Origin of the sequence: Cronobacter malonaticus LMG 23826, from assembly GCF_001277215.2 — a bacterium.
GTDB lineage: Bacteria > Pseudomonadota > Gammaproteobacteria > Enterobacterales > Enterobacteriaceae > Cronobacter > Cronobacter malonaticus.
Window position 1 is genome coordinate 2,336,235 of sequence record NZ_CP013940.1, and the last position, 54,413, is coordinate 2,390,647.

A 54,413-nucleotide genomic window follows, 5' to 3' on the forward strand; every position below is an offset into this window, starting at 1 on the left:
AAGCGCTGATATCACTCAAGCGTTCGGGAAAGAATAATGAGCCCCTGATGCTCGTCGAACCCGTTTTTTCTGTAAAAGAAATCGGAAGGATAGGCTTTATGGGTGTTGAGAATCATCGCATTCAGTCCTTCGTGTAAGGAACGATCGGCGATGAAATTCATCAGTGCGCTACCGACACCCTTTCCCTGATAGTCAGGATCGACGAAAAACTCATCAATATAATACTCAACGCCGCCCGGCCACGGTTTCCTGAAACCGATGCTAACAGCGACGATATTATCGTCATGCCGGGCAATATAGCCCCTGAAATAATTGTTGTTCAGATGCTCTCTGATAAAAGCGATGACCGGCTCCAGCTCGCTCTTTTCAAACCAGGGCGCTTCTTTATAGACCTTACAGTAGAGATGGGCGCACGCGGTAATGTGCGTGTCGGTAAGCGCGGAAAAATCAATTTTCATTTGCGTCCCTGCGTCAGCCGGTTTATGGGTAAGGCAAATCTAATGCAGAGCGCAAAAAACGTCAAAAAGAAGGCGTGGGGGATAAGCAGTGAAGCTACGTCAGACAGGTGTCGTTTTGCCTGCCTGACGTAGCAGAAATCGCGTGTTTACGCTTATTTCTTGCTGGCGTTAGAGAGTGTGTCGTCCGCTTTCCAGAGACGGTATTTTACGTCGATATTTTCAGGCGCATACACGACCACCGGCAGTTTGCTGTTGTAATTCAGCAAGCTATTTTCACCGAGATTAGCGGTGACAAATTTCTTCTCTTTTTTACCGTCCGGGCAGGCCATCATGGTAGAGGTATACATTACCGAGCCGTCTGCGTTTTTTGCGGATTCAAACGTGTAATAGTCATATCCCCAGCCTTCCAGCGTTTTACGCTCAAATTTGCCGGCCAGCTGATGCTTGTTACAGTCAACGTCAAGTGTCTGGCCGATAATCAGTTCCACTTTGTAAGATGACTCATCCTGGCGCTCAGGTAACTCAATCACCTGGCGGACCATGCCTTTTTCCGCCTTTGGAAAAGGCGCGATATTTTCAGAAGCTTTTTCAACGGCGAATGCACTGGCGGAAATGCAACCAGTCGTGACCAGGCCTAACATGAGCGCTGAAATTTTATTCATTATTAACGTTCTCCACAGGTTTTATCTCCACGGTAAAAACTGAATTCAATTTCAAAAACCGTGACAATCACTGCCATATTATTCATAAGCAGATTTTTATGTCACCCTCATGCAAACCATCGTCATTTTTTATCTGTACCGTTTCTTTTACGAAGCGTAAAACATAACGGTTACTCACGTGAATAATGGTTTAACCCACTGGTTATTCATAACCGTGGCGCCATCCCGTATTTAGGTGCCTTAATATTCGCCGCCCAGACTTTAATCTCCTTCTGGCTCATCACCGTAAAATCTGAACGCAGCCGCTCGACCAGCGCGTTGACTTTATCGGCATCCCTGACCAGATAATGCTCTATCTTTTCTGAGCCATGTTCGGTACAAAAATATTCGGCGGGGACGAGGTCATTATTGATTTCAAGCGCTCTTGCCTGCGTCGGGCATTTTCCTGTTGTCAGAGAGGAGATCACCATATTCGCTGAACGGAAACCAGCCTGGGAGATGCTCAGCATAACCGGACTGCCCTCGGCGGTCTGGGTCATATCATATAAAACCGCGTCTTTTTCATACCACGTATTATATTCACGGCCCTGAACCACCGCGCTGGCAGGGGCTGTGCTGCCAAGAAAAAGGCAGCACATTAAAAGTGTTTTTTTCATTGTTATTCATTGCTGGTGTGTGTACAGCGATCATTCCCAATCTGATTTTAAGAATCAAGCTATTAAGATTTTACTCAGCACGCGGGGCGCGGGGAACCGTGGATATCGGAAATGACATGCGGCAGGAACGGGAATGACGAAAGGCAGGAAAAAGAAAAGCCCCCGCGGGGGCTTTAGTTTTACTCATTGATGCGAGGATGCTGATCGACCAGACGGGTGCGTTTTTCCTGCAACTCGGCGATCTCTTTGTCAATATCTTCAATTTTCTGTTCGATATTGTCATGGTGCTCACGCAGAATTTCGCGCGCCTCCTGGATATCCGATGCCGCAGGCGTCGCGCCTTTTAACGGGCGGTTAGCTGTCTCTTTCATCGTCAGACCGGTAATCAAACCAATGACCGCAATCACCATCAGGTAATATGCCGGCATCATCAGGTTTTCGGTGCTTTCCACCAGCCATGCCGCGAGTGTCGGCGTCAGGCCCGCAATCAGTACCGAGATATTAAACGCGCTCGCCAGCGCGCTGTAGCGGATGTGCGTCGGGAACATCGCCGGGAGCGAAGACGCCATCACACCGGTAAAGCAGTTGAGGATCACCGCCAGCATCAGCAGGCCGGAGAAAATCAGGCCAATGACGTTGCTGTTAATCAGCACGAATGCCGGAATCGCCAGTACCATCAGCGCGACGCTACCGAAAATGACAAACGGACGACGGCCAAAACGGTCACTCAGCAGGCCCATCACCGGCTGCACAAACAGCATACCGATCATAATCGCGATAATAATCAACACGCCGTGTTCTTCGGAATAGTGCAGATTGTGCGACAGATAGCTCGGCATATAGGTGAGCAGCATGTAATAGGTCACGTTGGTGGAAATCACCAGGCCGATACAGGCCAGCAGGCTGCGCCAGTGTTTTGTTGCAATCTCTTTGAAAGAGACTTTCGGGCCATGCTGTAAACCTTCGCGATCGCCCTGCTCCAGCTTATCGACATGCTGCTGGAAGGCCGGCGTCTCTTCCAGCGCGTGGCGCAGATAGAGGCCAATCAGGCCCAGCGGCAGCGCCAGGAAGAACGGCAGACGCCAGCCCCAGCTCAGGAAATTCTCTTCGCCAAGGATAGCGGAGATAAGCACCACGACGCCTGCGCCAAGCACGAAGCCCGCGATAGAGCCGAAATCAAGCCAGCTCCCCATAAAGCCGCGCTTGCGGTCAGGGGAATATTCCGCGACAAATATCGATGCGCCAGTATATTCGCCGCCCACCGAGAACCCCTGCGCCATTTTACACAGCAACAACAGGATGGGTGCCCAGATACCAATCGACGCATACGACGGAATAAGCCCGATACAGAATGTACTGACGGACATAATCACAATGGTTATTGCGAGGATCTTCTGGCGGCCATATTTATCGCCGAGCATCCCGAAGAACAGACCGCCCAGCGGACGGATAAGAAAGGGAACCGAAAACGTCGCCAGCGCGGCGATCATCTGCACGCTGGGATTGGCATCCGGGAAAAACACTTTGCCGAGTGCGTAAGCCACAAAGCCATACACACCAAAATCAAACCACTCCATGGCGTTACCGAGAGAGGCTGCGGTAATCGCTTTACGAAGTTTCGCATCATCAATAATCGTGACGTCACTCAGAGAGATCGGTTCTACTTTTTTTCTTTTAAGCTTCATATCCATCCTCATTGAATTCGCTCTTTGACTCGGGTGACGTTATACATCGCCCCCTCAGTCCGCTTCCTTAGCGATAAAGAAGCCTTATCTTTCCAGGACTTCCTTTAAGAGCGTAGCAGGATCTCTTCCCGCTGTTAGTAATGACACATCCGAATGTGCTTACCTGCGTTTTCAGATGCCTGACCCTTCTTTACCCTAACAGCGAACAAATTTGCGATCAACTTCACAGTTTATTTTATCGCGTTTTGGATGCGTCATTCGGCATATTTTGTTAGTCAGCTAAGCGATGTCAGATGAAAATACCTGGTTCTGCCAGGGATATTTTTTATTCGCGTTGCAGACAGCCCGCTTGGGAAAATAGCGGTCACAAAAGGTTATTTTGATGAGAATGAACTTATTAGAGGTAATCGTGGCGTCAGAAGGTAAGAAGTATTAAGTAAAAGATGGCAAAGAGCACACATTAAAAAGCCGAATCACAGGATCCGGCTTTTACCAGGGGCAAGCGATACTTACCTGCATCAGGACCAGTCGCCTGCGACCAGCGTTTGCGTAGTAAACGCATCATTCATTGACTGGCCCGTAGACGCCGCGCCAGGCTGAATACTGGTGCCAGCTTCAATATCACTCGCGCGCCATCCGGCATAGGGCGCGTTGTTTTGCGTGGTTTGGTTCATCGGAGCAGCAAAGGCGCTGAAGGAAAGCACGCTCAGCGCCAGGGCGGCGGTCGCGGTTTTGAGGGTATTCATCTTTATTATCTCTTCTTTGCAGCATCAAAATAGGTGATGTTTTCTTCACCACCGGTCTGTAAAGAGTAGATCCAGATCACACTTTAAAACAGTCAAATTATTTGGCGTGCGACGTCAAAGAAACTGAACACGGTTTTAACGCACTGAAAAGAAAAGCATAAGGAGAGTCACTACGAAAGTGAAAAGAGAAATCCTGTTGAAAACGCCGGGTGAAAGCCGCGCAATAAAAAGGCTGGCAGCGCCAGCCTTTAAAAAATCACGCTGAAAGCGTCTTACATACGATAACCCAGCGTGACGGACGTGCGGGTATCGGTATGATCTGGCGCGCTCGCTGGCGGGTTAGAGTTCCAGGTCACGTTGTACGCGACTTTCAGGCCAAAGTGCTCGTTAATAGCCACGTCCAGCGCCGTCTCGGAGTTCACGTTGGTATCTTCGGAGCCAAATACGGACACACCCTGCGTGAATTTGGTGTTGTCGGTCAGCTGCCAGGTATAGATGCCAGACGCGTAACCCAGGCCCTGAGTTTTGGTTTCGCCGTCGGTATATTCGTCGTAACGCACACCCGGACCGAATTCAAAGCGCAGGCTGTGTACCGGGCCGTTCAGGAACTGACGACCATAACCCATCGTCAGCACGTCGCGCTCGCGGTAGCCGTTATAACGGTCTGTCAGCCAGCTTGCCTGACCAAAGAGATAGTCATAATCGGTAACGTTAACGCGGCTACGTCCGCCCACCGCATATTTTTCCGAAGAGCGTTCGTCATTGGAAGACGTATTGCTGGCATTCCCCCACAGCGACCAGGCGGTGGTTTCACCATACCAGGTCAGGTTGCTGTCAGCCGTTAAGGAAGAACTTTTAGTATTGCCGGTTTGTGCCAGGTAACCCGCGTTTAAATTACCTTCAAACGGTTTTTTCGCGGTGGAAGGATCGTCCATGACAGTAAAAACGGTATTATCAGCCATCGCGTGCTGGCTCAGCAGCGCGCCACCCGCCAGCAGCATTGCCAGGGGCACTGTCTTAAAAAGCTTCATGTTGATTTTCAGGTCCATACAACAAAAAAAAGGACCATTACGGTCCCGTAACTTTTTCTCTGGATCAATAAAATCCGCCCACAGAAAGGTAACGAATTATAAAAAGGCCGATCTGGCTTAGCAATGAAATCCTTTCGCTATTTAAGAATAAGCGAACTCTTAAAATTAAACTTTTATTTATATAGAACGGTCATCCGATTTATATCGGGCTCAAGGTAAAATCAGCACGTTATTCACCCACCGTCTGGCTGTCGGGTGCTACGCTTAGGGCAGTCTAAAAAAACGGAGGCGATATGGTACGTATTTATACGCTCACGCTGGCGCCCTCGCTCGACAGCGCCACAATCACGCCGCAAATCTATCCTGAGGGGAAACTGCGCTGCAGCGCGCCGGTGTTTGAACCCGGCGGCGGCGGTATTAACGTCGCACGCGCCATCGTCCATCTGGGCGGCACTGCAACCGCCCTCTTCCCCGCAGGCGGCGCGACGGGCGAGCATCTGGTCTCGCTGCTCAATGATGAAAAGGTCGCGGTAGAGACCATTTCCGCCCATGACTGGACCCGCCAGAATCTTCACGTGCATGTCGAATCGAGCGGCGAGCAGTACCGCTTCGTCATGCCCGGCGCCACGCTAACTGACGACGAATTCCGCCAACTGGAAGAAAAAGTGCTGGCGATTGAATCAGGCGCAATTCTGGTCATCAGCGGTAGCCTGCCACCCGGCGTCAGCGTGGAGAAACTCCAGCAACTGATTAAAGCGGCGCGGGCGCAGGGGATTCGCCTGATTATCGACAGCTCCGGTGATGCGCTGGCCGCCGCGCTGGAGATTGGCGATATCGAACTGGTTAAACCCAATCAGAAAGAGCTTGCGGCGCTGGTGAAACGCGATCTGACCGCGCCGGACGATGTGCGTAAGGCCGCAGAAGAACTGGTGCAAAAAGGAAAAGCCCGCCGCGTTGTGGTCTCTCTCGGGCCGCAGGGCGCGCTCGGTGTAGACGGTAAAGACTGCGTGCAGGTCGTGCCGCCGCCGATGAAAAGCCAGAGTACCGTCGGTGCGGGCGACAGCATGGTGGGTGCCATGACGCTGCGCTTAGCCCAGGACGCCCCGCTGCTGGATATGGTGCGTTTTGGCGTGGCCGCCGGTAGCGCCGCCACCATCAATCAGGGTACGCGGCTCTGCTCGCTGGAAAACACCGATAAGATTTATCAGTGGCTGACACGCTAACTTTCCGGCCAGTCCCTGCGGGCTGGCATTTTATTGCTGACAATGAGGTTCGCCATGAGTGAAGTGACCCGCTATGTCGTCACCGTGAAGTTTCATGAGAAAAGCCTGACCGATATTAACGAACTGAATAACCATCTGACGCGCGGCGGTTTCCAGCTCACGCTTGCCGACGACGAGGGCAAAATACACGAGCTGGGCACCAATACCTTCGGGCTGGTCAGCGCGCTCAGTGAGAAAGAGGTGGCGGAACTGGCCGAAGGGCTTGGCGAGGCGGCGCTCGATCAGAAGCCGCAAGTCACCGTCACTACGTTCGAAAACTGGCTGCGCGACAACGACACCGTGTAACGTCGCCCGCGCGCGGCTGGTTGTGCGCTCGCGCAGATTTTCCTCTGCACGGGCGCGTTACGCTGATGTTCTTTACGGGAAAACTGGGAGAGTAATCATGTGGCATGCCATTACGCGTTTGTTAAACGAACAGCTGGGCGCCGGTGAAATCAGCCAGCGAACCGAACTGCCGGGCGGTGAAATTCATGCCGCGTGGCGAATCGACTGGGCCGGGCGCGCTATCTTCGTGAAATGCGATGATTCAACGCTGTTGCCCTGCTTTACCGCCGAAGCCGATCAGCTCAACCTGCTGGCGCGCAGTAAAACGGTCACGGTGCCGGAAGTGCTCGGCGTCGGCAGCGACCGCGAATACAGTTTTCTCCTGCTGGAATACCTGCCGCCAAAACCGCTCGACGCACATAACGCTTTTTTGCTTGGTCAACAGCTGGCGCGCCTGCACCAGTGGAGCGAGCAACCGCAGTACGGGCTCGATTACGACAACCACCTCTCCACCACGCCGCAGCCCAACGCCTGGCAGCGCCGCTGGGCGAGCTTTTTCGCCGAACAGCGCATCGGCTGGCAGCTGGAGCTGGCGGCGGAAAAAGGCATGGAGTTTGGCGATATCGACCGAATCGTGGATGCGGTGCATCAGCAGTTGATCTCGCACCAGCCCGCGCCTTCGCTGCTGCACGGCGATTTGTGGTCCGGCAACTGCGCGCTGGGACCGGTCGGGCCCTATATCTTCGACCCGGCCTGCTACTGGGGCGATCGCGAATGCGATCTGGCGATGCTGCCGCTGCACCCGGAACAGCCGCCGCAGATTTACGACGGTTATCAGTCGGTGCTGCCGTTGCCCGCCGGCTTTCTTGAGCGCCAGCCACTCTATCAGCTTTATACCCTGCTAAACCGCGCCACGCTCTTCGGCGGTCAGCATCTGGTTACCGCACAGCAGGCGTTAACCCGCGTTCTGGGCATATGAGAAAGGCGCGCCGCAGCGCGCGCATTTACAGGAACCCGAGCAGGGAGAAGAAAACGTAGCCCAGCACCAGCACAATCACCGGCAGGATATAGAGCGGGAAGATTTGCAGGAAAATGGTATGGCGCGGCACCACGATGCGCGATTCCAGCGCCTCGCGGGTCAACCCCTCTTCGCCTTTGGCGCGCTCAAGGATCAGGCTGTCTTCAACATGCTCACGCAGAAAACGCGCCTGGCGGCACATCCGCGCGCCGGATGCCTGCAACGCCAGGCCGACAAAAATCAGAATATAGATAATCCAGAAGCTGATATTCGCGTGACGCGTGAAATCAGGCTGCGGCGAGTTGTACCAGAAGACATTCAGGAACGGCGTGTTAAAACGCACCATTTCAATCATCACGTGAGCGAAATCCATCATCACGGCGTTAATGCCCGGCTGCTTTTCGCTGTGCTGATACATAAATTTCAGCACGGAGATAATCGTGGAGAGCGTGGCAGGAATGAAAATCACCCATCCGGCGATGCGTTTTAAGACACCAATGCGTCCAGCTTGTTGATACGTCATGCTTTCCCCTTGATAGCGACGCGACAGATTGGCCTAAGTTTACCCTGTGAAGCGCTTTTTCGCCTGAACTTTCCGGCACATGGCCTGAAAGCGGTAGCCATAATGCGTTTTTCCGGCTATTGATTAACCTTTCCCGCGTAAAAAGAAGGAGTGACATGATGTCTTCGCCGCGACAGATCCTCGCCGCTATTTTTGATATGGATGGTTTACTGATTGATTCCGAGCCGCTCTGGGACCAGGCGGAACTGGAAGTTATGGCAACGCTCGGGGTGGATACCTCCCGCCGCCATGAGTTGCCCGACACGCTGGGCCTGCGCATCGATCTGGTGGTGGCGCTGTGGTTCGCGCAGCAGCCGTGGAACGGGCCGTCACTGGATGAAGTGACGCAGCGCATTATTACCCGCGCCATGACGCTGGTGGAAGAAAAACGCCCGCTGCTGCCGGGCGTGGCAGACGCGATTGCGCTTTGTAAAGCGCAGGGGCTGAAGGTCGGCCTCGCCTCCGCTTCGCCGCTGCGGATGCTGGATCGCGTACTGACGCTGTTTGATCTGCGCGAGCAGTTTGACGTGCTCGCGTCCGCCGAACATCTGCCTTACAGCAAGCCGCACCCGCAGGTCTATCTGGACGCGGCGGCAAAGCTTGGCGTCGATCCGCTCTGCTGCGTGACGCTGGAAGATTCCGTTAACGGCATGGTCGCCACCAAAGCGGCGCGTATGCGCTCCATTGTGGTTCCGGCCGAAGAGAACCGCAGCGACGCGCGCTGGGCGCTCGCCAACGTGCGTCTGAACTCGCTGACCGAACTTGAGCCCTGGCATCTGAAAGGGTAAACCACACTCCGCTGCCGCCGCCCGGCAGCGGTTTTGGGTTTATATTCCAGAAAAAACCGCCCTTCGTCATATTTTTAAAACACAGTTTCATTTAGCTTTGTTTTTTCTTCCGGCGGCTCCTATCATTGCTCTGAATGCGAAAGGGACTTTCCCTGCGCCGCACTGATGAGTCAATGAGGAACGGAACATGCTGGAGACATTCTCGCTTGCCGGAAAAGTGGCGATGGTGACCGGGTGCAATACCGGGCTGGGACAAGGCATGGCGCTCGGGCTCGCCGCCGCCGGGTGCGATATCGCAGGCGTCAGCCGTCGTCCTGCGCGGGAGACCGCCGCGAAAGTCCACGCGCTGGGCCGCCGTTTTGTCGCGATTGAGGCGGATTTAGCCACGGCGCCGGTGCAGCCGCTCGTCACAGAGGCCGTCGACGCGCTGGGGCGTATCGATATTCTGGTAAACAACGCCGGGATCATCCGCCGCGATGACGCGCTCGATTTCAGCGAAAAGGACTGGGATGACGTCATGGATCTCAACCTGAAAACCCTGTTCTTTCTCTCGCAGGCCGTCGCCAGGCAGTTTATCGCTCAGGGCAGCGGCGGAAAAATCATTAACGTCGCCTCCATGCTCTCTTTTCAGGGCGGCATTCGCGTACCCTCTTACACCGCGTCGAAAAGCGGCGTGCTGGGCCTGACACGACTGCTCGCCAACGAATGGGCGCCGTATGGCATCAACGTGAACGGCATCGCGCCGGGCTATATGGCGACCAACAATACGCAGGCGCTGCGCGAAGATGCCGAACGCAATGAGGAAATTCTGGCGCGTATTCCGGCAGGCCGTTGGGGTACGCCGGAGGATCTACAGGGGCCGGTGATCTTTCTCGCCTCAAAGGCATCAGATTATGTGAACGGTTATACCCTGGCGGTGGACGGCGGCTGGCTCGCCCGCTGAGCGCAACGCGAGGCGTCATGCGGGCTGCGGTGACAAAGTGTTACACCGTCACCACTTTTCTCTACTGTATAAAAACCCTATACTGGATAGATTGACAGTTACAGGGTTTTATCATGACGGCGGAAGGCCACCTGCTTTTTTCGATTGCCTGCGCGGTATTTGCCAAAAATGCCGAGCTGACCCCTGTGCTGGCGCAGGGCGACTGGTGGCATATTATCCCCTCCGCCATTCTCACCTGCCTGCTGCCCGATATCGATCACCCGAAATCGTTCCTGGGGCAGCGGCTAAAGTGGATATCAAAACCCGTAGCGCGGATGTTCGGCCACCGGGGGTTTACGCACAGTCTGCTGGCGGTCTTCGGCGGGTTGACGCAGTTTCTTCTGAAAGTGCCGGAAACCTGGATACTACCTGCCGATGCGCTGCAAGGGCTGGTGCTCGGTTATCTCAGCCATATTCTCGCCGATATGATAACGCCCGCCGGCGTGCCGCTATTGTGGCCCTGCCGCTGGCGCTTTCGCCTGCCGCTGCTCTATCCGCAAAAAGGCAATCAGCTTGAGCGCGTGTTATGCATGGCGCTGTTTGTCTGGGCGGTGTGGATGCCGCAAAGCATGACCGACAGTAGCGCAATGAAGTGGTCGTCGGCCGCCATTAATTCACTGCAAAACACCTTTAATCGCTTTATTCATCACCAGATGGAACAGTAAATAAACTGAAATTGCGTTTTGATATAAACCATTCCATTTGGATATAAGGCACCCTGTTTTGATTCTGATACCCTTTGCGGCATAAAGGCATGCCATTTCGGCCGTGCCGGTTATAAAAAAATCAGGAGAACGGGGATGAATCTTCCACTGATAGCGAACGTTGTCGCGTTCGTGGTTCTGCTGCTGTTGCTGGCGCGCACGCGCCACACCCAGTGGAGCCTGGCAAAAAAAGTATTACTCGGTCTCGCGATGGGCGTGATCTTTGGCCTGGCGCTGCACACCATCTATGGTTCTGACAGCGAGACGCTGAAAACCTCCATCCAGTGGTTCAACATTGTCGGCAACGGCTATGTGCAACTGCTGCAGATGATCGTGATGCCGCTGGTGTTCGCGATGATCCTGAGCGCCGTGGCGCGTCTGCATAACGCTTCGTCGCTGGGTAAAATCAGTGTGCTGACCATCGGTACGCTGCTGTTTACCACGCTTATCGCGGCGCTGGTCGGCGTGCTGGTGACCAATCTCTTCGGCCTGACGGCGGAAGGTCTGGTGCAGGGCAGCGCGGAAACGGCGCGTCTGAATGCCATTCAGACTAACTACGCCGGTAAAGTCGCCGATCTGACCGTACCGCAGCTGATCCTCTCTTTCATTCCGAAAAACCCGTTCGCCGACCTCACCGGCGCAAGCCCGACGTCCATCATCAGCGTGGTGATTTTCGCGGCGTTCCTGGGCGTAGCGGCGCTGAAACTGCTGAAAGATGACGCGCCGAAAGGCGAGCGCGTGCTGGCCGCTATCGACATCCTGCAGAGCTGGGTGATGAAGCTGGTGCGTCTGGTGATGCAGCTGACGCCATACGGCGTGCTGGCGCTGATGACCAAAGTCGTCGCAGGCTCTAACCTGCAGGACATCATCAAGCTCGGCAGCTTTGTGGTCGCCTCCTATCTGGGCCTGGGCATTATGTTTGTGGTTCACGGTATCCTGCTGGCCGTGAATGGCGTCAGCCCGCTGCGTTACTTCCGCAAAGTGTGGCCGGTGCTGACGTTTGCCTTCACCAGCCGCTCCAGCGCGGCGAGCATTCCGCTGAATGTAGAAGCGCAGACGCGTCGCCTGGGCGTGCCGGAATCCATCGCCTCTTTCGCGGCGTCCTTTGGCGCGACAATTGGCCAGAACGGCTGCGCGGGTCTCTATCCGACCATGCTCGCGGTGATGGTCGCGCCGACGGTCGGTATTAACCCGCTCGACCCGGTGTGGATCGCAACGCTCGTCGGCATCGTGACCTTAAGCTCCGCCGGTGTGGCGGGCGTCGGCGGCGGTGCGACCTTCGCCGCGCTGATCGTACTGCCAGCGATGGGCCTGCCGGTTACGCTGGTGGCGCTGCTGATTTCCGTTGAACCGCTGATCGACATGGGCCGTACCGCGCTCAACGTCAGCGGCTCCATGACCGCAGGCACGCTGACCAGCCAGTGGCTGAAGCAGACGGATAAAGCCATCCTGAACAGCGATGACGAAGCTGAACTGGCGCACCGTTAATCACGTAAGATGATGTTCTTATCAACCCCGGCCAGCGCGCCGGGGTTTTCTTTTATGGGCGTTCAGCGCTGATAAAAACGAAAAAGCCCGCTGTCAGGCGGGCTTTGTTTTTCAGGCGACATCTTTCTTCTGCGCGTCGCGCCGGGCGATAATCCCGCCCTATACCTCATCCTGTTTGAGCTGGTTCGCCCAGCGCTGGGCGGCTTCGGGGCTGCTGAAGGCGGGCGAGCGGCGAAAACGATCCCCGGACATCACAAACGCCACATATTTGCCCTTCAGCCCCCAGACATCCTCAAAACCCTCCATGCGATCCGCATGATCCGGCGGAGCCGGCTCCACGCGTGGAACATAGCTGATAACGGGACGATTCTGATGACGAAGTGGTTTCATAAGCGTCGGATTCACTGGCTGAAAACAAAAGATAAACCACTATGATAGCGGATCGGACGGTCCTGCGTCGCATCCTGCGTGCGCTGTACCGTTCATTTGCCGCTTTTTACGCCGTCGCCTTTTCCGCAAGAACTTCAGTGCTGTTCTATAGTTACCTTACATTTCATGCAGCCATCCGACTGCTTAAGAAAAAGGAAAGGAGACGAGTTCAATGTCGAATGATGAGAAACGCCCTAACCATGAAGCCCCGTTCCACGACGCGCGCTCATCTGAGCCAGGCATGGGGTCGCTGGCGCCTGCCGATGGCGCCCACCGCCCTTCTCCGGCACCCACCCCGCCAGGCGAGCAGCCGACCGCGCCAGGCAGCCTGAAGGCGCCGGATGTCACGAACGATAAGCTCGGCGCGCTGGAGACCTTTCGCAAAGGCGGTGAGAATGAGGCGCTGACAACCAACCAGGGCGTGCGCATCGCCAACGATCAGAACTCGCTGCGCGCCGGCACCCGCGGCCCGACGCTGCTGGAAGATTTCATCCTGCGGGAAAAAATCACGCACTTCGACCACGAGCGTATTCCTGAGCGTATCGTCCACGCGCGCGGCTCTGCCGCCCACGGCTACTTTCAGCCATATAAAAGCCTGAGCGATATCACCAAAGCCGCGTTCTTAAGCGATCCGCAGAAAATCACGCCGGTATTTGTGCGCTTCTCTACGGTACAGGGCGGCGCGGGCTCCGCGGATACGGTGCGCGATATCCGCGGCTTCGCCACCAAGTTTTATACCGAAGAAGGGATTTTCGATCTGGTCGGCAACAATACGCCGGTGTTTTTTATTCAGGACGCCCATAAGTTCCCGGATTTCGTTCATGCCGTGAAGCCGGAGCCGCACTGGGCCATTCCGCAGGGCCAGAGCGCGCATGACACCTTCTGGGATTACGTGTCGCTCCAGCCGGAAACGCTGCATAACGTTATGTGGGCGATGTCTGACCGCGGTATTCCGCGCAGCTACCGCACCATGGAAGGCTTTGGCATTCACACTTTCCGCTTTATCAACGCCGAAGGCAAAGGCACCTTTGTGCGCTTCCACTGGAAGCCGGTGGCGGGTAAAGCGTCGCTTATCTGGGATGAATCGCAGAAACTCACCGGGCGCGATCCGGATTTCCACCGTCGCGATCTCTGGGAGGCCATCGAAGCGGGCGACTACCCGGAATATGAACTCGGCGTGCAGCTGATCCCGGAAGAGGACGAGTTTAAGTTTGATTTTGACCTGCTCGATGCCACCAAGCTCATCCCGGAAGAGCTGGTGCCGGTGCAGCTGGTCGGCAAAATGGTGCTGAACCGCAACCCGGATAACTTCTTCGCTGAAAACGAACAGGCCGCTTTCCATCCGGGCCATATCGTGCCGGGGCTGGATTTCAGCAACGATCCGCTGCTCCAGGGCCGTCTGTTCTCTTACACCGACACCCAGATAAGCCGTCTCGGCGGGCCGAACTTCCACGAAATCCCGATTAACCGCCCGACCTGCCCGTACCATAATTTCCAGCGCGACGGCATGCACCGGATGGATATCGATACCAATCCGGCCAACTACGAGCCAAACTCGATCAACGACAACTGGCCGCGCGAGACGCCGCCTGCGCCAAAAGCGGGAGGGTTTGAAAGCCATCAGGAACGTATTGAGGGCCATAAGATCCGCGAGCGCAGCCCGTCGTTTGGCGAATATTACTCTCAGCCGCGCCTCTTCTGGCAGAGCCAGACGCCGGTTGAGCAGCGCCATATCATCGACGCCTTCAGCTTTGAACTGAGCAAAGTCGTGCGCAGCTATATTCGCGAGCGCGTGGTGGATCACCTCTGCCATATCGATATTTCGCTGGCGCATCCGGTGGCCAATAACCTTGGCATTACGCTTACCGACGAGCAGATGCACGTCGCGCCGCCGAAGGACGTCAACGGGCTGAAGAAAGATCCGTCGCTGAGCCTGTACGCGGTGCCCGGCGGCTCCGTGAAAGGCCGCGTGGTCGCGGTGCTGCTTAACGACCATGTGAAATCCTCCGATCTGCTCGCCATGCTGCAGGCGCTGAAATCGCACGGCGTACACGCCAAACTGCTCTACAGCCGTATGGGTAGCGTAACGGCGGATGATGGCTCGCAACTGGAAGTCGCGGGCACGTTTGCCGGATCGCCATCCGTGACGGTCGATGCCGTACTGGTGCCGGGTGGTGCGGCGAGCGCCCTTGCCGATAACGGCGATGCGGTCTATTACCTGCTGGAGGCGTATAAACACCTGAAAGCGATCGGTCTGATGGGCGACGCACGCGGTCTGAAGCGCCATCTGGCGGTGCCGGACACCGGCGAAGAAGGCATTGTCGAAGCCGACGACGCCTCCGGCAGCTTTATGGATGATTTCATCCACCAGCTCGCCTGCCACCGCGTCTGGGCGCGCACGCCGAAAGTGGCCTCAATTCCGGCTTAACCGTGAATACACCATACAAAAACGCCGCCCATTGCGGCGTTTTTTATTTGCCGGTGCACATCCCATAATATGCAGACGTAAAAAAACCGGCCGGAGCCGGTTTTTCTGTCACAGCGCGATTATTTCTTCGGTGCCTGCGGGTCGGTGTCGTACTCGGCACAGGTCTGGTAGCCGGAGTTCATCACGTGGCCCGTATCGTCCAGCGCGACGAAATAGGTTTCGGTTTTGCCGTTACGGCTGCCCAGAATATAGGTCTGGCAGGTACCGCGAGCGTGGATCATGGTCACTTCAGAAGACGGTTTACCGGCAATCTGCATCACCTGCTGACGGCTCATGCCTTTTTTCACGTCTTTAACTACCGGCTGGGTAAACTGATCGGCGGTGCGATCGTAAGCGGTACACCCTGCCAGCATCGTCATAACAGCCGCTGCACCCAAAAACCCTGCAAACTTCTTGTTCATTGTGTCATCCTCTTTTTTTCAGCGTGTGCAGATAAGCCTGGAATATAAAATAACATTTTTCAACTTGTTACCCAAAACAGCGCCAAATTAAGAGTATTCCCTCAGGCGATGCTGATAGCGCAAAACCACGCAGGGCGGCGACAACTTGTCGTTTTGCCCACAACGGGTTAGCTTTAACAAATCACTGTTTCATGGCCTGCGCGTTGCAGGCGAACAAGACTGGAGGGGTACATGGCATTACAACAAGAAATTATTCAGGCACTTGGTGTGAAACCGCAGATTGACGCTCACGAAGAGATCCGCCGCAGCGTCGATTTTCTCAAATCCTATCTGAAAACGTATCCGTTCCTGAAAACCCTGGTGCTCGGCATCAGCGGCGGTCAGGATTCCACGCTTGCAGGCAAACTGAGCCAGCTTGCCATCAGCGAACTGCGCGATGAAACCGGCGATCAGAGCTATCAGTTTATCGCGGTGCGCCTGCCTTTCGGCGTGCAGTTCGACGAAAAAGATTGTCAGGATGCGCTGGCGTTTATCCAGCCGGATAAAGTGCTGACGGTCAACATTAAAGAAGCGGTGCTGGCGAGCGAGAAAGCGCTGCGCGAAGCAGGCATTGAGCTGAGCGATTTTGTGCGCGGCAACGAAAAAGCACGTGAGCGTATGAAAGCGCAGTACAGCATCGCCGGGATGACCAAAGGCGTTGTCGTGGGCACCGATCATGCGGCCGAAGCCGTCACTGGCTTTTTCACCAAATATGGCGATGGCGGCACCGACATCAACCCGCTGTTCCGTCTTAATAAACGCCAGGGCAAACTGCTGCTGAAAACCCTGGGCTGCCCGGAGCATCTTTACCTTAAAGTGCCGACCGCCGATCTCGAAGACGACCGCCCGTCCCTGCCGGATGAAGTGGCGCTCGGCGTGACGTACGACAACATCGACGATTACCTGGAAGGTAAACAGATTGATGAAAAAATCAGCCAGATCATCGACGGCTGGTATGTGAAAACCGAGCACAAACGTCGCCCGCCGATCACGATTTTCGACGATTTCTGGAAACAGTAATCGCGTTGCGGCAACCTCCCCGGCCGGACCGGGGAGTGGCGCCTCGCTCATCTTTACCTTTTGTACCGCCGCACTTTTTTCACGGATGACGTATGTCAGTTTCCCCGCAGCGCGCTACGCTGCCTGGCCTGCTGGCCATTCTGCTCTGGAGCACCTCCGTCGGTTTATTGCGCAGCATCAGCGAGGCGTTCGGCCCGGTGGGTGGCGCAGCGCTGATTTATACCGTCAGTTCGCTCTGTTTGATGGTGTCGCCAGGGATCATTCACCCTGGCCGCTTACCGCGCCGCTATGTAATCATCGGCGGTGCGCTCTTCGTTGGCTATGAAATCTGCCTCGCGCTGGCGATTGGGCTTGCGCACACCCGCGCGCAGTCGCTGGAGCTTGGGATGATCAACTACCTGTGGCCGAGCCTGACGGTGCTGCTGGCGGTGCTCATCAACGGCCAGCGCTGCCGCGTCTGGCTCTGGCCTGGGCTGCTGCTCGCGATCGCGGGCGTGTTTCAGGTGCTGAAAGGCAACGGCGACTGGTCGCCCGCGCAGCTCTGGCTCAATATGCAGGATAACCCGCCAGCCTATGGTCTCGCGTTCAGCGCCGCGCTGGTCTGGGCGCTCTACTGCAATCTGACGCGCCGCTGGAGCAACGGGCAGAACGGCGTGGCGCTCTTTTTCTGCGCTACCGCCGCCGTCCTCTGGCTGCAATATAGCCTCGCGCCGCAGCCGCCGATGCAGCTTTCGCTTTCTGCCGTCGCGCAACTGCTCTTTATGGGGCTTTCCACCGCGACCGCCTACGCCGCCTGGAACTACAGTATTCAGCACGGCAATATGACGCTGCTCGCCACCGCCTCTTACTTCACGCCGGTGCTCTCGGCGCTGCTGGCAAGCTTGTGGCTCGGCCTCGCGCCGGGCATCGCGTTCTGGCAGGGCGTGGCGATGGTGGTGGCAGGCTCCCTGCTCTGCTGGCTCGCCACGCGCAATCTCAACTAAGATGACGCTTTTTCAACCACACATTCCCTGATAGACTGGATAAGTAAACAGTATTCAGGAGAGTGATGTGGTAAGGCGTACTGGCGCGCCGCGGCTGGAGTTTGAAAAAGCGGCAATTTATGAATATCCCGAGCATCTGCGTCCGTGGCTTGACGATCTGCCAAAGCACCCTGGCGTCTATGTTTTTCATGGCGAAAGCGAAAGCATGCCGCTTTATATCGGCAAGAGCGTCAATATTCGCAGCCGGGTGCTGTCGCACCTGCGCACGCCGGATGAAGCCTCCATGCTGCGTCAGTCGCGGCGCATCACGTTTATCCGCACTGCGGGTGAAATCGGCGCGCTGCTCTTAGAAGCGCAGATGATCAAAGAGCAGCAGCCGCTGTTTAATAAGCGCCTGCGCCGTAACCGCCAGCTCTGCTCCTTGCAGTTCAAGGGCGAAAAGCCAGAAGTGGTTTACGCGCGCGATGTCGATTTCTCGCACCAGCCAGGCCTATATGGTCTCTTTTCGAGCCGCCGCGCGGCGCTCGGCACGTTGCAGTCTATCGCCGACGAACAACAGCTCTGCTACGGCCTGCTGGGGCTGGAGTCGGTGCGCCCGGGGCGCGCCTGTTTCCGCTCGGCGCTGAAACGCTGCGCGGGGGCCTGCTGCGGCAAAGAGCCGCTGGAGGCGCACAACGCGCGTCTGATGGAGGCGCTGGAGCGCATGCGCGTTATCTGCTGGCCGTGGGACGGCCCGGTCGGGCTGCGGGAGAGTTTCGGTGACATGACGCAGTACCATATCATCCATAACTGGTACTGGCTGGGATCGGTCGCCTCGTTAAGCGACGCGGCGAACATCTCGCGCGCGCCGCAGGGCTTTGATAACGACGGCTATCGCATTCTGTGCAAGCCGCTTATCAGCGGCGAGCATGAAATAGTGGAAATCGGCGCGCACGCGCCTCAGAGATAAGTAATTTCGCTGAACAGCACCTGCCCTTCGGCCTTCAGCAGCCGGAGGGTATGACTTCCCTCCTGCCACCAGGCGCCCTGCTCCGGCGTCAGCAGTTTATCGTTAAGCTGCCAGGCGCCGCTTAAGACATACACGATACCGCCGCGCGCTCGGCCGGTTGTAAACGTGCGATCGGCGACGCGCACCTGCGCGCGACAGCGATCGCGCCGGGTCATCAGATTGAAATCCAGCGACATGCGCCCGTCGGTCAGCTCGGCGCGTACCGGGTGTTCGCCCGCGAAGGTAAACGGCTGATGACGTTTTAAGGTATGGCGAAACGCGCCGCCGCCAAGCAGCGTGACTTCGCCGCCATCAAGCAGCGTCACCACGCGGTCAACCTGCGGCACAACGTTAAATTCACCATTACTGGCGAGAGAAGCAATGCTGGCGCGCCAGTTAAAATCCCGGCTCGGCGGATAACAACAGATCTCGCGGGTTTCGCCTGCGCCATTACGCCACAGGTTCACCGGCATCTTTTTGACGTCGAAAAATTCCATCCCCACTCCTGGAACGCGCATCATGCGCAAATCGCCGCAGGCGGGCCGCGGCGAAAATTTATCATTATTGATTAACTGGCCTGGTCATTAGCAACGTCAGAGGATGGCGGTCGCGCACTCTAAACGAGACGCAGGCAAAATACGCCGCACGGCGGCAAACAGGGATGATAACCAACAGAAATTACGTGGCAAGAGGCGCAGAAAAAGAAAAACCGCCGGCCCTGGCCAGCGCCATCAAAGGACGCTTGCCAAAACCGGCGGTCTTAAGCCAGTCAGAAATTATTCTGTATCTGCGGGCATTTTACCTTCCGGAGCCGGACGTTCTGTCAGACGCTTCTCAAAATTGGCATTAAATTGCTTTTTCTGCTCCGGCGTCAGCACGTTATAGATTTTGTTCTGAGTTTCGATGTGCGCCAGCATACGGGCTTTGTGCTGCGCTTCCATTTTATCAATCTGGGCCTGCGCTTTGTCTTTATCGAAGCTGTCGCTGGCGATCAGGTTGTGCATCGCGCGGCGTTCTTCCAGAGACGGGCGCTCGAATTTTTCGCGCTGGGCTTTACGGATGTCGCGAATTTGCTGCTTCTGCGCATCGGTCAGGTTCAGGCCCTGGAACATCATATCGTGATGCGGGCCGCGCGGACCTTTATGGTGCATCATCGGTGCGTTATTCGCGTCAGGTGCCGGGGTCTCCGCCGCCTGTGCCAGATTAGCCGCACCAAGCGCCAGGGTGGAAGCAACGAAGATAGCCGTTAATTTACGCATAATGTTGTCCTTACTTTCAGTTAATTCAGCAACAGATTGTCGCCTTGACGAGATTAATTCTACGGGCAGATTCGTCAATCAGTCAGAGTCTGAGTAAAACAGTGAAAGCATAAAAAACAATTATTGTGCGATTGTGGAGAAAATAAGGAAAAACGGAGGAGAAACTTTTTTAAATATCACAACTGATTGATTGTGAAGAGAGTGTGAGCAGTATATAAGCGCGCCGCTGCAAAATAAAGCGCCACGTTCAGAATTTTCCGTATTATTTTTGCGGCCCACACAGGGCCGCACGTTATTTTATTTCCCGCAGCATTAATCCCGCGCGTAAACCAAGCGCGACGGACGGATTCGGAAACAGCACCCGTTCATTTTCCTGGGCGTAATAGCGCTCATCGTCATCTTCCGCGAGCAGCGTGCCTGCGCTGAATGCCGTGAAATTTTCGGTCTCAGCGGACATATGCAACACAAAGCGATCGCTGCGACGGGTGATTTGCTGCGCCACCTCAAAGCGGCGCGGCGCATCCAGCGCCGCAGGGGCTGGCGAGCCATCCAGCAACGCTGACAGCGCCCGCTGCGTTGGCGCGAACTGGCTGAGATCGTTCTGGCCGAACGGCAGCGCCTTTCCGAGCTCCAGCGTGCAGCTCAGCGCCCCAAAGCGCTCGCACGAAAAGTGCGTGAAGGTGCCGCCCGGCGCGCGGTGAAACACCAACGCCTGTAGCCCGGCGTCGCCAAGCCAGGTGAGAAAATCCTCCGGCCACGCCGTAGTGCGCGCGGGCAGTACGCCAAAGCGCGGGAAGCGCGACGCGCGAATGGCGGTATGCAGATCCAGATGCCAGCGCACCGTTTCATCGCCCGCCGCGAAAAACGTCTCCAGCGCCTGCTCAAGACGTTGGGCGCGGGCGGTTTCCACACCCGGCGTGGCGGTTTGCCAGCGCCCGCCAAACAAACGATTGAGATCGTAATCGATAAACCGGCGACCGGCCCGCAGCGCCGCCGGGCTGCCGAGCACCACCAGCAGTCGCCAGACGAGCGGTTGTTCGCCGCGCACCATCGGCGCGAGGAGCTGCTCCAGCATCTCAACCGGCGCGGTTTCATTACCGTGAATGCCCGCGCTCACCACCAGCGCGCCGCGCACCTCGCCCGCGGGCGTCAGTTGCAGAATGCCTTCATCCAGCCACTCGATAGTCACACCGCCGCGTTGCAGCGTTGTCCTTGCGGGCGTCTCGCCGCGCAGCGTCTTACCAATAAAATCGTCCACAACGTCTCCTTACTGCTGGAACGGATAGACATTGCCGAGCGAAAGCAGGCGCGACAGTTCATCCAGCGCCTCGCGCCCTTCGCGTAGCAACTGCGGGTCCACCAGATCTTCCTGCGTCAGCCGGTCACGGTAATATTTATCCACCCACGCGTTAAGCCGCGTAAAGAGCGCGTCGTTCATCATCACCGCCGGGTTCACCGCCTGGCGCTCGTCGTCCGTCAGCACCACGCGCAGGCGCAGACAGGCGGGGCCGCCGCCGTTGGCCATGCTTTCACGCAAATCAAAAACTTTCAGCTCGCTAACCGGGTTATCCGCCGCCAGCAGCGTATTCAGATAACGCCAGACGCCTTCATGGCGGCGCGACTCCTCCGGCAGCACCAGCACCATGGAACCGTCGTCGCGGCTCAGCAGTTGGCTGTTGAAAAGGTAGGTTTCCACCGCGTCCTGCACCGACACCTCGCCTGCGGGCACCACCAGCGGCGTAAAGCCCGGTACTTTTTCAGCAAGCGCGTCGAACAGCGCCTGCTGATGCAAAAACGCGTGCTCATGGCAGAACAGTACCTGGCGGTTGGAAACCGCAATGACATCGTTATGAAACACGCCCTGGTCGATCACCGCCGGGTTTTGCTGCGCGAACATAACGCGCTGCGGATCCACCTGGTTAAGCCGCGCCACAGCCTGCGACGCTTCCAGCGTCTGGCGCGCCGGGTAGCGGGCGGGCACCAGCGCCCCGCTCTCTTCGCGCCCGTAGATGAAAAGCTGAAGCCCCGGCTCGCCGTAGTCGCCGCCAAGCCGGTTATGGTTGGCCGCGCCTTCGTCGCCGAACATCGCCACCTGCGGCAGCGCGCCGTGTACGGCGAAACGGGATTCATCGCGGAAAATCACCCGCAGCAGCCGTTCGGTGCCGGGCGCTTCGCTGGCGCGGTGGAATTTATTGTTAAGGTTCGCCACGGTCAGATGCACTTTGCCATCCAGCGCGTCGGCGGAAGGACAGACCGTTGCGGCGTTCGCCACCCACATCGACGACGCCGAGCTGGCGGCGGAGAGCAAATGCGGCGCGGCGCGCCAGGCTTTCTCCAGCACCTGTTGATCGCTGCCGGTAAAACCAATCTGGCGCAGCGCCGCGAGGTTTGGGCGTTCCTGCGGCGGGATCACCGCCTGCGGGAAACCGGCGTCCGCCAGCGCTTTCATCTTCGCCAGCCCCTGCTTTGCGGCGAGCTTCGGGTTAGAGACCTGAAAACGATGTTTCGTCGAGGCTTCATTACCGAAAGAGAGCCCGGCGTAGTGGTGGGTCAGCCCCACCAGTCCGTCAAAGTTGACTTCACGTGCTTTCATGCCTGCTCCTTCCCGCTGAAATCGAGGCCGGGGTTTAACGTCTGCGGCAGCGCGAAGGTCGGGCTTTCCAGCGAGGCCATCGGCCAGGCGCAGTAATCGGCCGCATACCAGGCGCTCGGACGGTGATTGCCGGACGCCCCGACGCCGCCGAACGGCGCTGTGCTCGCCGCGCCCGTCAGCGGTTTGTTCCAGTTCACGATACCGGCGCGCGCTTCCAGCAGCAGCTGGTCGAATTTTTCGCGAACCGGCGAAATCAGCCCGCAGGAAAGTCCATAGCGGGTCGCGTTGGCGAGCGTAATCGCGTCGTCGAAATCGTCGTAACGCCAGACGCCCAGCAACGGCCCGAAAATTTCTTCATCCGGCACGTCGCGCACGCCGGTTAGCTCAATAATGCCCGGCGTGAGCAGCGAGCTTCCCGCCTGCACCAGGGCTGGCGTTAACAGCGGCTTGCCGCCGCGCGACAGATGCCCCTGCCAGGCTTCCAGCACACGCTCCGCCGCCTGCGCGCTGATAAGCCCGCCCATAAAGGGCTGCGGCTCGGCGTCCCAGCGGTCGGGGCGCAAACGCCCGGCGATCTCAACGAGGCGCGCCAGGAAGGCGTCGCCCGCGGCACCCCGTTTCACCAGCAGGCGGCGCGCGCAGGTGCAGCGCTGCCCGGCAGTGATAAACGCCGACTGGATAGCCAGATGCACCGCGCCGTCGATATCGTCAGGATCTTCGACAATCAGCGGGTTATTGCCGCCCATCTCCAGCGCCAGGATTTTCTCTGGCTGCCCCGCCAGCTGGCGGTGCAACTGATAACCGGTGCCGGCGCTGCCGGTAAAGAGCAGGCCGTCGAGTTCCGGCCGGGCGGAGAGCGCCTGGCCGGTCGCGCGCGCGCCCTGCACCAGATTCAGCACGCCCGCAGGCAGGCCCGCCTGTTCCCAGAGTTTCATTACGGCTTCGCCGGTGTGCGGCGTCAGTTCGCTCGGTTTAAACACCAGCGTGTTGCCCGCGAGCAGCGCCGGAACGATATGGCCGTTCGGCAGGTGACCGGGGAAGTTATAGGGCCCGAAGACCGCCAGCACGCCATGCGGGCGGTGGCGCAGCGTGGCCGCGCCGTCCGGCATCGGCGAATGCTGTTCGCCGGTGCGGGCCTGGTACGCCTTGAGCGAGATGCCCACTTTATTGATCATCGCGGTCACTTCGGTGGCCGCTTCCCAGCGCGGTTTGCTGGTTTCCAGCGCGATGATGCGCGTCAGTTCGGTTTTATTCGCCTCAAGCAGCGCCGCGAATTTTTCAGCGATAGCCTGACGGTCGGCGAAAGGCCGCTTCGCCCAGGCCGGGAACGCCGCGCGGGCGGCGGCGCAGGCCGCTTGCACCTGCGCGTCGTCCGCCGCATGTCCCTGCCAGAGCAGGCCGCCGCCCACCGGATCGCGTTTTTCCAGCGCTTCGCCCTGCCCCGTTGTCCACTCACCGTTGATCCATAAACTCATACTTTTTTCTCCTCAGGGCACAGGCGCACCAGGCGTACACGATCGCCGTGGCGACATTGCAGGGCATCCAGCGTGGCGGCGTCCAGAATCAGCCTGTCGGCGTCCGGTCTGGCGCGGATCAGCATCACGCGGAAGTTATCGTAATTTTCGTTGGCGACCATACAGGCCGGCAGTTCGTCGTCGATGACCGGCTGGCCTTCCGCCACTTCCACGAGGCGGCTTTTACGGATAGCCCGCACCCGGTCGATATCGCACTCCAGCGTCGGCCCGCCGTCGAAGATGTCGACATAGTTGCGATAGCGGAAGCCTTCGGCCTCCAGCACGGCGCGCGCGGGCGCGGTGTCTTTATGGACCTGGCCAATAACCGACTGCGCCTCTTCGGAAAGAAACTGGGTATAGATAGGATGTTTCGGCATCAGTTCGGCGATAAACGCCTTCTGGCCGGTGCCGCAGAGATAATCGGCGCGGCTGAACTCCATTGAGAAGAAGCGCTGCCCGAGGCTTTCCCAGAACGGCGAGTAGCCATGTTCGTCAATCACCCCACGCATCTCCGCCACCACTTTTTCGTTAAAGCGTTCGCGGAACGCGGCCATAAACATAAAGCGCGATTTGGAGAGCAGATAGCCGTTGCCGTTTTTGCGCCACTCCGGGTCGAGAAACAGCGTGCAGAGCTCGCTGCTGCCGGTGTGATCGTTGCTGAGAAACAGCGTCGGCAGCGCGTTGTAGACATTCAGCTCTTTCGAGGCGTGCACCAGCGTGCCGACGCGGTAGTTATACCAGGGCTCGCTAAGCCCGACGGCCACTTCAATGGCGCAAATGCCGGCAACCGTGCGGCTTTGCGTATCTTCCAATACAAAGACATAGCCCTGATCGCCTGGCGGCAGTTCGCCGCGCCAGGTTTGCAGGGAGCGCTCGACGCGCGCGCTGAGCGTTTTTTCATCTACCGGCAGCGAGGTCAACCCGCCGCCGGTTTTTGCAGCGAGGCGCAATAGCGCCGGAACGTCGTGGTGTGCGACGGGGCGAATCATCATCATGATGCGCCCTCCTTCAGCCAGTTTTCGCAGGCACGCGCCACGCGGGCGAGTCCGGTTTCAATCTCCTGATGGCTTATGTTGAGCGCAGGCGCGAAGCGCAGCACGTTAGCGCCCGCGATCAGCACCATCGCGCCTTCTTTCGCGGCCGCGAGCGAAATCGCCTTCGCCTTGCCTGCATGTTCGTCTTTCAGCACGCAGCCGATGAGCAGCCCCAGGCCGCGGATCTCTTTAAACAGCCCGATGCGCTGGTTGATGGCGTTCAGTTGCTCGACAAACGCGTCGTGACGCGCTTTCACGCCATTAAGCACCTCTGGTGTGTTCACCAGATCCAGCACCTGACCCGCGACCGCCCCCGCCAGCGGGTTGCCGCCGTAGGTGGTGCCGTGCGTACCGACGCCCATCACGGCGGCGCAGCGTTCGGTGGTGAGCATCGCACCAATCGGGAAGCCGCCGCCAAGCGCTTTGGCCGTTGAGAGCACATCCGGCGTCACACCGTAATGCATATAAGCGTAGAGGTGGCCGGTGCGGCCCACGCCGGTCTGCACTTCGTCGAAAATCAGCAGCGCGTTGTGGCGATCGCACAGCTCACGCAGCCCCTGCAGGAAGGCTTTAGTCGCAGGCACCACGCCGCCCTCGCCCTGTACCGGCTCGACAATCACCGCGCAGGTATCGTCATTAATTAACGCGGCGGCGGAATCGAGATCGTTAAACACGGCATGGCTGATTTGCGGCGGCAGCGGCGCGAAATCCTGGGAATAGGCAGGCTGGCCGCCAGCGGAGACGGTAAACAGCGTGCGGCCGTGGAACGCGTTTTTAAAGGCCACGATGCCGCTTTTCTGCGCGCCGTAGTGGTCGTGAGCATATTTGCGGGCGAGCTTCAGCGCCGCCTCGTTGGCTTCCGCGCCAGAGTTACAGAAAAAGACGCGATCGGCGAAGGTGGCGTCGATCAGACGTTTGGCGAGGCGCAGCACCGGCTCGTTGGTATACCCATTGCCGGTATGCCAGATTTTCGCCGCCTGGGTTTCCAGCGCTTCGCGAAGTTTCGGGTGCGCGTGGCCGAGCGCGTTTACCGCGATGCCGCCCGCGAAATCGATATACTCTTTGCCTTCCTGATCCCAGAGCGTGGAACCCTCGGCCCGTACCGGAATAAACGCGGCCGGAGCATAAACGGGGATCATCCACTCATCAAAGTTCTGGCGGGTAATTGACTGCGACATAGCGACCTCGTCCGGTAAATAAAAGGTTGTTTAGTTGTTAATTAAATGTTCATTTGCGCTCTTACTGTAGATTGCACGCTTCGTGCCAGCCAGAGGAGAAAATGCATACCGGAGAGCCAGTGACGCTAAATCAATAGGTTACGAATTGTCGTTATTCACTTTTATTGCATAAAAAGTGAATACTTTTATGACAAAGCGGCCTTCACCATAAAAAAAACCGCACTTTTATGCATTGATAAAATATTGTTCTGGATTTGTGATCGTGACCGGGATTTGCCATGAAAACGCGCCCCTTTTCAGGGCATTCGCGCCGTCATGGTGCAAAAGAATGGGGTTCGCACCGCTTTTAACAATCGTCACAACCTTACCGGGCCGGGAGACGCGCGGGCGGTTTTTCTGTTACCATCGCGCCACTCTTGTTCATCCAGTGTGTTCGCGACTATGAAATTCATCTCTTTTAACATCAATGGCCTGCGCGCCCGCCCTCATCAGCTTGCCGCGCTGGTGGAACAGCATCAGCCGGACGTCATCGGCCTGCAGGAAACTAAAGTCCACGACGATATGTTCCCTCTCGAAGAGGTGGCGAAACTGGGCTACAACGTCTTTTATCATGGCCAGAAAGGCCACTACGGCGTGGCGCTGCTAACCAAAGCAACGCCGGTTTCCGTGCGCCGCGGCTTTCCGGGCGACGGTGAAGAGGCGCAGCGCCGTATCATCATGGCCGAAATCCCTTCTTCTATCGGTGATATTACGGTCATCAACGGCTATTTCCCGCAGGGCGAGAGCCGCGATCACGAGGTGAAATTCCCGGCCAAAGCGAAGTTTTATCAGGATTTGCAGGACTATCTTGAAACAGCGCTGAGCAACGATAAGCCAGTGCTGATTATGGGCGATATGAATATCAGCCCAGGCGATCTGGATATCGGCATCGGCGAAGAGAACCGCAAGCGCTGGCTGCGTACCGGCAAATGTTCGTTCCTGCCGGAAGAGCGCGAATGGATGGGCCGCCTGCTGAACTGGGGGCTTAAAGATACGTTCCGTCACGCTAACCCCGAAACGAGCGACCGCTACTCCTGGTTCGACTACCGCTCGAAAGGCTTTGACGATAACCGCGGCCTGCGCATCGACCTGCTGCTGGCGAGCGATCCGCTGATGGCGCGCCTGGCCGATACCGGCATCGATTACGACATCCGCGCGATGGAAAAACCCTCCGATCACGCGCCGGTCTGGGCGACCTTCTCGCTGTAATCTGTTCCGCTCCTCCTGTACGGGGAGGAGCCTTTGCGGAAAATCACCATGCAAATCATTGATGTCGTGGCGGCAATTATCGTGCGCGAGGGCCGTTTGCTGCTGGCGCAGCGCTCGCCTGATGGCGATCAGCCGGGGCTGTGGGAATTTCCCGGCGGCAAAGTGGAGCCGGGCGAAAGCCAGCCTGCGGCGCTGGCGCGTGAGCTTACCGAAGAGCTGGCGATAAGCGCGCGTATTGGCCCGTATGTGGCAAGCCACACGCGTGAGGTTTCCGGGCGGGTTATTCGGTTACATGCGTGGCAGGTGGACGATTTCGACGGCGAGCCGCAGGCGCTGTGCCACAGTGCGCTCGTCTGGTGTGCGCCGCGCGAGGCGTTCGACTATGCGCTCGCCCCGGCGGATATTCCACTGCTGGAAGCGTTTATGTCCGCACGCGACGCCACACCAGCGGATTCGTGCTGAGGGTTTTCTCGTCGCGCTGGCACTGCAACAGCACGCCATCGGCTTTGATGACCGCCCCTTCTGAGTAGTTCTGATCCTGATAGACGCAGCACTGAACACACTGCTGCTGCGAACGCTGGCCGCCGGTACTGAACACCTCTTCCGGCACGTTGACCTGCACATCCGGACGCAGCCTGTCGGCGCCCGCCGGCAGTGTGGCCAGCAGCGCCAGCGCCGCCAGTAAGCATTTTTTCACTGACACCCCGTTTCCCCTCTTGTGATGTTCCTGATTTCACTATAGCGCGTCGCGCTCTCCTTAAGAGGTTATCGGCGAGACGGGCGCGGAGTTTAGCGCGGCGGTTTACTCCGCCGCAGGCTGGGCGCTACCGCGCTTGCGGGACGCAGGCTTTTTGCCGCCTTTGCCCGCGCGGCGTTTTTGCGCCTGCTGGGGAGCCACCAGACCGCGGAACTGACGCACCGGCGCACTACGCGCCTGATCAATGAGCGTGTAGAGCGTCTGCACCAGCGGCTGCATGAAATCCTGATAGCGGCACTGTTTTTCGCTGATTTGCGTCAGCGTCGATTCCCACTGCGCGGTCATGTCCGGGCGCGCGGCAAGCTCCGGCAATGCGTGGATCAGCGCTTTCCCGGCGGGCGTCGAATGAATATAGCGCCCCTGCTTTTCAAGGAAACCGCGCTTAAACAGAAGCTCGATAATGCCCGCGCGGGTCGCTTCGGTGCCAAGCCCGTCGGTGGCGCGCAGGATCTTCTTCAGATCTTTATCCTGCACGAAACGCGCGATGCCGGTCATGGCCGAGAGCAGCGTGGCGTCAGTAAAGTGGCGCGGCGGCTGGGTCTGGCGTTCAACCACTTCGCCACGCTCGCAGTGCAGCTCGTCGCCTTTTGCCACCACCGGTAGCGGCGTACCGTCGTTCTCTTCGTCGCGCTCTTTCGCGCCCAGCAGCGCGCGCCAGCCCGTTTCCGCCAGAAAGCGCGCTTTGGCGATAAATTTGCCGCCGGCTATCTCAAGCTCAATGACGCATTTGCGAAACTGCGCGTCCTGGCAGAACTGCATCAGGTACTGACGGGCGATAAGCCCGTAGATTTTCGCCTCGCCGTCAGAGAGCGACGCGGGCGCGCTGCGCGCTGTGGGGATAATGGCGTGGTGCGCGTCCACTTTTTTGTCATCCCAGCAGCGGTTGCGGCGCTCCGGATCGACCGCGGGCTGCGGCAGGAGATCCGGCGCGTGAACGCCTATCGCCTTCAGCACCGCATGGCGGCCCGCGAAGTGTTCTTCCGGCAGGTAGCGGCAGTCGGAGCGCGGATACGTAATGAGTTTGTGGGTTTCGTACAGCTTCTGGCAGATATCCAGCACCGTCTGCGCGCTCAGGTTGAAGCGTCTCGCGGCCTCGATTTGCAGCGTCGAGAGCGAGAACGGCAGCGGCGCGGCCTCGCTTTCGCGCTTGTCGTTATAGCTGGTAACCAGCGCAGGCTGTCCTTCAATGCGCTTAACGACATGCTCCGCCAGCGCGCGGTTGAGGAGCCGCCCTTCTTCATCCTGATAAGGCTCGCAGGCCTCGCTTGGCTGCCAGAGGGCGGTAAAGCGCTCCTGCGCGGGCGTAATGATGTGCGCTTTGACCTCAAAGAAATCTTTGGCGACGAAGTTTTCAATCTCTTCGTCGCGCCGCACCACCAGCCCCAGCACAGGCGTCTGGACGCGGCCTACCGAGAGCACGCCCTGGTAGCCCGCGTTCTGCCCGAGCAGCGTCCAGGCGCGCGTCATGTTAATGCCGTAAAGCCAGTCCGCGCGGGCGCGGGCGAGCGCCGAGGTGCTGAGCGGCACAAACTCGCGGTTCTCGCGCAGCTTGTCGATAGCGCGCTCCACCGCCTGCGGGTTGAGATCGTTAATCAGGCAGCGGCGCACCTGCTGGCGCTTTTCCGCAGGCAGTTGCAGGTAGTCGAGCACTTCATCCACCAGCAGTTGCCCTTCGCGATCCGGGTCGCCTGCGTGAACAATCTCCTGCGCCTCGCGCAGCAGCTTTTTGATGACGTTAAGCTGCTTTGCGACAGACGGTTTCGGCTGGAGTTGCCACTTTTCCGGCACGATGGGTAAGTCGGCGAGATTCCAGCGGCCATAACGACTGTCATAGGCGTCCGGCTGCGCCTGCTCCAGCAGATGCCCGACGCACCAGGTGACCACCTGGCCGTTCCCGCACTCAATAAACCCGTCGCCCCGGCGGTGCGGTTTCGGCAACACGTCGGCGATGGCGCGCCCCAGACTGGGCTTTTCGGCAATAAACAACCGCATCGATTAGCGAATCTCCACCATCGGACGGCCGCCGCGCGCGGTTTTCAGCTCGCCAATGGCGCTAAGCGTGATGCCATGCTGTGCCGCCACGGCCTGCACCTGCGCTTCTGCGGCTGGCTCCACCGCCAGCAGCAGGCCGCCGGAGGTTTGCGGATCGCACAGCAGGCTGCGCCAGGCGTCCGGCATGTCGCCCATCAGGTGGCCGTAGCTCGCAAAGTTACGGCTGGTGCCGCCCGGCACCGCGCCCTGCGCGATGTATTCTTCAACGCCTGGCAGTTTCGGCACGGCCTCATACCAGAGCTCCGCCTGCAGGCCCGCGCCCTGGCACACTTCGCTGAGGTGTCCCAGTAGCCCGAAGCCGGTGACATCCGTCATCGCCCGGACGCCGTCGATCTCTGCGAAATCAGCGCCCGCTTTATTCATGGTGCACATCACTTCTGTCGCCAGCCCCTGATGCTCAGGGCGCAGCAGCGATTTTTTCTCGGCGGTGGTCAGCACGCCGATACCCAGCGGTTTGGTGAGAAAGAGTTTGCAGCCCGCCTCGGCGGTGCTGTTTTTCTTCACGCGTTCGGTCGGCACGACGCCTGTGACCGCCAGGCCGAAAATCGGCTCCGGCGCGTCGATGGAGTGGCCGCCCGCGAGCGCAATGCCCGCCTGCTGACACGCAAAGCGCCCGCCTTCCACCACCTCGCGCGCGATTTCCGGCGCGAGCGTGTTAACCGGCCAGCCGAGGATCGCAATCGCCATGATCGGTTTGCCGCCCATCGCGTAGATGTCGCTGATGGCGTTGGTCGCAGCGATTCGGCCGAAATCGAACGGGTTGTCCACGATAGGCATGAAGAAATCCGTGGTGCTGATAACGCTCGTGCCGTTGCCGAGATCGTACACCGCCGCGTCGTCGCGCGTTTCGTTGCCGACAAGCAAGTTGGGGTCGATAAACTTCGCCTGATCGCTGTGCAGGATGGTTTCCAGCACCTTCGGGGAAATTTTACAACCGCAACCTGCTCCGTGGCTGTACTGGGTCAGACGAATCGCTTGCTCACTCATGGACCGCTCCTTGTTTGGTCAGAATCAGGTGATCGTTGTCATTCGATAAAGCGCGCTTATGGTAGCGCCAGAAAGACGGGGTGGTAAGTATGGCTGTCTGAATTGCGCCGCTTTTGCTCACAATCCAGACAGTTTTGCGCGTGGCCTTCAGAAATGACGCACGAAGGGGGCGGTGTCCGGCAGGTTAATCGTGGTGGAGGCCTTCAGTTGCGGCGTGCCGAGGTAGAGAAAACCGACAATCTGATCCTGCTCGCGGCATTCAAACGCCTCGCGCACCAGAGCGTTGTCGGTAAACGGCCCGCTGCGCCAGATGCCGTTAAAGCCCTGGGCGAGCGCCGCCATCTGCATCGCCATCACCGCGCAACCTGCGCTGACCACCTGCTCCCAGCGCGGCACTTTGTGGTGTTCTTCGCAATGCGCCACCACGGTGATGATAAGCGGCGCGCGGAACGGCGCGTTGCGGGCTTTGTCGATGGCCTTCTCATCCTGACCGTCAGCGATGGCGGCTTTCTCCAGCAGCGCGCTGAAACGCTCGCGCCCTTCGCCTTCAATGATAAAGAAACGCCACGGCTGCAGTGTGCCGTGATCCGGCGCGCGCAGGCCCGCCCGCAGAATATTTTCCAGCGCGTCGCCCGCTGGGGCAGGCTCAGCGAGACGTGAGGCGCTGCGGCGGTTGACCAGCATATCTAATGCATCCATCTCAACTCTCCTTTGATGATTTTTACTCATAAAATTAACACAGCGGTATGTTTTGTTACACCCTGCCCGCGTTTCCTGCTGACAAGCCCGCCCGTGGTATTTACACTTTGTCGGCGTCCCGCCTGTAGCGGGAGGTTACGGGGTTCCCCGTTATTCACGGATTAGGGAGAGTAAATGCGTACCCTTTGGCGAATTATTGCCGGATTCTTTAAGTGGACCTGGCGCCTGCTCAATATCATCAGAGAGCTGGTGATGAATCTGCTGTTTCTCCTGCTGGTGCTGGTGTGCGTCGGCGTCTGGATGCAGTTTAACAGCGGCCCGTCTGAGCCCGGACGCGGCGCGCTGCTGCTTGATATCAGCGGCGTGGTAGTGGATAAACCGTCGGTCAATAATAAGCTTGGCGCGCTGGGCCGTCAGCTCTTTGGCGCAAGCTCCGACCGCTTACAGGAAAATTCGCTGTTTGATATCGTCAATGCGATTCGCCAGGCGAAGGACGATCGCAATATCACCGGCATCGTGCTGGATCTGAAAGATTTCGCCGGCGCCGATCAGCCGTCGATGCAGTATATCGGCAAGGCGCTGCGCGAATTCCGCGACGCCGGCAAACCGGTGTACGCCATCGGCGAAAGCTACAGCCAGGGCCAGTATTACCTCGCGAGCTTCGCCAATAAGATTTGGCTCTCGCCGCAGGGCACCGTCGATCTGCACGGCTTCGCCACCAATGGCCTCTACTACAAATCACTGCTCGATAAGCTGAAAGTGACCACGCATGTGTTCCGCGTCGGCACCTATAAATCCGCCGTCGAGCCGTTTATCCGCGACGATATGTCGCCCGCCGCCCGTGAAGCCGACAGCCGCTGGATTGGCGAACTGTGGCAGAACTACCTCGGCACGATCGCGGCTAACCGTCAGGTACCGGCAAGCCAGATCTTCCCTGGCGCTCAGGCGATGATCGCGGGTCTTGAAGCCGCAGGCGGCGATACCGCGAAATACGCGCTCGACAATAAGCTGGTGGATGAACTGGCGAGCAGCGCGGCCATCGACAAAGCGCTGGTGAAACAGTTTGGCTGGAGCGACAAGGATAAAGATTTCCGCGCCGTCAGTATTTACGACTACCCGGTGAACAAGCCGTCCGAACAGGGCGAGAGCATTGCCGTGGTGTTCGCTAATGGCGCCATCATGGATGGCGAAGAGACGCCGGGGAACGTCGGCGGTGATACCACTGCCGCGCAGATCCGCGACGCGCGTCTGGATCCGAAAGTGAAAGCCATTGTGCTGCGGGTGAACAGCCCGGGCGGCAGCGTGACGGCTTCAGAAACCATCCGCCAGGAGCTGGCGGCGGCGAAAGAAGCCGGTAAACCGGTGGTGGTGTCGATGGGCGGCATGGCGGCGTCCGGCGGTTACTGGATCTCCACACCCGCTAACTACATCGTTGCGAACCCCAGCACGCTCACCGGCTCTATCGGTATCTTTGGTGTTATCAACACGATGGAAAACAGCCTGGATGCGATTGGCGTGCATACCGACGGCGTGGCGACCTCGCCGCTCGCCGATGTGTCGGTGACCAAAGCGCTGCCGCCGGAAGTGCAAAAGCTGATGCAGTTAACCATCGAAAACGGTTATCAGCGCTTTATCGGCCTGGTGGCGCAGTCGCGTAACAAAACCCCGCAGCAGATTGACCAGATTGCGCAGGGCCACGTCTGGACGGGTGAAGACGCGAAGCAAAACGGTTTGGTGGACAGCCTTGGCGATTTCGACGACGCCGTGAAGAAAGCCGCCGAGCTTGCGAAGCTGAAATCCTGGCATCTCGATTTCTATCAGGATGAGCCTGGCTTTATCGATATGGTGATTGCCAACCTGACCGGCTCGGTGCACGCGATGCTGCCGCAGGCGCTTCAGGCCTGGCTGCCTGCGCCGGTGGCAGATGCGGCGCTGGCGGCGAAGAAGGAAGGCGATAAGCTCGCGGCCTTTAACGATCCGCAGAACCGTTACGCTTTCTGCCTCACCTGCGGCGACGTGCGCTAACGCGTCAGCGTCGACCCTGTCACAGCCCGGCCAGCGCCGGGCTGATTTTTTTGCGCAGCACCTCTATACTGCGCGGGTTTATGCACAACGAAAGCTGACCTATGCAAAAGAAATCGATTTACGTTGCCTATACCGGCGGCACCATCGGTATGCAACGCTCCGAACACGGCTACATTCCCGTCTCCGGCCATCTCCAGCAGCAGCTCGCCCAGATGCCGGAGTTTCACCGCCCCGAAATGCCGGATTTCACCATTCACGAATATGCGCCCCTGATGGACTCTTCCGATATGACGCCGCAGGACTGGCAGCATATCGCCGAAGATATCAAAGCCCATTACGATGAATATGACGGCTTTGTGATCCTGCATGGCACCGATACGATGGCGTTCACGGCGTCGGCGCTCTCGTTTATGCTGGAGAATCTCAGCAAGCCGGTTATCGTCACCGGCTCGCAGATCCCGCTCGCTGAGCTGCGCTCCGACGGGCAGACCAACCTGCTGAACTCCCTCTACGTGGCGGCGAACTACCCGATTAGCGAAGTGACGCTGTTCTTCAACAACCGGCTCTATCGCGGCAACCGCACCACCAAAGCCCACGCTGACGGTTTCGACGCGTTTGCCTCCCCTAACCTGCCGCCGCTGCTGGAAGCGGGCATTCATATTCGTCGCCTGAATACGCCACCTGCCCCACACGGCCACGGCGAACTGTGCGTGCACCCGATCACCCCGCAGCCTATCGGCGTGGTGACGATCTATCCGGGCATTTCCGCTGACGTGGTGCGTAACTTCTTACGCCAGCCGGTGCGGGCGCTGATCCTGCGCTCTTACGGTGTCGGCAACGCGCCGCAGCACGGCGAGTTCCTCAAAGAGTTGCAGGAAGCGTGCTCGCGCGGGATTGTGGTGGTTAACCTGACGCAGTGTATGTCCGGCAAAGTGAACATGGGCGGCTATGCTACCGGCAACGCGCTGGCCCATGCGGGCGTCATCAGCGGCTTCGACATGACGGTCGAGGCGACGCTCACCAAACTGCACTATCTGTTAAGCCAGGGGCTGGAGCCGCAGGCAATTCGCGAAGCGATGATGCGTAACCTGCGCGGCGAGCTGACCCCGGACGATTAAAAGGAGCATGGTATGAATTCACGCGCCCTGCTGCTGGTGGATCTGCAAAACGATTTTTGCGCCGGCGGCGCGCTGGCGGTCGCGGAAGGCGACAGCACGGTGGATATCGCGAACGCGATGATTGAATGGTGTCAGAGCCGCGGCGAGCCGGTGGTGGCAAGCCAGGACTGGCACCCGGCGAACCACGGCAGTTTTGCTTCCGTTCAGCACGCCGAGCCGTTCACGCAAGGCACGCTCGACGGCCTGCCGCAGACCTGGTGGCCGGATCACTGCATTCAGGAGAGCGACGGCGCGGCACTCCATCCGCTGCTGAACCAGAAGGCCATTGAACAGCGCTTTTACAAAGGCGAGAACCCGGCGATTGACAGCTACAGCGCGTTTTTCGATAACGGACACCGTCAGAAAACCGCGCTCGACGCCTGGCTGCGTGAGCATGGCGTAAGCGAGTTGATCGTTATGGGGCTTGCGACCGACTACTGCGTCAAATACACGGTGCTCGACGCGCTAAGGCTGGGGTATACGGTGAATGTGATCACCGACGGCTGCCGTGGCGTTAACCTGACGCCGCAGGCGAGTATGCTGGCGTTTCAGGAGATGGCGGCGAGCGGCGCCACGCTTTATACGCTCGACGACTGGCGTGAAACGCAGGCATAAACCGCATCAGTCATCCGTTGCTTCATGAAAAAAGGCCGCTGAGCAATCCGCGGCCTTTTTTATAGCTTCAGCACATTTCAGCTTACTCTGGCTTGAGCGTGGCGATGGGCTGCTGATTGATGCCAAATTCCGCCTTCAGCTGCTGCTTGCTTTTCATCACCAGCTGGCCGTCAGTGCCGATCGTCATATGCTGCGGATTGGTGTTGTGGCGCATCTGCCAGAGCATCACCAGTTGCAGGCTGTTTTCTTTCTGCTCGGGCGTGAGCGCCACGCCATCGGGCCATTTTCCGAGTTCTACGGCGGTCGCGAGACGCTCGTAAACCTCCGGCGTCATGCTGCTAATCAGGTCTTCCAGGTTCATAAAAACGCGCTCCAGTGGAATAATTTGCTGAATCGATTCTTCAGCCTTTGATTTGCTCGCCGTTATCGTCATCGGTGAAGCTCAGCGACGCCGAATTGACGCAGTAGCGCTCGCCGGTGGGCTGCGGGCCATCCGGGAAGACATGTCCCAGGTGCGCGTCGCAGTTGCCGCAGCGGATTTCAATGCGCTGCATGCCGTGCGAGTAATCGTTAAGGTAGCGGATCGAATCTTCGCTTACCGGCTCGTAAAAGCTCGGCCAGCCACAGCCGGAATCATACTTGGTTTCAGAGTTGAACAGCGGCGCATCGCACACCAGACAGTGGTAGACGCCATCACGCTTGTTATGCAGCAGACGCCCGGTATACGGCGGTTCCGTACCGTGATTCTGGGTGACATAGAACTGCATTTCCGTCAGGGTGTTTTTCAGGTCGTCCTGGGAGTTTTGATTGGCCATAAGGTGACATCTCGGAGAGGTTTAAGCAGTTACATTACCTGCAATATTCTAACAAAACATTAACAGTAACGCGTACACTTTTGGTCTAAACTTAGCACTGAAAATGCAGCAGACAAGCAAACGTGATTAACATCACACTTTTGTTTTCGGCGCCCTTTTAAATTCCTCTCAGCGTCCCCATATGGACCTGAGCCCAAAAGGAAGAGTGAGGTGAGTCAGTCGTGCAAAGCTTGTCCATAGGATTGATTTGTCGCAATGATTGACACGATTCCGCTTGACGCTGCGTAAGGTTTTTGTAATTTTACAGCCAACCTTTTATTCACTAACAAATAGCTGGTGGAATATATGACTATCAAAGTAGGTATCAACGGTTTTGGCCGTATCGGTCGCATTGTTTTCCGTGCTGCTCAGAAACGTTCTGACATCGAGATCGTTGCAATCAACGACCTGTTAGACGCTGACTACATGGCCTACATGCTGAAGTATGACTCTACTCACGGCCGTTTCGACGGTACCGTTGAAGTTAAAGACGGTCATCTGATCGTTAACGGTAAAAAAATCCGCGTTACCGCTGAAAAAGACCCGGCTAACCTGAAGTGGGACGAAGTGGGCGTGGACGTGGTTGCTGAAGCAACCGGTATCTTCCTGACCGACGAAACCGCACGTAAACACATCACCGCTGGCGCGAAAAAAGTTGTTCTGACTGGCCCGTCCAAAGACAACACTCCGATGTTCGTTCGTGGCGCTAACTTTGATAAATATGCAGGCCAGGACATCGTGTCCAACGCTTCCTGCACCACCAACTGCCTGGCACCGCTGGCGAAAGTTATCAACGACAACTTCGGCATCATCGAAGGTCTGATGACCACCGTTCACGCGACCACCGCAACTCAGAAAACCGTTGACGGCCCGTCTCACAAAGACTGGCGCGGCGGCCGTGGCGCAGCTCAGAACATCATCCCGTCCTCTACCGGCGCTGCTAAAGCTGTAGGTAAAGTACTGCCGGAACTGAACGGCAAACTGACTGGTATGGCGTTCCGCGTTCCGACCCCGAACGTATCTGTTGTTGACCTGACCGTTCGTCTGGAAAAAGCAGCGACCTACGAGCAGATCAAAGAAGCTATCAAGAAAGCCGCTGAAGGCGAAATGAAAGGCGTTCTGGGTTACACCGAAGATGACGTGGTTTCCACCGACTTCAACGGCGAAGTATGCACTTCAGTGTTCGATGCTAAAGCAGGTATTGCACTGAACGACAACTTCGTGAAACTGGTTTCCTGGTACGACAACGAAACCGGCTACTCCAACAAAGTACTGGACCTGATCGCTCACATCTCTAAATAAGTGAGATGAGATTCTGATCTTAAGGGCGACTTCGGTCGCCCTTTTTATTTGGATTTAAGACAGAGGATTGCCAGAAATGATCAATACGCTTTTTGCCCTGCCGGTGTCTGAGCAGTTAACGCCTTACCTCTCCCGTCGCCAGCATGACGAGCTGGATATCATCGTTATCGACCATCCGCAGGTCCGCGCCGCCGTGGCGCTGCAGGGCGCGCACCTGCTGTGCTGGAAACCGGCTGGTGAAGAAGAGGTGTTATGGCTGAGCGCCAACACGCCGTTTAAAAAAGGTGTCGCACTGCGTGGCGGCGTGCCTGTCTGCTGGCCGTGGTTTGGCCCGTCGGCGCAAAAAGATCTGCCCTCGCACGGTTTCGCACGCAACCTGCCGTGGAATCTGAGCGCCCATAATGAAGACGACAACGGCGTGGTGCTGACGTTTGAACTGCACGCAAGTGACGCGAGCCGTAAGCTCTGGCCGCACGATTTCACTCTTTATGCGCGCTATAAGCTCGGCAAAACCTGCGAAATGGAACTGGAAGCGCACGGCGAATTCGAAACCACTTCCGCACTCCACTCTTATTTCAACGTGGGCGATATCGCCGACGTGAAAGTGAGCGGGCTTGGCGAGGCGTATATCGACAAAGTGAATGGTGGCGAGGAAGGCAAACTCAACGGCGGCGTGCAGGCGTTTCCGGACCGTACCGATCGCGTTTACCTGAACCCGGAAGGATGCAGCCTGATCCATGACGATGCGCTTAACCGCACTATCGAAGTCGTGCATCACCACAACAGCAATGTGGTGGGCTGGAACCCAGGCCCGGCGCTCTCCGTCAGCATGGGCGACATGCCGGATGACGGCTATAAGACGTTCGTTTGCGTGGAAACCGCCTGCGTGACCACACCGCAGCAGACGCGTGAAGATAAACCCTCACGCCTCTCCCAGACGCTGCGCGTCGTTAAAAAAGCCTGATAACCAACGGCCTCGCGAATAGCGGGGCCTTTTTTATCCGCCCTTCCCTGTTTTCCGTGAGCCTGCGCCATAAAAAAGGGCGCCATAAGGCGCCCCAAAAATCGCGTTACACATCAGAACGTGTAAGTTACGCCGGTAGACAGCAGCGCAGACCAGGAACGGTCAACCATCGGGCTGTCTTTGGCTTCGTCGCTCAGGTGGGTGTAACGGCCGCTGCCGTAAACGCTCCAGCTGTCAGAGAGACGATAGACGGCGGTCAGCTCAGCATACGGCGCCCAGCCATCGTCAGCGTCATAGCGGTCAAGCCCGCTGCGGCGCGACTCTTTGCCGCTCACGCCATAGTAGTAGTCATTCTGGTTTTCACTGCTCCACTCAACACCGATGCCCGGCGTCAGGGTAAGGCCGCCGTTGGTGTAACGATAAAGCCACGCCAGATCCCACACGATACCGTTGCTGTTATCCAGCGTATCGGCCGCGAGAGAGGTACGCAGATAGCCATACGGCGTATTGTGTACGTAAGAGAGGCCCGCCATCAGCGTGGATTTGCGCTCGTCCAGACGGCGCAGCGCACGGCTGTCGCTGTCGCCCGGCTTGAAGTGCAGCGGCGAATAGTACGCCATAATGGAAAGCTTATCGGCAGTGTCATTCCACAGGTAGTAACCCGCGCCAAGGCCGCGTACCCAGAAGTTATCGCCTTCATAGTTGATAACAGGCAGAGGATAAACGTCACGGTCGTACTGTTTATAAGGGTTTACCACCCATCCTGCACCCGCGCCAACTGACAGTTTTCCTTCTGCATGCGCAAAGGTTGCGGCTGAAGCCATAAGGGCACCCAGTGCCAGAAATTTGAATGTGCTCACAATCCATCAAGTCCTTTAGTCAAATGATCGGCTCGCGAAGTGTAACCGCCCCTTACGCTTCACCCCAAATTTTTTCGCACTTCTTTACATCATTGGATCGCGCAGCCTCGCATTTTCGCATGACAGGCGGCTTGCAATTTTATGACCTGACGGTGAATTCACGCCGTAAATGTAAATCCGCCAGCAGAAACAACGGGATGAGTGCTTGATTAATCACTGAATCCCTCATAAGGCGGCATGCAAGATTTTCAAATGCCATCTACGCTTAAAATTAAGAAGGTGCATTACCCTGACCGCAGTAGCACAGTGCAACGCGCAAAAAAAATGCTTAAGTTGGCATTAGGGTTGCTGTACTCAGAATACGTCTTCCGGGAGCCTCCACTATTCATATGAACGGCTCTTAAACCTGTGCTAAAAAACGAAAGGACGGCATGCCATGAATATATTCGATCACTATCGCCAGCGCTATGAAGCTGCCAAGGACGAAGAGTTCACACTGCAGGAATTTCTTACCGTTTGCCGGCAGGATCGCAGTGCATATGCAAATGCGGCGGAACGGCTATTGATGGCCATCGGTGAGCCAGTGATGGTGGATACTGCCCAGGAGCCACGGCTCTCCCGTCTCTTTTCGAACCGGGTGGTCGCCCGGTATCCGGCGTTTGAAGAGTTTTATGGCATGGAAGAGGCCATTGAGCAGATTGTGTCGTACCTGAAACACGCGGCGCAGGGTCTGGAAGAGAAGAAACAGATCCTCTATCTGTTGGGGCCGGTGGGCGGCGGTAAATCGTCGCTTGCCGAGCGTCTGAAATCGCTGATGCAGCGCGTGCCGATTTATGTGCTGAGCGCCAACGGCGAGCGCAGCCCGGTCAACGATCACCCGCTGTGCCTGTTCAACCCGCAGGAAGACGCGCAAATTCTGGAAAAAGAGTACAACGTTCCGCGCCGCTATCTCGGCACGATTATGTCGCCGTGGGCCGCGAAGCGGCTGCATGAGTTTGGCGGCGACATCACCAAATTCCGCGTCGTCAAAGTCTGGCCGTCGATTCTCGAGCAAATCGCTATCGCGAAAACCGAGCCGGGCGATGAAAACAACCAGGATATCTCCGCGCTGGTGGGTAAAGTGGATATCCGTAAGCTTGAGCACCACGCGCAAAACGATCCGGACGCCTACGGCTACTCCGGCGCGCTCTGCCGCGCCAACCAGGGAGTGATGGAATTTGTCGAGATGTTTAAAGCGCCGATTAAAGTGCTGCACCCACTGCTGACGGCGACGCAGGAAGGGAACTACAACGGGACGGAAGGTATTTCCGCCCTGCCCTTTAACGGCATTATTCTCGCGCACTCCAACGAATCGGAATGGGTCACGTTCCGTAATAACAAAAACAACGAGGCGTTCCTTGACCGTGTCTATATCGTCAAGGTGCCTTACTGCCTGCGTATTTCGGAAGAGATCAAAATCTACGAAAAACTGCTTAACCACAGCGAGCTGTCGCATGCGCCCTGCGCGCCCGGCACGCTGGAAACCCTGGCCCGTTTCTCGATCCTCTCGCGCCTGAAAGAGCCGGAAAACTCCAGCATCTATTCAAAAATGCGCGTCTATGACGGCGAAAGCCTCAAGGACACCGACCCGAAAGCGAAGTCTTATCAGGAGTATCGCGACTACGCGGGCGTCGATGAAGGCATGAACGGGCTCTCGACCCGTTTCGCGTTCAAAATCCTCTCACGCGTTTTCAACTTCGATCATACCGAAGTGGCCGCGAACCCGGTGCATCTTTTCTATGTGCTGGAGCAGCAGATCGAACGTGAACAGTTCCCGCAGGAACAGGCGGAGCGGTATCTGGAATTCCTGAAAGGCTATCTGATTCCGAAATACGCCGAATTTATCGGTAAAGAGATTCAGACAGCGTATCTGGAGTCTTACTCCGAATATGGCCAGAACATCTTTGACCGCTACGTCACCTATGCGGATTTCTGGATCCAGGATCAGGAGTACCGCGACCCGGATACCGGTCAGCTGTTTGACCGCGAATCGCTCAACGCGGAGCTGGAAAAAATCGAGAAACCGGCGGGCATCAGCAACCCGAAAGATTTCCGCAACGAAATCGTCAACTTCGTGCTGCGCGCCCGTGCCAACAATAATGGCCGAAATCCAAACTGGACCAGCTATGAGAAGCTGCGCACGGTTATCGAGAAGAAAATGTTCTCGAACACCGAGGAGCTGCTGCCGGTTATCTCCTTTAACGCCAAAACTTCCACTGATGAGCAGAAGAAACACGACGATTTTGTCGATCGCATGATGGAAAAAGGCTATACCCGCAAACAGGTGCGTCTGCTTTGCGAATGGTATCTGCGCGTGCGTAAGTCGTCCTGACGAATCGCCCGGCGGCGTTCGCGCTGACCGGGCCTACAACGAAGCGAACCGGACGCCGGAGCGCTCTGCGCATCCGGCGATGACGGTTCGGCAGAAAGAAAGTTGGCAATGCAGTACGGGGGGCATATGACCTGGTTCATAGACCGACGTCTTAACGGCAAAAACAAGAGCACGGTAAACCGCCAGCGCTTCTTGCGCCGTTACAAAGCACAGATCAAACAGTCGATCTCCGAGGCGATTAACAAGCGCTCGGTGACCGACGTCCAGAGCGGTGAATCCGTTTCGATTCCGAATGACGATATCAGCGAACCGATGTTCCATCAGGGGCGCGGCGGCCTGCGCCATCGCGTGCATCCGGGTAACGATCATTTCGTCCAGAACGATCGCATTGAGCGCCCGCAGGGCGGCGGAGGGGGCGGCGGCAGCGGACAGGGCCAGGCGAGCGCCGACGGCGAGGGCCAGGATGAGTTCGTGTTCCAGATCTCCAAAGATGAATATCTCGATCTGCTGTTTGAAGATCTCGCCCTGCCGAATCTGAAAAAGAATCAGCACCGGCAGCTAAACGAATATAAAACGCATCGCTCGGGCTACACCTCCAACGGCGTGCCCGCCAATATCAGCGTGGTGCGCTCGCTGCAAAACTCGCTGGCGCGCCGCACCGCGATGACCGCGGGCAAGCGCCGGGTGCTACGCGAGCTGGAAGCGAATCTGGACGAAGCACTCAGGAGCGAACCGGCGCAACTGCTTGAAGAGGAGCGGTTACGCCGGGAGATCGCCGAACTGCGCGCCAAAATCGACCGTGTCCCGTTTATCGACACCTTCGATCTGCGCTACAAGAACTTTGAAAAACGCCCGGAGCCGTCAAGCCAGGCGGTGATGTTCTGCCTGATGGACGTCTCAGGCTCGATGGATCAGGCCACCAAAGATATGGCCAAACGCTTTTATATTCTGCTCTATCTGTTCCTGAGCCGGACCTATAAAAACGTCGATGTGGTCTATATCCGCCACCATACGCAGGCGAAAGAAGTGGATGAACATGAGTTTTTCTATTCCCAGGAGACCGGCGGGACCATTGTATCCAGCGCGCTGAAGCTGATGGATGAAGTGGTGAAAGCCCGTTACGATCCGGCACAGTGGAATATATACGCCGCGCAGGCTTCTGACGGCGATAACTGGGCCGACGATTCACCGCTCTGTCACGAAATTCTGGCTAAGAAAATCCTGCCGGTGGTGCGATATTACAGTTATATCGAAATCACCCGCCGCGCCCACCAGACGCTGTGGCGTGAATATGAGGATTTGCAGGCGAAATATGAGAATTTCGCGATGCAGCATATTCGCGATCAGGATGATATCTACCCGGTATTTCGTGAGCTGTTTCATAAGCAGGCCAGCGAAAACTGGAGCTAAGCACAGGGCCGACGCGTGTCGGCCCTTTACATTTCTTATCAACTTATCTTTAATTAAAGTGACACTTAACCTTTATGTCAGCCCCGCTTAAATAAATGAAAATTCTTAACCAGAATATTAAGTAACGCACCGGTTCCTTATTAATAACCCTACAGATTTTACTTACAGCCGGTTCGCTATCAGTTATAGTGAGCGGCATTATAAAATAACGACGCGGCGCCGTCGCAGGACCTCCGTGAATCATGTTTAACAGGGTCTCATTGGGCTTGAATAAGACGTCCGGGATGGTGGGGATAATCTTCGCCAGCATATTTGCCATCCTGGCTGTTGCGCAAATTGTGTACTGGCGGACAGAGTCCAGTCGAATAGAAGCGTATAGCCAGTCGCTACTGGAACGCGCCGTCACGCTTTTACAGCAGGCAAACTCGCTTGCTGCCCGCGAGATGAAAATGGCGCATTATTCTCCCTGTAGCGAAGCCGATCTTAATTCACTGCGCACACTGTTGTGGGAATACCAGATGATCAAAGATGTCGGGCGCACCGGCTCTCGCGGGATTATCTGCTCGGCGCTCTGGGGACATCTTCCTGTTCCACAACCGCTGACCGCGACGGAAAATATCGTCAGTCGCGACGGCGCCCGCTGGTTATTAAATCTGCCGCTGACCGAAACGATTAACGTCAGTGCCTGGTGGCGCAACGATCTGCTGGTGATATTTTCTCCCTTCGTTTTCACCCGCTTTGAAAATGACGCCGGGACGGCCCACTACAGCGCGATAATTACCAATTCACAACGCGACCATCGCTGGTTTACGCTTGGACCGACGCAGGCGTCATTATCTGAAACCAATACCACCTCGCATTATGCCTGGTATTTCATCACCAAAGAGCGTTGCAATGCGCAATACGATCTCTGCGTCATTGCCGGTACGCATCCTTATGGCCTGCTCCAGGCGCGCTGGTATACCCTCGTATTGCTTATCGCGCTCGGCATTATCCTCGGGTCACTGCTCTGCGCTTGCCTGGCGCTGTATCGAAAAAAACAGACATCACTGCCTGTTCGTCTTGAAAATGCGTTGAAAAACGGCGACTTGCGGGTAGCTTATCAGCCCATTTATGAAATCGAAACCGGCCGGATGAAAGGTATGGAAGCGCTGCTGCGCTGGCACGATCATAACGGCGATGCCGTCCCGCCCGATATTTTTATCCCGCTGGCGGAAAAAGAAGGCATGATGAGTAAAGTCACCGAATTTGTGACGACCCAGGCTATTGCGGAAACGGTGGAATTACTGGAACCTTATGACCTGACGCTCAGCATTAATATTAGCCTCAACGATCTCTTTTCCCGGCATTATCTCGATTTTCTTACGCAATTAACGCACAAAACGGGTCTTGCGGCGAATCGCATTATGCTGGAAATAACGGAGCGGGAAAATGCCACGCTCGCGCATATGGAAGCGGCCATCGCGTTATTTAAGCAACATGGTTTTTTAATTGCGCTGGATGATTTCGGTACCGGTTATTCAACCATATCCTGGCTTTCGCGCCTGCCGATTGATGAAGTGAAAGTGGATAAAAGCATTACCGATGCGATAGGCACACCAACGCTGAATAAAACGCTACTGGTCAATTTAGTTGAGATGCTGAAAGCGATGCCCCAGCAGGTGGTATTTGAAGGGCTTGAACAGCGGTTGCAGGTGGATTACTTACAGGATAATTTTCCGGGCTGCTATGGCCAGGGATGGTGGTTTTCCCGCCCTATCGACAGCCAGGCGCTGCGCTTATTACTGACGATGCAGGCAAAATAAAACAGCAGCCCTGAGGCTGCTGCGATAACAGATAAAATTAATGGGCCGGATTATTTACGTCCGCCGCTGTGGCTGTTCTGGCCACCTTTTTTACCTGCTTCAGACGCGCGTTCCGGGTCATTTTTAAAATTCCCGCCGCTCTGCTGTCCGCCTTTTTTACCCGCTTCTGATGCTTTTTCACGATTTTCGGCAAAATTGCCGGAACCACCACGATGTTCTGCCATAACAGCCTCCGGGATTGGGTTAGTGTTACCAGAAAAAAGGTCAATACTGAAAAAATATCATCTGCCGAAAGTATCCTTACACTTGACAGCAAGAGCGCGCCTCCATGCATTTTTTCGCAAGCGTCGCTTTGTTCAGGGTATTCCCGGCAAAGCACCGATTGTGAAACCGTCTCGCCACATTCCGGCGCTGCGCTTATTACGACGTGTCAACATGGAGATATTATTGTCTGCCTGATGACTGCCGCCGTCTTCATAAGACACTCTTATGACTCTAATACAGCTTCGCAAAGTAAGCCAAACGACAGAGTTTATTTTTTGTGAGAAATGGCTCTAGCTTGTTTATTTTATTTACTTTTATTTTGTGAAAATTTACTGGCGTTGCAAAATAAGCGAACCGCCAGTAAGGTGGAAAACATTATCCTTTAAACGAGGCGACAGAATGAAAGGTACGGATATTCACCAGCAACTCGTGGATTTACTGACCCACGGGCAGGCGCGGTTTCGCGTGATGGAACATGAGGCGATGGGCAAATGCGAGGCGGTCTCGGAAATTCGCGGTACGCGATTAAGCCAGGGCGCCAAGGCGCTGGTCTGTAAAATCAAAGGTAATGGCGTTAAGCAGGTGGTGCTGGCGGTACTGGGCGCCGATCTCCAGGCGGATCTTGCACAGCTCGCGCAGCATCTCGGTGGCACCAAAGCGTCGCTGGCAAGCCCGGCGGAAGTTGATGCGCTTACCCGCTGCGTCTTCGGCGCTATTCCGCCGTTCAGTTTTCACCCGGAACTCAAACTGGTGGCCGATCCGCTGCTCTTTGAGCGCCACGACGAAATTGCCTTTAATGCCGGTCTGCTCGAAAAATCGATTATCATGGACACCGCCGACTATCTGCGGCTCGCCAAACCCACACTGGTGGCTTTTCATCGCGCGCCGTCTACCAGCGCCGCTCCAGATACCGCACCGCAATAACCAGCGTGGCGGCGGTGGCGAAAAAGAACGTGGTTATCCAGAGCGCATCGGGCGAGAGTAGATCGTTCATCGTTTCTCCGGGTGTCTCGCGTTAAGAACAGTGGGATGCTGATTCCACTGATAGCGCCTTTTGATTGCAGAATAATGACGACAGGCGGCACGCTTTCTTTTTCTGGCAAGGAGCTAAAGATGTTTGATATCACGCTGCTTATCCTGCTGGCGCTCGCCGGGCTTGGGTTTGTCAGCCACAACATGACCGTGACGGTCTCTGTGCTGGTGCTGATTGTGATTCGTATGACGCCGCTCAGCGCGTGGTTTCCTTGGGTGGAAAAACAGGGCGTCACCATCGGGATTATTATTCTGACTATCAGCGTGATGGCGCCCATCGCCAGCGGCACCCTGCCCACCTCCACCCTCTTCCACGCCTTTTTAAACTGGAAATCGCTGGTCGCTATCGCCGTCGGGATTTTTGTCTCCTGGCTTGGCGGCAAAGGTGTGGCGCTCATGGGCAGTCAGCCGTCGATTGTCGCCGGGCTGCTGGTCGGCACCGTCCTTGGCGTGGCGCTCTTTCGCGGCGTACCGGTAGGGCCGCTTATCGCCGCAGGCCTGGTTTCTTTACTGATTGGCCGTCAGTAGAATCGTTGTTACCACTCTTTTACCCGCTGTACTCGCGCAGCGCCACAGCGTCTGCGTGTAGATGAGGAACGAATGACTAACCTGACTTCCGGGCGTCGCGGCGGCTGGCTGCTGCTGGCGGGCCTGTTGACCATCGCGACCACCCTTCGCGTTACCTTTACCGGGGCGGCGCCGCTGCTGGACGCTATCCGCGTTGATTTCTCCCTCTCCACAGCGGCGACAGGGCTTCTGACCACGTTGCCGCTGCTGGCCTTCGCGCTGGTATCGCCGCTGGCGGCGGGCAGCGCGCGGCGTTTCGGGATGGAGCGCAGCCTTTGCGGGGCGCTGCTGCTTATCTGCGCGGGCATTCTTCTGCGCTCCTCCGGCAGTGCGGCAGCGCTCTTTGCCGGCACCGCGCTTATCGGCTGCGGAATAGCCATCGGCAACGTGCTGCTGCCTGGCATGATCAAGCGGGATTTTCCGGGCAAGGTGGCGAAACTCACCGGCGCGTATTCGCTGACGATGGGACTTGCGGCGGCGGCAGGATCGGCGCTGGTGGTGCCGGTCGCAGCCCTTAGTGGCGGCTGGCGCGGCGCGCTGCTGGCGCTGATTGTCTTTCCGCTGCTTGCTCTGCTGCTCTGGCTGCCGCAATTACGCTCTTCCCGCCACGATACCGTCGGCGGCAACGCGGCGGCGCACAGTCGCGGCATCTGGCGCTCGGCGCTGGCCTGGCAGGTGACGCTCTTTCTGGGCGTTAACTCGCTTATTTATTACATCGTTATCGGCTGGCTGCCGTCGATTCTGATAAGCAGCGGCTTTAGCGAAGCGCAGGCGGGTTCGCTGCACGGACTGATGCAGCTTGCCACCGCCATACCGGGCATTGCGGTGCCGCTGTTGCTTGCAAGACTTCGCGATCAGCGCGGCATCGCCATTCTGACCGCGCTGCTCTGCGCCGTAAGCCCGGTCGGGCTGTGGTTTTTCCCGCATCTTGCCGCGTGGTGGGTGATGATTTTCGGTTTTGGATCGGGGGCTACGATGATCCTCGGCCTGACGTTTATCGGCCTGCGCGCAAGCTCCGCGCATCAGGCCGCGGCGCTCTCCGGGATGGCGCAGTCGGTGGGATATTTGCTGGCGGCATGCGGGCCGCCAGTCATCGGCAGGCTCCACGATCTGCTGCAGAGCTGGATCCTGCCGTTAATGGTCTGCGCCACACTGGCCGTGGTAATGGCGATCGCAGGCGGGTTTGCCGGGCGCGCGCGGGAAATCGGCGCGCCGTAACTTAACGCCGGGCGGCGCGCAGGAATTCACGAACCAGCGGCACCGGACGTCCTTCCAGCGCCCCGCGCTCGTGCTGGAACAGCGTCGCCACGAAGAACGGATGCGTCGTCAGCTCGACGGCGCGCACGTCGCCCTCGCTATCCCAGCCGGTAATTTTCAGCGCTTCCTTACTGAGTGCGTCGACAAACTCCGGTGCCACGCCAAAGTTGCAGCGATACGCCTCTGCAATTTCCTCACGTCCATAAGCGCGCGCGATAAGCGTATGCGGACGCAGCTCTATCTCCCCGGTCTGCTCCACCAGCGAACAGCTGAGCGGTGCAATCACCAGTCTGCCGCCCTGCGCCGTTTCGCCGTGGTTGGCGTCGCGCCAGCCCAGGACATTACGGGCATATTCAATTACCGCATGCTGAAAACCGCCACAGGTGCCGAGAAACGGAATGGCGTTTTCGCGGGCGTAACGAATAGCGATAAACGCCCCGTTTTCATTTTCATAAGGGCTGCCAGGCACCACCCAGATGGCGTCATAACCCACCAGATCTTCCGGGCTTTTAATATCTTTGGTCGGGAGCCAGTCGTAATCGGCGGTGAGTTCCAGCACCGCGGCGGCGTCATCAATTGCCAGCGGAATCGCCTGATGCGCGACCGTCGCGCTGTTATAGTCGCCGACCAGCGCAATACGCAGGGTGGAAGTGAGCGGAGAGATTTCCATAGGGTTTTCCTTATGCCGGAATGAATTAAGCACAACATAAGGAGCGTCAGCATACCGATCTGCGCGCTCGCTAACAACACCCAAAATCTGCAGTGAATGATAGGCAAATTTTGCGAGACGTCTCGGGCAATCGCGCGCTGTGGTTTGCCTCACGCCTTCACGAGGACGATAATCGCCCACAGATAACGACAAGCCAGGAGGCAAAGATGATTACGCTGAAACGCGTTTACGACGAGCCAGACGCGCAGGACGGCTACCGGGTGCTGGTAGACAGGCTCTGGCCACGCGGCATTAAAAAAGCGGATTTGCCGTTAGATGAGTGGAATAAAGCGCTGGCTCCTTCGACGGCGCTTCGCAAGGCGTTACACGGCGAGGTTATCGATTTTACGCACTTTAGCGAGCGCTACCGTGAAGAGCTTGCCGCACAACAGGAAGAAGGCGAGCGTCTGGCGGCGATTTCCCGTAAAGGAACGCTCACGCTGTTGTTTGGCGCGAAAGACAGGCACCAGAACCACGCGCAGATCCTCGCGGCGTGGCTCAGGGAGCTTGCTGAAAAGGCTTAGTCGAGGAGTAGCGCCGTTTCTTCGAGCGGCAGCAACTGGCCGTCAAGCGGCATCAGGTGTTCGGCGCGGACAAACGCAAAGCCAGCCTGACCGTCGGCGGCCACGACATCGCCCGTCACCAGCCACAGCGGGCGGGCGCAGCTTTTGGGCACTTCAGTCATAAAACCGGTGACGGGGTTAATAAAGCGCTCGCCCGGCTGGCAGAGGCTGAAGAGTTCAACAGATTTACCGATATTCTCCCGTCCGGCAGCGGTACGGGCGCCGATGATAATGGCGAGAGCGCCTGGCTTGAGTTGTTGCATGGTCTTTCCGCGTTCGCAATAAGCAATATAAGCAATAAATGTAACGCGTAGATCAGAACATTCTTATGTCACGATGTAAAGATTTCTGAATCAAAAAAACCGCATGTTTTGCTGGCGAATCTTCATATTTTCTTCATCCTCTCGCCCTGCTTTGCCGTTAAGCTTGCCGCTACGCTGGTGATGCCTCACATCACTACCATTTTGCCTCACCTTACCCCGCTGCAGGAGCGGCTTGCGGCACCATGAAAACGCGGTACGGGCAATTGCCCTGCTCGTGCGGCCGATAACGACAGCCTTCCATGCTCTCCTTCATATCCGCGGGGTGTTTTTTTATATACACACCCACTAAAAATTGCCTGATTAAAAGACATTGAGCTGCCGTTTAAAAAGCAGTGAGATCGGATCGATATAATTCGGAGATTCGCGTTCTTTCAGGTTTTTCTCATGTCGGTCATCACTTCTCACGCTGAGCACACCCCCAGCAGCGGCCTGGATCTTATTAAGGCACTCACTACAGGCACACTGATGCCCGGCGGGTTATGGCAGAAAAAAAGTTATCGTCTGAAGTTTGCGCTGCGAAGTGCTATTTATCTGTCCGCCACGCTGCGCTTTATGGATGCCCTGGCGACAAATCCACGTTTTGAACAGCTGTTGAGCGTACAGAAAACGCTGCCCGGCAAAATCCACCGCCACTATCTGCGTCTGGGATTAAGCGCAGGCGAGCGTGGCAGCGCCATCATTAATCACTACGATTTTATCCAGGCTCAGGCCGCCCCGCGTCTTGCCGATGCGCTCTGCGCGACCAGCGAGCAGCCGCTTTTTACCCTTGCGGCGAAAGAGAAAACGGTCGTCATTAGTGCGTCATCGGCCCATAAAGCCGAGCGTGAAGGCGAAAGTACACTGTGGCTGCGCTGTGATGATGTGCTGCTCGCCAGCCTGACGTTCAGCGTGGTGCGCGACGCCAGCGGCTACGGCATTGCCATCGGCGGCCTGCAGGGGCCGCGCAGAAGCGTACCGCATGAAGCCATTCGTGATGCGACGAAAGCCTGTTACGGCGTCTTCCCGAAACGGCTGCTGATGGAAGTTCTGTGGCTGATGATTCAGCAGCATGGCATGACCCATTTCGAGGCGGTGAGTAATAACGGTCACGTGTTCCGCGGCCTGCGTTATCGCTTCAGCAAAGGGCGTCACTTTTTTGCAAGCTACGATGAGTTCTGGGAATCGCTCGGCGGCGAGCGTCGCGGCGTGCGCTATTTTACGCTGCCGCTTGCTGCCGCGCGCAAACCGCTCGAAGAGGTCGCCAGCAAGAAACGCTCTGAGTACCGTAAACGCTACGAGCTGCTGGATGCTCTGGCAGAGCAGTGGCGCGCGCTGAACGCGCAGTAATGCTCAGGCGGCCTTCTGGCCGCCTTTTTTTATGGCGTTTCCCCCAGGTTTGCGCAGCTTACCCGCCCGCCGTCGTCCTGGTAGACTGCATCAGGTTTTGCATCGCTCACAAGGAAAACGCATGGCACAACAGGCTTTCGACTGGCAGGCCCTGGAAGAGGCTGCCGTCACGATGATGGTCGCTGCGGTTCGCGACGTGCATCAACAACACCCGCAGGAGCGTCTGTACGGTGCCACCTTCCATGCTTTTTATGGCGACGGGGCCGTCCTGTACTGGCCCTGCATCGCGGTGGGGACGGAGGAAAGTCTCGCGCGGCGCGTGGCAGAATATCAGGCGCAGGGCGATACTTCATCGCCAGCATCGCTAACCGAGAGCCTGCGCTGGTCTTCGGCAGATCTGCCTTACAAGCTGAAAGGCTGGCACAGGAGTGCGGAGATTTCGCTGCGCGCAACGCTACCTTTTCCGTGTGGGAGAAAACTTACGACCATTTTTTGCGCCGCTTCCCGAAGGCCGCCAAAAAGGCGCGTCAGCAGCTCATCCGTGAAGGCGTGGTGGATAAGAATTTTATTATTATCGCCGAAGACGACGCCGGTGAGCTTGTCCCTCTGAGTCTCACCCGCGCGCAGCTGCTGCGCCATTTTCCGCAGTATGACGCCGACGAAAAAGAACGCCGCCGCCTGACCGCCCTGCCCCCCGAAGAGCAGCTTCGCGAGCTGGTGCCACTGGCGCTCGGTGTCGTCCGGGGCACGCTGTATGGAGGGTATGACGAACTGCTGAAAGCTATCGGACAACCTGCCGTGGTGCCGCTTGCGGCGGTGGTGCGCGGTGACGCGCCAGGCGAGCGCTGGAATGCCTGCAAACTTATCGCCGAAATTAACGACGCCACGGAGGAGGCCATCACCGCGCTCTGCGGTCTGCTGGATGATGAGAACGCGGACAACAGCGATCGTTGCTGGGCGGCCTGCGCGCTGGCGCGACTTGGCAGGATGGATTCTATCGTCGCGCGGGTTCCGGAGCTGGCACCGGATATTGCCGCTACCGGACTTACGGCACCGTATCGCAGTTTTCGCGACTGCGGACGGTTTCTGCCGCTCGACTATCGCCCGCTCGAAGCGGCGCTGGAAGCGCATCCGCAGCTTGAGGCTGCCGTGGCGCATGAGCTTCAGCCGGGGCGTGGGTATTGCCGCATCACACCAGCCGAAATTCCAGCCGCCCGTGCCGGGCTGACCTCACACGTTGCGCTGATCCGCGCCCATGCGCAGGCGGTACTGGAAGAAGCTGAAGATAAGCTTCGCTGATCCTTGCGCCCATAAAAAAACCGCCAGCAGGCGGTTTTTTTATTTTGCGTCGTCTTCTGAGCGATACGGCCCTTTCTCGTCGTCATCGCTGTCGTCACGCTTGCGCGTCACTTCCCCTTCAGGGCCAGGCGTGCCGCCGCCCTGCTCTTCCGCCTGTAAGCGAAAAGCCTGCTCTTTTTGCGATTCGCCGAAGTATCCGAAACCAAAAAACATGATGACCTCCTGTATCCATCAGAGTTAACACACTAAGTGTAGCTGACCAGAAAGCCTTCGCAGGCGCGGTACGCTTACCGTCTGTCTGAAAAGCGCGAGCGTCGGAATGCCGTTAGCTCGCGACTTTATCGAGTACGCGCTGAATCGCCGCGGAAAGTTCGTTGATTTCGAACTTCGCCACATAGCCATCCGCACCCACTTTACGCACGTGATCTTCGTTAGCGCTGCCGGAGAGCGACGAGTGGATCACCACCGGAATCTTCTTCAGGGTCGCGTCCATTTTGATGTTACGCGTCAGGGTAAAGCCGTCCATTTCAGGCATTTCAAGGTCGGTCAGCACCATCGCGATTTTATCGGTGATCGACTGCCCTTCCGCCTGCGCCTCTTTCGCCATCAGCTTAATTTTTTCCCAGGCTTCGAGGCCTGTGGTGTGCATCAGCGCCGGAATGCCCATGCTCTTAAGGCCGTGTTCCAGCATCGAGCGTGCCACTTTGGAATCTTCCGCCACGATAGCCACCGCGCCCGGTTTCAGTTTGAAGCTGCGCTCCTGCATCACGGTGTTCGGCTGACCGTCACGTACTGACGGGATGATGTCATAGAGGATCTGTTCAACATCCAGCACCAGCGCCAGTTCATTGCTTTGGTTATCGCTGTCGAGGCGCGCGATGCTGGTGATGTTACGTGAGCTGACGCCTGATTCCGCCGTATGCACCTGGCTCCAGTCCAGACGAATAATGTTCTCAACCGATTCCACCGCAAACGCCTGGGTGCTACGCGCATATTCAGTGACCAGCAGCAGGTTCAGGCCGGTGGTCGGTTTGCAGCCGGTCACCGCCGGCAGATCCACCACAGGGATAATCTGACCGCGGATATTTGCCATACCGAGCAGCGGCGCCTGCATGCCAGCAGCTTTAGTAATGGTCGGCATCGGCACGATTTCACGCAGTTTAAAAACGTTAATACCGTACAGCTCCGGTTTCTCCTCTTCATTCGCAGATCCCAGCCGGAAGAGAAGCAGTTCGAATTTGTTCGATAAAGCGAGATTCGCCCTCTCATCGATATCTTTCTGGAAGTTATCCATATTGACCTCAAAGGTACGCTTGTGGGTGGTGGCTCATGCGGCGAAAGGGATAACGCGCTGGTGCCTGGTTTCAGGCACTCCTTGCGCCTGAATTTGGTTTAAATCGTTATCGGCAGGTTTTGAAAAAAGTAGAGGGGAAAGAAGAGAACAAATTTCGGCACGTAACAAAAAGGAGAGCGGACGCAAAAAACGAAGCCGCCCTCAGGCGGCTGGTGGAGCGCATAAATTCAGGGCGCCTTACGCCACGCGTCGCGCAGTGATTCGCGCCCGTGCGGCTCCTCTTTTTCCGGCAGGTCGTCCTCTTCCCACGGGTTTATCGTATTCGGCGCATCTTCGGGCAAGCCGTGATGCTCGTTATCGTCTGCAAGCGGTCTGTCGGGATGGCGATTGTCAGGCATTTAGCTTTCCTCATATCCTCGG

General features: G+C 57.3%; 58 protein-coding genes (1 of these 58 only partly in view). 29 read left to right on the forward strand and 29 right to left on the reverse strand.

Features of this window, described 5'->3' with window-relative positions:
• Position 1, forward strand: a 1-nt sliver of a protein-coding gene (locus AFK66_RS11000) for an alpha/beta hydrolase (RefSeq protein WP_007783657.1). The gene continues 920 nt to the left of window position 1, outside the view; just 1 of its 921 coding nucleotides falls inside the window; its start codon lies beyond the left edge, outside the window; only part of the stop codon is in view: it crosses the left edge, with 1 base visible at position 1.
• A 10-nt stretch (positions 2–11) separates the two neighbouring features.
• On the opposite strand, the gene AFK66_RS11005 is transcribed toward AFK66_RS11000, so the two are convergent.
• From AFK66_RS11005 to AFK66_RS11030, 6 genes are all read right to left on the reverse strand, one after another.
• The gene (locus tag AFK66_RS11005) at positions 12–458 is read right to left on the reverse strand and encodes a GNAT family N-acetyltransferase (protein ID WP_007783654.1); all 447 of its coding nucleotides are present in this window, start codon (positions 456–458) and stop codon (positions 12–14) included.
• A gap of 152 nt (positions 459–610) precedes the next feature.
• Positions 611–1,120: a serine protease inhibitor ecotin gene (gene eco / locus AFK66_RS11010; protein ID WP_007783652.1), complete on the reverse strand. Its 510-nt coding sequence runs from the start codon at positions 1,118–1,120 to the stop codon at positions 611–613.
• Positions 1,121–1,326: 206 nt separating this feature from the next.
• Positions 1,327–1,776 (reverse strand): hypothetical protein, encoded by a 450-nt coding sequence (locus AFK66_RS11015; protein ID WP_023898907.1) that lies wholly within the window; start codon positions 1,774–1,776, stop codon positions 1,327–1,329.
• 179 nt (positions 1,777–1,955) lie between these two features.
• Complete coding sequence (gene proP, locus AFK66_RS11020; RefSeq protein ID WP_007783646.1) at positions 1,956–3,461, reverse strand: glycine betaine/L-proline transporter ProP; 1,506 nt, start codon at positions 3,459–3,461, stop codon at positions 1,956–1,958.
• A 518-nt stretch (positions 3,462–3,979) separates the two neighbouring features.
• Complete coding sequence (locus AFK66_RS11025; protein ID WP_007783644.1) at positions 3,980–4,207, reverse strand: hypothetical protein; 228 nt, start codon at positions 4,205–4,207, stop codon at positions 3,980–3,982.
• Between the two features lie 272 nt (positions 4,208–4,479).
• The gene (locus tag AFK66_RS11030; protein WP_032968784.1) at positions 4,480–5,238 is read right to left on the reverse strand and encodes a DUF481 domain-containing protein; all 759 of its coding nucleotides are present in this window, start codon (positions 5,236–5,238) and stop codon (positions 4,480–4,482) included.
• A gap of 293 nt (positions 5,239–5,531) precedes the next feature.
• Here AFK66_RS11030 and pfkB point away from each other — a divergent pair, with 293 nt between their 5' ends.
• The 3 genes from pfkB to AFK66_RS11045 all read left to right on the forward strand — a co-directional run bounded on the left by pfkB (position 5,532) and on the right by AFK66_RS11045 (position 7,764).
• The gene (gene pfkB / locus AFK66_RS11035) at positions 5,532–6,461 is read left to right on the forward strand and encodes a 6-phosphofructokinase II (protein WP_007783640.1); all 930 of its coding nucleotides are present in this window, start codon (positions 5,532–5,534) and stop codon (positions 6,459–6,461) included.
• A 54-nt stretch (positions 6,462–6,515) separates the two neighbouring features.
• Positions 6,516–6,806 (forward strand): type V toxin-antitoxin system endoribonuclease antitoxin GhoS, encoded by a 291-nt coding sequence (gene ghoS / locus AFK66_RS11040; protein ID WP_007783635.1) that lies wholly within the window; start codon positions 6,516–6,518, stop codon positions 6,804–6,806.
• A 97-nt stretch (positions 6,807–6,903) separates the two neighbouring features.
• On the forward strand, positions 6,904–7,764 hold the full coding sequence (locus AFK66_RS11045) for a fructosamine kinase family protein (RefSeq protein WP_023898909.1): 861 nt from the start codon (positions 6,904–6,906) through the stop codon (positions 7,762–7,764).
• 25 nt (positions 7,765–7,789) lie between these two features.
• On the opposite strand, the gene AFK66_RS11050 is transcribed toward AFK66_RS11045, so the two are convergent.
• Positions 7,790–8,326 carry a YniB family protein gene (locus AFK66_RS11050; protein WP_007783630.1) on the reverse strand — a complete coding sequence of 179 codons (537 nt, stop codon included), beginning with the start codon at positions 8,324–8,326 and terminating at the stop codon, positions 7,790–7,792.
• A gap of 158 nt (positions 8,327–8,484) precedes the next feature.
• Here AFK66_RS11050 and hxpB point away from each other — a divergent pair, with 158 nt between their 5' ends.
• The 4 genes from hxpB (at position 8,485) to AFK66_RS11070 (ending at position 12,327) form a co-directional block, all read left to right on the forward strand.
• The gene (gene hxpB, locus AFK66_RS11055) at positions 8,485–9,153 is read left to right on the forward strand and encodes a hexitol phosphatase HxpB (RefSeq protein ID WP_032968127.1); all 669 of its coding nucleotides are present in this window, start codon (positions 8,485–8,487) and stop codon (positions 9,151–9,153) included.
• A 187-nt stretch (positions 9,154–9,340) separates the two neighbouring features.
• Entirely contained in the window at positions 9,341–10,096 is a 756-nt protein-coding gene (gene kduD, locus AFK66_RS11060) for a 2-dehydro-3-deoxy-D-gluconate 5-dehydrogenase KduD (protein ID WP_007783626.1), read from the forward strand.
• Between the two features lie 113 nt (positions 10,097–10,209).
• Entirely contained in the window at positions 10,210–10,800 is a 591-nt protein-coding gene (locus AFK66_RS11065) for a metal-dependent hydrolase (protein WP_007783625.1), read from the forward strand.
• A 135-nt stretch (positions 10,801–10,935) separates the two neighbouring features.
• Positions 10,936–12,327: an L-cystine transporter gene (locus tag AFK66_RS11070; protein ID WP_007783623.1), complete on the forward strand. Its 1,392-nt coding sequence runs from the start codon at positions 10,936–10,938 to the stop codon at positions 12,325–12,327.
• Positions 12,328–12,486: 159 nt separating this feature from the next.
• On the opposite strand, the gene cedA is transcribed toward AFK66_RS11070, so the two are convergent.
• Positions 12,487–12,717, reverse strand: coding sequence for a cell division activator CedA (cedA, locus tag AFK66_RS11075; RefSeq protein ID WP_038882525.1), 231 nt, complete (start codon positions 12,715–12,717; stop codon positions 12,487–12,489).
• Positions 12,718–12,928: 211 nt separating this feature from the next.
• Here cedA and katE point away from each other — a divergent pair, with 211 nt between their 5' ends.
• Positions 12,929–15,184, forward strand: a complete 2,256-nt coding sequence (katE, locus tag AFK66_RS11080) for a catalase HPII (protein WP_007783621.1) — start codon at positions 12,929–12,931, stop codon at positions 15,182–15,184.
• Positions 15,185–15,303: 119 nt separating this feature from the next.
• Here katE and osmE read toward each other — a convergent pair whose 3' ends face one another.
• Positions 15,304–15,645, reverse strand: coding sequence for an osmotically-inducible lipoprotein OsmE (gene osmE, locus AFK66_RS11085; protein WP_004387341.1), 342 nt, complete (start codon positions 15,643–15,645; stop codon positions 15,304–15,306).
• Between the two features lie 231 nt (positions 15,646–15,876).
• Between osmE and nadE the strand changes: the two genes are divergently transcribed.
• From nadE to cho, 3 genes are all read left to right on the forward strand, one after another.
• Positions 15,877–16,704: an ammonia-dependent NAD(+) synthetase gene (gene nadE / locus AFK66_RS11090; protein ID WP_004387342.1), complete on the forward strand. Its 828-nt coding sequence runs from the start codon at positions 15,877–15,879 to the stop codon at positions 16,702–16,704.
• 92 nt (positions 16,705–16,796) lie between these two features.
• Complete coding sequence (yddG, locus tag AFK66_RS11095) at positions 16,797–17,687, forward strand: aromatic amino acid DMT transporter YddG (RefSeq protein WP_007783617.1); 891 nt, start codon at positions 16,797–16,799, stop codon at positions 17,685–17,687.
• Positions 17,688–17,754: 67 nt separating this feature from the next.
• On the forward strand, positions 17,755–18,636 hold the full coding sequence (cho, locus tag AFK66_RS11100) for an excinuclease Cho (RefSeq protein WP_023898912.1): 882 nt from the start codon (positions 17,755–17,757) through the stop codon (positions 18,634–18,636).
• Here cho and ves read toward each other — a convergent pair.
• The 7 genes from ves to astC form a co-directional block, all read right to left on the reverse strand.
• Positions 18,627–19,172 carry an environmental stress-induced protein Ves gene (gene ves / locus AFK66_RS11105; RefSeq protein WP_014729086.1) on the reverse strand — a complete coding sequence of 182 codons (546 nt, stop codon included), beginning with the start codon at positions 19,170–19,172 and terminating at the stop codon, positions 18,627–18,629. The genes cho and ves overlap by 10 nt on opposite strands.
• 279 nt (positions 19,173–19,451) lie before the next feature.
• Positions 19,452–19,934, reverse strand: a complete 483-nt coding sequence (spy, locus tag AFK66_RS11110; RefSeq protein WP_007783607.1) for an ATP-independent periplasmic protein-refolding chaperone Spy — start codon at positions 19,932–19,934, stop codon at positions 19,452–19,454.
• A gap of 292 nt (positions 19,935–20,226) precedes the next feature.
• A complete protein-coding gene (gene astE / locus AFK66_RS11115; protein WP_023898913.1) occupies positions 20,227–21,192 on the reverse strand; it encodes a succinylglutamate desuccinylase in 966 nt (321 codons plus the stop codon).
• A gap of 9 nt (positions 21,193–21,201) precedes the next feature.
• Positions 21,202–22,527 (reverse strand): N-succinylarginine dihydrolase, encoded by a 1,326-nt coding sequence (gene astB, locus AFK66_RS11120; protein ID WP_023898914.1) that lies wholly within the window; start codon positions 22,525–22,527, stop codon positions 21,202–21,204.
• A complete protein-coding gene (gene astD / locus AFK66_RS11125; RefSeq protein WP_023898915.1) occupies positions 22,524–24,002 on the reverse strand; it encodes a succinylglutamate-semialdehyde dehydrogenase in 1,479 nt (492 codons plus the stop codon). The genes astB and astD overlap by 4 nt, the downstream gene beginning before the upstream one ends.
• Entirely contained in the window at positions 23,999–25,036 is a 1,038-nt protein-coding gene (astA, locus tag AFK66_RS11130; protein ID WP_007783595.1) for an arginine N-succinyltransferase, read from the reverse strand. Before astA ends, astD begins: the two co-directional genes overlap by 4 nt.
• Positions 25,033–26,253, reverse strand: a complete 1,221-nt coding sequence (astC, locus tag AFK66_RS11135) for a succinylornithine/acetylornithine transaminase (protein WP_023898917.1) — start codon at positions 26,251–26,253, stop codon at positions 25,033–25,035. The genes astA and astC overlap by 4 nt, the downstream gene beginning before the upstream one ends.
• Positions 26,254–26,694: 441 nt before the next feature.
• Here astC and xthA point away from each other — a divergent pair, with 441 nt between their 5' ends.
• A complete protein-coding gene (xthA, locus tag AFK66_RS11140) occupies positions 26,695–27,501 on the forward strand; it encodes an exodeoxyribonuclease III (RefSeq protein ID WP_007783587.1) in 807 nt (268 codons plus the stop codon).
• Positions 27,502–27,549: 48 nt separating this feature from the next.
• Positions 27,550–27,963 (forward strand): pyrimidine (deoxy)nucleoside triphosphate diphosphatase, encoded by a 414-nt coding sequence (locus AFK66_RS11145; protein ID WP_023898919.1) that lies wholly within the window; start codon positions 27,550–27,552, stop codon positions 27,961–27,963.
• On the opposite strand, the gene AFK66_RS11150 is transcribed toward AFK66_RS11145, so the two are convergent.
• From AFK66_RS11150 to AFK66_RS11165, 4 genes are all read right to left on the reverse strand, one after another.
• The gene (locus tag AFK66_RS11150) at positions 27,923–28,204 is read right to left on the reverse strand and encodes a DUF1496 domain-containing protein (RefSeq protein ID WP_007783577.1); all 282 of its coding nucleotides are present in this window, start codon (positions 28,202–28,204) and stop codon (positions 27,923–27,925) included. The two genes, AFK66_RS11145 and AFK66_RS11150, sit on opposite strands and share 41 nt — an antisense overlap.
• Positions 28,205–28,303: 99 nt before the next feature.
• Positions 28,304–30,250 carry a DNA topoisomerase III gene (locus tag AFK66_RS11155; RefSeq protein WP_023898920.1) on the reverse strand — a complete coding sequence of 649 codons (1,947 nt, stop codon included), beginning with the start codon at positions 30,248–30,250 and terminating at the stop codon, positions 28,304–28,306.
• A gap of 3 nt (positions 30,251–30,253) precedes the next feature.
• Positions 30,254–31,297 carry a selenide, water dikinase SelD gene (gene selD / locus AFK66_RS11160; protein ID WP_007783567.1) on the reverse strand — a complete coding sequence of 348 codons (1,044 nt, stop codon included), beginning with the start codon at positions 31,295–31,297 and terminating at the stop codon, positions 30,254–30,256.
• A gap of 147 nt (positions 31,298–31,444) precedes the next feature.
• Positions 31,445–31,996 carry an NAD(P)H nitroreductase gene (locus AFK66_RS11165; protein ID WP_007783566.1) on the reverse strand — a complete coding sequence of 184 codons (552 nt, stop codon included), beginning with the start codon at positions 31,994–31,996 and terminating at the stop codon, positions 31,445–31,447.
• A gap of 174 nt (positions 31,997–32,170) precedes the next feature.
• Between AFK66_RS11165 and sppA the strand changes: the two genes are divergently transcribed.
• From sppA to pncA, 3 genes are all read left to right on the forward strand, one after another.
• Complete coding sequence (gene sppA / locus AFK66_RS11170; RefSeq protein ID WP_007783565.1) at positions 32,171–34,021, forward strand: signal peptide peptidase SppA; 1,851 nt, start codon at positions 32,171–32,173, stop codon at positions 34,019–34,021.
• A 101-nt stretch (positions 34,022–34,122) separates the two neighbouring features.
• On the forward strand, positions 34,123–35,139 hold the full coding sequence (ansA, locus tag AFK66_RS11175) for an asparaginase (protein ID WP_007783563.1): 1,017 nt from the start codon (positions 34,123–34,125) through the stop codon (positions 35,137–35,139).
• 12 nt (positions 35,140–35,151) lie between these two features.
• The gene (pncA, locus tag AFK66_RS11180) at positions 35,152–35,793 is read left to right on the forward strand and encodes a bifunctional nicotinamidase/pyrazinamidase (protein WP_004386622.1); all 642 of its coding nucleotides are present in this window, start codon (positions 35,152–35,154) and stop codon (positions 35,791–35,793) included.
• A gap of 82 nt (positions 35,794–35,875) precedes the next feature.
• On the opposite strand, the gene AFK66_RS11185 is transcribed toward pncA, so the two are convergent.
• Both AFK66_RS11185 and msrB read right to left on the reverse strand, forming a co-directional pair.
• Positions 35,876–36,154, reverse strand: a complete 279-nt coding sequence (locus tag AFK66_RS11185) for a YeaC family protein (RefSeq protein ID WP_004386623.1) — start codon at positions 36,152–36,154, stop codon at positions 35,876–35,878.
• 40 nt (positions 36,155–36,194) lie between these two features.
• A complete protein-coding gene (msrB, locus tag AFK66_RS11190; RefSeq protein ID WP_004386624.1) occupies positions 36,195–36,608 on the reverse strand; it encodes a peptide-methionine (R)-S-oxide reductase MsrB in 414 nt (137 codons plus the stop codon).
• Between the two features lie 345 nt (positions 36,609–36,953).
• Here msrB and gapA point away from each other — a divergent pair, with 345 nt between their 5' ends.
• On the forward strand, positions 36,954–37,949 hold the full coding sequence (gene gapA, locus AFK66_RS11195; protein ID WP_032983096.1) for a glyceraldehyde-3-phosphate dehydrogenase: 996 nt from the start codon (positions 36,954–36,956) through the stop codon (positions 37,947–37,949).
• A 76-nt stretch (positions 37,950–38,025) separates the two neighbouring features.
• On the forward strand, positions 38,026–38,913 hold the full coding sequence (locus AFK66_RS11200) for a D-hexose-6-phosphate mutarotase (protein WP_007783555.1): 888 nt from the start codon (positions 38,026–38,028) through the stop codon (positions 38,911–38,913).
• Positions 38,914–39,026: 113 nt separating this feature from the next.
• Here AFK66_RS11200 and AFK66_RS11205 read toward each other — a convergent pair whose 3' ends face one another.
• Positions 39,027–39,737 (reverse strand): MipA/OmpV family protein, encoded by a 711-nt coding sequence (locus tag AFK66_RS11205; RefSeq protein ID WP_023898925.1) that lies wholly within the window; start codon positions 39,735–39,737, stop codon positions 39,027–39,029.
• 472 nt (positions 39,738–40,209) lie between these two features.
• Here AFK66_RS11205 and yeaG point away from each other — a divergent pair, with 472 nt between their 5' ends.
• The 3 genes from yeaG (at position 40,210) to AFK66_RS11225 (ending at position 45,359) form a co-directional block, all read left to right on the forward strand.
• Entirely contained in the window at positions 40,210–42,144 is a 1,935-nt protein-coding gene (gene yeaG / locus AFK66_RS11210) for a protein kinase YeaG (protein WP_004386628.1), read from the forward strand.
• A 126-nt stretch (positions 42,145–42,270) separates the two neighbouring features.
• Entirely contained in the window at positions 42,271–43,554 is a 1,284-nt protein-coding gene (locus AFK66_RS11215; RefSeq protein WP_023898926.1) for a YeaH/YhbH family protein, read from the forward strand.
• Positions 43,555–43,838: 284 nt separating this feature from the next.
• Positions 43,839–45,359 carry an EAL domain-containing protein gene (locus AFK66_RS11225; protein ID WP_007783543.1) on the forward strand — a complete coding sequence of 507 codons (1,521 nt, stop codon included), beginning with the start codon at positions 43,839–43,841 and terminating at the stop codon, positions 45,357–45,359.
• Positions 45,360–45,409: 50 nt separating this feature from the next.
• Here AFK66_RS11225 and AFK66_RS11230 read toward each other — a convergent pair whose 3' ends face one another.
• The gene (locus AFK66_RS11230) at positions 45,410–45,583 is read right to left on the reverse strand and encodes a con-10 family general stress protein (protein WP_004386632.1); all 174 of its coding nucleotides are present in this window, start codon (positions 45,581–45,583) and stop codon (positions 45,410–45,412) included.
• A gap of 439 nt (positions 45,584–46,022) precedes the next feature.
• On the opposite strand from AFK66_RS11230, the gene AFK66_RS11235 reads away from it, so the two are divergent.
• The 3 genes from AFK66_RS11235 (at position 46,023) to AFK66_RS11245 (ending at position 48,440) form a co-directional block, all read left to right on the forward strand.
• The gene (locus AFK66_RS11235; RefSeq protein ID WP_007783540.1) at positions 46,023–46,547 is read left to right on the forward strand and encodes a YbaK/prolyl-tRNA synthetase associated domain-containing protein; all 525 of its coding nucleotides are present in this window, start codon (positions 46,023–46,025) and stop codon (positions 46,545–46,547) included.
• A 189-nt stretch (positions 46,548–46,736) separates the two neighbouring features.
• Positions 46,737–47,183, forward strand: a complete 447-nt coding sequence (locus tag AFK66_RS11240) for a DUF441 domain-containing protein (protein WP_007783537.1) — start codon at positions 46,737–46,739, stop codon at positions 47,181–47,183.
• Positions 47,184–47,255: 72 nt separating this feature from the next.
• Positions 47,256–48,440 (forward strand): CynX/NimT family MFS transporter, encoded by a 1,185-nt coding sequence (locus AFK66_RS11245; protein WP_023898929.1) that lies wholly within the window; start codon positions 47,256–47,258, stop codon positions 48,438–48,440.
• 1 nt (position 48,441) lies between these two features.
• Here AFK66_RS11245 and AFK66_RS11250 read toward each other — a convergent pair whose 3' ends face one another.
• On the reverse strand, positions 48,442–49,149 hold the full coding sequence (locus AFK66_RS11250; RefSeq protein WP_007783514.1) for a CTP synthase C-terminal region-related (seleno)protein: 708 nt from the start codon (positions 49,147–49,149) through the stop codon (positions 48,442–48,444).
• A 206-nt stretch (positions 49,150–49,355) separates the two neighbouring features.
• Between AFK66_RS11250 and AFK66_RS11255 the strand changes: the two genes are divergently transcribed.
• A complete protein-coding gene (locus tag AFK66_RS11255; protein ID WP_007783511.1) occupies positions 49,356–49,712 on the forward strand; it encodes a DUF488 domain-containing protein in 357 nt (118 codons plus the stop codon).
• Here the strand turns inward: AFK66_RS11255 and AFK66_RS11260 are convergent.
• Positions 49,709–50,014, reverse strand: coding sequence for a hypothetical protein (locus AFK66_RS11260; RefSeq protein ID WP_007783509.1), 306 nt, complete (start codon positions 50,012–50,014; stop codon positions 49,709–49,711). The two genes, AFK66_RS11255 and AFK66_RS11260, sit on opposite strands and share 4 nt — an antisense overlap.
• A gap of 444 nt (positions 50,015–50,458) precedes the next feature.
• On the opposite strand from AFK66_RS11260, the gene AFK66_RS11265 reads away from it, so the two are divergent.
• The 3 genes from AFK66_RS11265 (at position 50,459) to AFK66_RS23025 (ending at position 52,699) form a co-directional block, all read left to right on the forward strand.
• Positions 50,459–51,400: a VirK/YbjX family protein gene (locus AFK66_RS11265; RefSeq protein WP_032968124.1), complete on the forward strand. Its 942-nt coding sequence runs from the start codon at positions 50,459–50,461 to the stop codon at positions 51,398–51,400.
• A 121-nt stretch (positions 51,401–51,521) separates the two neighbouring features.
• The gene (locus AFK66_RS23020) at positions 51,522–52,010 is read left to right on the forward strand and encodes a DUF4303 domain-containing protein (RefSeq protein ID WP_230582681.1); all 489 of its coding nucleotides are present in this window, start codon (positions 51,522–51,524) and stop codon (positions 52,008–52,010) included.
• The gene (locus AFK66_RS23025; RefSeq protein WP_230582680.1) at positions 51,953–52,699 is read left to right on the forward strand and encodes a hypothetical protein; all 747 of its coding nucleotides are present in this window, start codon (positions 51,953–51,955) and stop codon (positions 52,697–52,699) included. Before AFK66_RS23020 ends, AFK66_RS23025 begins: the two co-directional genes overlap by 58 nt.
• A 39-nt stretch (positions 52,700–52,738) precedes the next feature.
• On the opposite strand, the gene AFK66_RS22745 is transcribed toward AFK66_RS23025, so the two are convergent.
• The 3 genes from AFK66_RS22745 to AFK66_RS22750 all read right to left on the reverse strand — a co-directional run bounded on the left by AFK66_RS22745 (position 52,739) and on the right by AFK66_RS22750 (position 54,391).
• Positions 52,739–52,912 (reverse strand): hypothetical protein, encoded by a 174-nt coding sequence (locus AFK66_RS22745; protein ID WP_007670864.1) that lies wholly within the window; start codon positions 52,910–52,912, stop codon positions 52,739–52,741.
• A 112-nt stretch (positions 52,913–53,024) separates the two neighbouring features.
• Positions 53,025–53,993, reverse strand: a complete 969-nt coding sequence (locus AFK66_RS11275) for a chemotaxis protein (protein ID WP_004385761.1) — start codon at positions 53,991–53,993, stop codon at positions 53,025–53,027.
• Positions 53,994–54,220: 227 nt separating this feature from the next.
• Positions 54,221–54,391, reverse strand: a complete 171-nt coding sequence (locus AFK66_RS22750; RefSeq protein ID WP_007696562.1) for a hypothetical protein — start codon at positions 54,389–54,391, stop codon at positions 54,221–54,223.
• Positions 54,392–54,413: the final 22 nt, after the last annotated feature.

Excerpts from the sequence above, each read along its gene's own strand:
- ansA (WP_007783563.1), top strand. The coding sequence starts at position 34,123 with ATGCAAAAGAAATCGATTTACGTTGCCTATACCGGCGGCACCATCGGT.
- osmE (WP_004387341.1), bottom strand. The coding sequence starts at position 15,645 with ATGAACAAGAAGTTTGCAGGGTTTTTGGGTGCAGCGGCTGTTATGACG.
- AFK66_RS11255 (WP_007783511.1), top strand. The coding sequence starts at position 49,356 with ATGATTACGCTGAAACGCGTTTACGACGAGCCAGACGCGCAGGACGGC.
- hxpB (WP_032968127.1), top strand. The coding sequence starts at position 8,485 with ATGTCTTCGCCGCGACAGATCCTCGCCGCTATTTTTGATATGGATGGT.
- AFK66_RS11065 (WP_007783625.1), top strand. The coding sequence starts at position 10,210 with ATGACGGCGGAAGGCCACCTGCTTTTTTCGATTGCCTGCGCGGTATTT.
- AFK66_RS11155 (WP_023898920.1), bottom strand. The coding sequence starts at position 30,250 with ATGCGGTTGTTTATTGCCGAAAAGCCCAGTCTGGGGCGCGCCATCGCC.
- cedA (WP_038882525.1), bottom strand. The coding sequence starts at position 12,717 with ATGAAACCACTTCGTCATCAGAATCGTCCCGTTATCAGCTATGTTCCA.
- AFK66_RS22750 (WP_007696562.1), bottom strand. The coding sequence starts at position 54,391 with ATGCCTGACAATCGCCATCCCGACAGACCGCTTGCAGACGATAACGAG.
- AFK66_RS11240 (WP_007783537.1), top strand. The coding sequence starts at position 46,737 with ATGTTTGATATCACGCTGCTTATCCTGCTGGCGCTCGCCGGGCTTGGG.
- AFK66_RS11070 (WP_007783623.1), top strand. The coding sequence starts at position 10,936 with ATGAATCTTCCACTGATAGCGAACGTTGTCGCGTTCGTGGTTCTGCTG.
- astC (WP_023898917.1), bottom strand. The coding sequence starts at position 26,253 with ATGTCGCAGTCAATTACCCGCCAGAACTTTGATGAGTGGATGATCCCC.
- AFK66_RS11205 (WP_023898925.1), bottom strand. The coding sequence starts at position 39,737 with ATGGCTTCAGCCGCAACCTTTGCGCATGCAGAAGGAAAACTGTCAGTT.
- astD (WP_023898915.1), bottom strand. The coding sequence starts at position 24,002 with ATGAGTTTATGGATCAACGGTGAGTGGACAACGGGGCAGGGCGAAGCG.
- AFK66_RS11145 (WP_023898919.1), top strand. The coding sequence starts at position 27,550 with ATGCAAATCATTGATGTCGTGGCGGCAATTATCGTGCGCGAGGGCCGT.
- proP (WP_007783646.1), bottom strand. The coding sequence starts at position 3,461 with ATGAAGCTTAAAAGAAAAAAAGTAGAACCGATCTCTCTGAGTGACGTC.
- AFK66_RS11250 (WP_007783514.1), bottom strand. The coding sequence starts at position 49,149 with ATGGAAATCTCTCCGCTCACTTCCACCCTGCGTATTGCGCTGGTCGGC.
- AFK66_RS11030 (WP_032968784.1), bottom strand. The coding sequence starts at position 5,238 with ATGAAGCTTTTTAAGACAGTGCCCCTGGCAATGCTGCTGGCGGGTGGC.
- AFK66_RS11045 (WP_023898909.1), top strand. The coding sequence starts at position 6,904 with ATGTGGCATGCCATTACGCGTTTGTTAAACGAACAGCTGGGCGCCGGT.
- ves (WP_014729086.1), bottom strand. The coding sequence starts at position 19,172 with ATGGAATTTTTCGACGTCAAAAAGATGCCGGTGAACCTGTGGCGTAAT.
- astB (WP_023898914.1), bottom strand. The coding sequence starts at position 22,527 with ATGAAAGCACGTGAAGTCAACTTTGACGGACTGGTGGGGCTGACCCAC.
- spy (WP_007783607.1), bottom strand. The coding sequence starts at position 19,934 with ATGCGTAAATTAACGGCTATCTTCGTTGCTTCCACCCTGGCGCTTGGT.
- msrB (WP_004386624.1), bottom strand. The coding sequence starts at position 36,608 with ATGGCCAATCAAAACTCCCAGGACGACCTGAAAAACACCCTGACGGAA.
- AFK66_RS11235 (WP_007783540.1), top strand. The coding sequence starts at position 46,023 with ATGAAAGGTACGGATATTCACCAGCAACTCGTGGATTTACTGACCCAC.
- pfkB (WP_007783640.1), top strand. The coding sequence starts at position 5,532 with ATGGTACGTATTTATACGCTCACGCTGGCGCCCTCGCTCGACAGCGCC.
- AFK66_RS11025 (WP_007783644.1), bottom strand. The coding sequence starts at position 4,207 with ATGAATACCCTCAAAACCGCGACCGCCGCCCTGGCGCTGAGCGTGCTT.
- AFK66_RS11015 (WP_023898907.1), bottom strand. The coding sequence starts at position 1,776 with ATGAAAAAAACACTTTTAATGTGCTGCCTTTTTCTTGGCAGCACAGCC.
- AFK66_RS11260 (WP_007783509.1), bottom strand. The coding sequence starts at position 50,014 with ATGCAACAACTCAAGCCAGGCGCTCTCGCCATTATCATCGGCGCCCGT.
- AFK66_RS11225 (WP_007783543.1), top strand. The coding sequence starts at position 43,839 with ATGGTGGGGATAATCTTCGCCAGCATATTTGCCATCCTGGCTGTTGCG.
- ghoS (WP_007783635.1), top strand. The coding sequence starts at position 6,516 with ATGAGTGAAGTGACCCGCTATGTCGTCACCGTGAAGTTTCATGAGAAA.
- AFK66_RS11215 (WP_023898926.1), top strand. The coding sequence starts at position 42,271 with ATGACCTGGTTCATAGACCGACGTCTTAACGGCAAAAACAAGAGCACG.
- AFK66_RS11275 (WP_004385761.1), bottom strand. The coding sequence starts at position 53,993 with ATGGATAACTTCCAGAAAGATATCGATGAGAGGGCGAATCTCGCTTTA.
- AFK66_RS11185 (WP_004386623.1), bottom strand. The coding sequence starts at position 36,154 with ATGAACCTGGAAGACCTGATTAGCAGCATGACGCCGGAGGTTTACGAG.
- AFK66_RS11050 (WP_007783630.1), bottom strand. The coding sequence starts at position 8,326 with ATGACGTATCAACAAGCTGGACGCATTGGTGTCTTAAAACGCATCGCC.
- nadE (WP_004387342.1), top strand. The coding sequence starts at position 15,877 with ATGGCATTACAACAAGAAATTATTCAGGCACTTGGTGTGAAACCGCAG.
- pncA (WP_004386622.1), top strand. The coding sequence starts at position 35,152 with ATGAATTCACGCGCCCTGCTGCTGGTGGATCTGCAAAACGATTTTTGC.
- astA (WP_007783595.1), bottom strand. The coding sequence starts at position 25,036 with ATGATGATGATTCGCCCCGTCGCACACCACGACGTTCCGGCGCTATTG.
- AFK66_RS11165 (WP_007783566.1), bottom strand. The coding sequence starts at position 31,996 with ATGGATGCATTAGATATGCTGGTCAACCGCCGCAGCGCCTCACGTCTC.
- selD (WP_007783567.1), bottom strand. The coding sequence starts at position 31,297 with ATGAGTGAGCAAGCGATTCGTCTGACCCAGTACAGCCACGGAGCAGGT.
- AFK66_RS23020 (WP_230582681.1), top strand. The coding sequence starts at position 51,522 with ATGGCACAACAGGCTTTCGACTGGCAGGCCCTGGAAGAGGCTGCCGTC.
- AFK66_RS11230 (WP_004386632.1), bottom strand. The coding sequence starts at position 45,583 with ATGGCAGAACATCGTGGTGGTTCCGGCAATTTTGCCGAAAATCGTGAA.
- AFK66_RS11245 (WP_023898929.1), top strand. The coding sequence starts at position 47,256 with ATGACTAACCTGACTTCCGGGCGTCGCGGCGGCTGGCTGCTGCTGGCG.
- AFK66_RS22745 (WP_007670864.1), bottom strand. The coding sequence starts at position 52,912 with ATGTTTTTTGGTTTCGGATACTTCGGCGAATCGCAAAAAGAGCAGGCT.
- yeaG (WP_004386628.1), top strand. The coding sequence starts at position 40,210 with ATGAATATATTCGATCACTATCGCCAGCGCTATGAAGCTGCCAAGGAC.
- sppA (WP_007783565.1), top strand. The coding sequence starts at position 32,171 with ATGCGTACCCTTTGGCGAATTATTGCCGGATTCTTTAAGTGGACCTGG.
- gapA (WP_032983096.1), top strand. The coding sequence starts at position 36,954 with ATGACTATCAAAGTAGGTATCAACGGTTTTGGCCGTATCGGTCGCATT.
- AFK66_RS11265 (WP_032968124.1), top strand. The coding sequence starts at position 50,459 with ATGTCGGTCATCACTTCTCACGCTGAGCACACCCCCAGCAGCGGCCTG.
- kduD (WP_007783626.1), top strand. The coding sequence starts at position 9,341 with ATGCTGGAGACATTCTCGCTTGCCGGAAAAGTGGCGATGGTGACCGGG.
- AFK66_RS11200 (WP_007783555.1), top strand. The coding sequence starts at position 38,026 with ATGATCAATACGCTTTTTGCCCTGCCGGTGTCTGAGCAGTTAACGCCT.
- xthA (WP_007783587.1), top strand. The coding sequence starts at position 26,695 with ATGAAATTCATCTCTTTTAACATCAATGGCCTGCGCGCCCGCCCTCAT.
- katE (WP_007783621.1), top strand. The coding sequence starts at position 12,929 with ATGTCGAATGATGAGAAACGCCCTAACCATGAAGCCCCGTTCCACGAC.
- AFK66_RS11005 (WP_007783654.1), bottom strand. The coding sequence starts at position 458 with ATGAAAATTGATTTTTCCGCGCTTACCGACACGCACATTACCGCGTGC.
- eco (WP_007783652.1), bottom strand. The coding sequence starts at position 1,120 with ATGAATAAAATTTCAGCGCTCATGTTAGGCCTGGTCACGACTGGTTGC.
- yddG (WP_007783617.1), top strand. The coding sequence starts at position 16,797 with ATGTCAGTTTCCCCGCAGCGCGCTACGCTGCCTGGCCTGCTGGCCATT.